This is a genomic window from Nakamurella aerolata, assembly GCF_013002705.1.
Taxonomy (GTDB): domain Bacteria; phylum Actinomycetota; class Actinomycetes; order Mycobacteriales; family Nakamurellaceae; genus Nakamurella; species Nakamurella aerolata.
Genome location: NZ_JABEND010000008.1, coordinates 1 through 57,671, shown reverse-complemented (window position 1 = coordinate 57,671; position 57,671 = coordinate 1). Strand labels below are relative to the sequence as shown.

The 57,671-nt window shown below is 69.9% G+C and carries 44 protein-coding genes (1 of these 44 running past the window's edge); 18 read left to right on the top strand and 26 right to left on the bottom strand.

Going from position 1 to position 57,671, the window contains the following annotated elements:
- Positions 1-426: the 3' portion of a hypothetical protein gene (locus HKD39_RS13725; protein ID WP_171200453.1), read on the top strand. Its footprint begins 1,086 nt before the window's first position; the window shows 426 of its 1,512 coding nt (coding positions 1,087-1,512); its start codon lies beyond the left edge, outside the window; its stop codon occupies positions 424-426.
- 30 nt (positions 427-456) lie between these two features.
- Here HKD39_RS13725 and galK read toward each other — a convergent pair whose 3' ends face one another.
- The 3 genes from galK to HKD39_RS13710 form a co-directional block, all read right to left on the bottom strand.
- The gene (gene galK / locus HKD39_RS13720; protein WP_171200452.1) at positions 457-1,824 is read right to left on the bottom strand and encodes a galactokinase; all 1,368 of its coding nucleotides are present in this window, start codon (positions 1,822-1,824) and stop codon (positions 457-459) included.
- Positions 1,817-2,809 (bottom strand): UDP-glucose 4-epimerase GalE, encoded by a 993-nt coding sequence (gene galE / locus HKD39_RS13715; protein ID WP_171200579.1) that lies wholly within the window; start codon positions 2,807-2,809, stop codon positions 1,817-1,819. The genes galK and galE overlap by 8 nt, the downstream gene beginning before the upstream one ends.
- A gap of 106 nt (positions 2,810-2,915) precedes the next feature.
- Entirely contained in the window at positions 2,916-3,725 is an 810-nt protein-coding gene (locus HKD39_RS13710) for a DeoR/GlpR family DNA-binding transcription regulator (protein WP_171200451.1), read from the bottom strand.
- Between the two features lie 422 nt (positions 3,726-4,147).
- Between HKD39_RS13710 and HKD39_RS13705 the strand changes: the two genes are divergently transcribed.
- The 5 genes from HKD39_RS13705 (at position 4,148) to HKD39_RS13685 (ending at position 11,173) form a co-directional block, all read left to right on the top strand.
- Positions 4,148-5,203: a peptidoglycan-binding protein gene (locus tag HKD39_RS13705; RefSeq protein ID WP_171200450.1), complete on the top strand. Its 1,056-nt coding sequence runs from the start codon at positions 4,148-4,150 to the stop codon at positions 5,201-5,203.
- 302 nt (positions 5,204-5,505) lie between these two features.
- Positions 5,506-6,678 (top strand): peptidoglycan-binding domain-containing protein, encoded by a 1,173-nt coding sequence (locus tag HKD39_RS13700; RefSeq protein WP_171200449.1) that lies wholly within the window; start codon positions 5,506-5,508, stop codon positions 6,676-6,678.
- Positions 6,679-6,748: 70 nt separating this feature from the next.
- Positions 6,749-7,873, top strand: a complete 1,125-nt coding sequence (locus HKD39_RS13695; RefSeq protein WP_171200448.1) for a peptidoglycan-binding protein — start codon at positions 6,749-6,751, stop codon at positions 7,871-7,873.
- 413 nt (positions 7,874-8,286) lie between these two features.
- Entirely contained in the window at positions 8,287-9,597 is a 1,311-nt protein-coding gene (locus HKD39_RS13690; protein ID WP_171200447.1) for a CaiB/BaiF CoA transferase family protein, read from the top strand.
- Positions 9,598-9,631: 34 nt separating this feature from the next.
- Complete coding sequence (locus tag HKD39_RS13685) at positions 9,632-11,173, top strand: carboxyl transferase domain-containing protein (protein WP_171200446.1); 1,542 nt, start codon at positions 9,632-9,634, stop codon at positions 11,171-11,173.
- Here HKD39_RS13685 and HKD39_RS13680 read toward each other — a convergent pair.
- The 7 genes from HKD39_RS13680 to HKD39_RS13650 form a co-directional block, all read right to left on the bottom strand.
- On the bottom strand, positions 11,161-12,558 hold the full coding sequence (locus tag HKD39_RS13680) for a glycosyltransferase 87 family protein (RefSeq protein ID WP_171200445.1): 1,398 nt from the start codon (positions 12,556-12,558) through the stop codon (positions 11,161-11,163). The two genes, HKD39_RS13685 and HKD39_RS13680, sit on opposite strands and share 13 nt — an antisense overlap.
- Positions 12,555-14,993 (bottom strand): S9 family peptidase, encoded by a 2,439-nt coding sequence (locus HKD39_RS13675; RefSeq protein WP_212754553.1) that lies wholly within the window; start codon positions 14,991-14,993, stop codon positions 12,555-12,557. Before HKD39_RS13675 ends, HKD39_RS13680 begins: the two co-directional genes overlap by 4 nt.
- A gap of 93 nt (positions 14,994-15,086) precedes the next feature.
- Positions 15,087-15,995, bottom strand: a complete 909-nt coding sequence (locus HKD39_RS13670; RefSeq protein ID WP_171200444.1) for a hypothetical protein — start codon at positions 15,993-15,995, stop codon at positions 15,087-15,089.
- Positions 15,995-16,162 carry a ribbon-helix-helix domain-containing protein gene (locus tag HKD39_RS13665; RefSeq protein WP_171200443.1) on the bottom strand — a complete coding sequence of 56 codons (168 nt, stop codon included), beginning with the start codon at positions 16,160-16,162 and terminating at the stop codon, positions 15,995-15,997. Before HKD39_RS13665 ends, HKD39_RS13670 begins: the two co-directional genes overlap by 1 nt.
- A 288-nt stretch (positions 16,163-16,450) precedes the next feature.
- Positions 16,451-17,089, bottom strand: a complete 639-nt coding sequence (gene trmB / locus HKD39_RS13660; RefSeq protein ID WP_171200577.1) for a tRNA (guanosine(46)-N7)-methyltransferase TrmB — start codon at positions 17,087-17,089, stop codon at positions 16,451-16,453.
- 709 nt (positions 17,090-17,798) lie between these two features.
- The gene (locus HKD39_RS13655) at positions 17,799-18,557 is read right to left on the bottom strand and encodes a hypothetical protein (RefSeq protein WP_212754552.1); all 759 of its coding nucleotides are present in this window, start codon (positions 18,555-18,557) and stop codon (positions 17,799-17,801) included.
- 4 nt (positions 18,558-18,561) lie between these two features.
- Positions 18,562-19,776, bottom strand: a complete 1,215-nt coding sequence (locus tag HKD39_RS13650) for an ABC transporter ATP-binding protein (RefSeq protein WP_171200442.1) — start codon at positions 19,774-19,776, stop codon at positions 18,562-18,564.
- Between the two features lie 355 nt (positions 19,777-20,131).
- Here HKD39_RS13650 and HKD39_RS18895 point away from each other — a divergent pair, with 355 nt between their 5' ends.
- From HKD39_RS18895 to HKD39_RS13630, 4 genes are all read left to right on the top strand, one after another.
- The gene (locus tag HKD39_RS18895; protein WP_212754551.1) at positions 20,132-22,183 is read left to right on the top strand and encodes an Hsp70 family protein; all 2,052 of its coding nucleotides are present in this window, start codon (positions 20,132-20,134) and stop codon (positions 22,181-22,183) included.
- The gene (locus tag HKD39_RS13640) at positions 22,180-23,910 is read left to right on the top strand and encodes a dynamin family protein (RefSeq protein WP_171200441.1); all 1,731 of its coding nucleotides are present in this window, start codon (positions 22,180-22,182) and stop codon (positions 23,908-23,910) included. Before HKD39_RS18895 ends, HKD39_RS13640 begins: the two co-directional genes overlap by 4 nt.
- Positions 23,911-24,061: 151 nt before the next feature.
- On the top strand, positions 24,062-24,922 hold the full coding sequence (locus HKD39_RS18890; protein WP_212754550.1) for a hypothetical protein: 861 nt from the start codon (positions 24,062-24,064) through the stop codon (positions 24,920-24,922).
- Between the two features lie 66 nt (positions 24,923-24,988).
- Complete coding sequence (locus tag HKD39_RS13630; RefSeq protein ID WP_171200440.1) at positions 24,989-25,405, top strand: VOC family protein; 417 nt, start codon at positions 24,989-24,991, stop codon at positions 25,403-25,405.
- Between the two features lie 56 nt (positions 25,406-25,461).
- Here the strand turns inward: HKD39_RS13630 and HKD39_RS13625 are convergent, their stop codons facing one another.
- The gene (locus tag HKD39_RS13625) at positions 25,462-26,700 is read right to left on the bottom strand and encodes an FAD-dependent oxidoreductase (protein ID WP_171200439.1); all 1,239 of its coding nucleotides are present in this window, start codon (positions 26,698-26,700) and stop codon (positions 25,462-25,464) included.
- A gap of 187 nt (positions 26,701-26,887) precedes the next feature.
- Here HKD39_RS13625 and HKD39_RS13620 point away from each other — a divergent pair, with 187 nt between their 5' ends.
- From HKD39_RS13620 to HKD39_RS13595, 6 genes are all read left to right on the top strand, one after another.
- Complete coding sequence (locus HKD39_RS13620; RefSeq protein WP_171200438.1) at positions 26,888-27,529, top strand: TetR/AcrR family transcriptional regulator; 642 nt, start codon at positions 26,888-26,890, stop codon at positions 27,527-27,529.
- A 420-nt stretch (positions 27,530-27,949) separates the two neighbouring features.
- Entirely contained in the window at positions 27,950-28,609 is a 660-nt protein-coding gene (locus tag HKD39_RS13615) for a TlpA disulfide reductase family protein (protein ID WP_246232700.1), read from the top strand.
- A 166-nt stretch (positions 28,610-28,775) separates the two neighbouring features.
- On the top strand, positions 28,776-31,094 hold the full coding sequence (locus HKD39_RS13610) for a dynamin family protein (RefSeq protein ID WP_171200437.1): 2,319 nt from the start codon (positions 28,776-28,778) through the stop codon (positions 31,092-31,094).
- A 24-nt stretch (positions 31,095-31,118) separates the two neighbouring features.
- Positions 31,119-31,574: a LysR substrate-binding domain-containing protein gene (locus HKD39_RS13605; RefSeq protein ID WP_343074724.1), complete on the top strand. Its 456-nt coding sequence runs from the start codon at positions 31,119-31,121 to the stop codon at positions 31,572-31,574.
- Positions 31,575-31,930: 356 nt separating this feature from the next.
- Complete coding sequence (locus tag HKD39_RS13600) at positions 31,931-33,304, top strand: DUF6802 family protein (RefSeq protein WP_171200435.1); 1,374 nt, start codon at positions 31,931-31,933, stop codon at positions 33,302-33,304.
- A gap of 43 nt (positions 33,305-33,347) precedes the next feature.
- Positions 33,348-35,510 carry a S9 family peptidase gene (locus HKD39_RS13595; protein WP_171200434.1) on the top strand — a complete coding sequence of 721 codons (2,163 nt, stop codon included), beginning with the start codon at positions 33,348-33,350 and terminating at the stop codon, positions 35,508-35,510.
- Positions 35,511-35,522: 12 nt separating this feature from the next.
- Here the strand turns inward: HKD39_RS13595 and HKD39_RS13590 are convergent, their stop codons facing one another.
- The 9 genes from HKD39_RS13590 to HKD39_RS13550 all read right to left on the bottom strand — a co-directional run bounded on the left by HKD39_RS13590 (position 35,523) and on the right by HKD39_RS13550 (position 48,354).
- A complete protein-coding gene (locus HKD39_RS13590; protein WP_171200433.1) occupies positions 35,523-36,638 on the bottom strand; it encodes an alpha/beta hydrolase in 1,116 nt (371 codons plus the stop codon).
- Positions 36,635-37,663, bottom strand: coding sequence for a LacI family DNA-binding transcriptional regulator (locus tag HKD39_RS13585; RefSeq protein WP_171200432.1), 1,029 nt, complete (start codon positions 37,661-37,663; stop codon positions 36,635-36,637). The genes HKD39_RS13590 and HKD39_RS13585 overlap by 4 nt, the downstream gene beginning before the upstream one ends.
- A gap of 170 nt (positions 37,664-37,833) precedes the next feature.
- Positions 37,834-38,982 (bottom strand): alpha/beta hydrolase fold domain-containing protein, encoded by a 1,149-nt coding sequence (locus HKD39_RS13580; RefSeq protein WP_171200431.1) that lies wholly within the window; start codon positions 38,980-38,982, stop codon positions 37,834-37,836.
- On the bottom strand, positions 38,979-40,049 hold the full coding sequence (locus HKD39_RS13575; protein WP_425488458.1) for an oligopeptide/dipeptide ABC transporter ATP-binding protein: 1,071 nt from the start codon (positions 40,047-40,049) through the stop codon (positions 38,979-38,981). Before HKD39_RS13575 ends, HKD39_RS13580 begins: the two co-directional genes overlap by 4 nt.
- A gap of 316 nt (positions 40,050-40,365) precedes the next feature.
- On the bottom strand, positions 40,366-42,504 hold the full coding sequence (locus HKD39_RS13570; protein ID WP_171200429.1) for a dipeptide/oligopeptide/nickel ABC transporter permease/ATP-binding protein: 2,139 nt from the start codon (positions 42,502-42,504) through the stop codon (positions 40,366-40,368).
- Complete coding sequence (locus HKD39_RS13565) at positions 42,501-43,439, bottom strand: ABC transporter permease (protein WP_171200428.1); 939 nt, start codon at positions 43,437-43,439, stop codon at positions 42,501-42,503. Before HKD39_RS13565 ends, HKD39_RS13570 begins: the two co-directional genes overlap by 4 nt.
- Before the next feature lie 7 nt (positions 43,440-43,446).
- On the bottom strand, positions 43,447-45,321 hold the full coding sequence (locus HKD39_RS13560) for an ABC transporter substrate-binding protein (protein WP_171200427.1): 1,875 nt from the start codon (positions 45,319-45,321) through the stop codon (positions 43,447-43,449).
- A 61-nt stretch (positions 45,322-45,382) separates the two neighbouring features.
- Complete coding sequence (locus HKD39_RS13555) at positions 45,383-47,386, bottom strand: CocE/NonD family hydrolase (protein ID WP_171200426.1); 2,004 nt, start codon at positions 47,384-47,386, stop codon at positions 45,383-45,385.
- A gap of 380 nt (positions 47,387-47,766) precedes the next feature.
- Entirely contained in the window at positions 47,767-48,354 is a 588-nt protein-coding gene (locus HKD39_RS13550; protein WP_171200425.1) for a TerD family protein, read from the bottom strand.
- A 241-nt stretch (positions 48,355-48,595) separates the two neighbouring features.
- On the opposite strand from HKD39_RS13550, the gene HKD39_RS13545 reads away from it, so the two are divergent.
- Entirely contained in the window at positions 48,596-49,168 is a 573-nt protein-coding gene (locus tag HKD39_RS13545) for a mismatch-specific DNA-glycosylase (protein ID WP_171200424.1), read from the top strand.
- Between the two features lie 28 nt (positions 49,169-49,196).
- Here HKD39_RS13545 and HKD39_RS13540 read toward each other — a convergent pair whose 3' ends face one another.
- The 5 genes from HKD39_RS13540 to HKD39_RS13520 form a co-directional block, all read right to left on the bottom strand.
- Positions 49,197-49,820: a response regulator gene (locus HKD39_RS13540; RefSeq protein ID WP_171200423.1), complete on the bottom strand. Its 624-nt coding sequence runs from the start codon at positions 49,818-49,820 to the stop codon at positions 49,197-49,199.
- Positions 49,817-51,400: a sensor histidine kinase gene (locus tag HKD39_RS13535; protein WP_171200422.1), complete on the bottom strand. Its 1,584-nt coding sequence runs from the start codon at positions 51,398-51,400 to the stop codon at positions 49,817-49,819. Before HKD39_RS13535 ends, HKD39_RS13540 begins: the two co-directional genes overlap by 4 nt.
- The gene (locus HKD39_RS13530; protein ID WP_171200421.1) at positions 51,400-52,137 is read right to left on the bottom strand and encodes an ABC transporter permease; all 738 of its coding nucleotides are present in this window, start codon (positions 52,135-52,137) and stop codon (positions 51,400-51,402) included. The genes HKD39_RS13535 and HKD39_RS13530 overlap by 1 nt, the downstream gene beginning before the upstream one ends.
- The gene (locus tag HKD39_RS13525; protein ID WP_171200420.1) at positions 52,134-53,108 is read right to left on the bottom strand and encodes an ABC transporter ATP-binding protein; all 975 of its coding nucleotides are present in this window, start codon (positions 53,106-53,108) and stop codon (positions 52,134-52,136) included. The genes HKD39_RS13530 and HKD39_RS13525 overlap by 4 nt, the downstream gene beginning before the upstream one ends.
- Before the next feature lie 589 nt (positions 53,109-53,697).
- Entirely contained in the window at positions 53,698-54,246 is a 549-nt protein-coding gene (locus HKD39_RS13520; RefSeq protein ID WP_171200419.1) for a TetR/AcrR family transcriptional regulator, read from the bottom strand.
- Between the two features lie 706 nt (positions 54,247-54,952).
- Here HKD39_RS13520 and HKD39_RS18885 point away from each other — a divergent pair.
- Positions 54,953-56,566, top strand: a complete 1,614-nt coding sequence (locus tag HKD39_RS18885; protein WP_212754548.1) for an ABC transporter permease — start codon at positions 54,953-54,955, stop codon at positions 56,564-56,566.
- Positions 56,567-56,776: 210 nt separating this feature from the next.
- On the opposite strand, the gene HKD39_RS13510 is transcribed toward HKD39_RS18885, so the two are convergent.
- Positions 56,777-57,280, bottom strand: a complete 504-nt coding sequence (locus HKD39_RS13510; protein WP_212754547.1) for a MarR family winged helix-turn-helix transcriptional regulator — start codon at positions 57,278-57,280, stop codon at positions 56,777-56,779.
- Between the last annotated feature and the right edge of the window lie 391 nt (positions 57,281-57,671).

Sequence of the window (57,671 nt, the reverse complement as noted above, 5' to 3'; positions counted from 1 at the left end):
GGCAAGGGCGTCAACATTCAGAACTTTGTCGAGGGTGTGGCCAGCAGCGGCAACCAGGCTGTCAAGAACGGCCTCAAGATGATGAACGACGAGAAGGTCTCGGCGGCGGAGTGGGTCGGCATGTTCACCGGCTTCGGCAAGGCCGGCATTGCCGCGCGGCGCAGCTACGTCTACCGCAACGAAGGCACACATCCGGATGGGTCGCCGCGATCTGCCGGCGAGAATCCGAAGTACACCATCAAAGACACGGCGAAGGCCGGGTTGCAGCGGCTGCCCAGTTCGGTGCAGACCCGCGTTGCCGAGATCGCAGTGGCCCGCATGCTCAATCGCGGGCCGGTGGAGGCGCCGGCCCCGCCGCCCACGACCTCGATCCACGGACCACGGACGCCAGGACCCTCGTCGCAGCCGGCGCCGCCACTGCACTGAGTGTGGAGGGGTGCGGGCCGCGCGCGGACCTCAGTGGTCGCGCCGGGCGCCGGCCGCCGGGTGCACGGACCGGATCACCGGAGCGGTGAAACCGGCTGCGGCAAAGGCCTTCTCGACGGCCGCGCTCACCGTTGCCGCCCGCTCGGCCGGTACCAGCGCGATGGCGGAGCCGCCGAAGCCGCCGCCTGTCATCCTGGCGCCGACGGCCCCGGCCGACAGCGCGGCGTCCACCGCGACGTCCAACTCGTCGGCGGACACCTGGTAGTCGTCGCGCAGCGAGGCGTGCGACGCTGTCATGTCGCGGCCGACGGTGCCCCAATCCGGCGACGCCGAGCGCAGCTGTGTAACCACATCCAGCACCCGCTGGTTCTCGGTGACGATGTGCCGCACCCGGCGCACCAGTACCTCGGCATCGTCGACGGCCGGCACCAGCACCGAGCTGCGGGTGGCAGCGACCAGCTTCGCCAGCATCAGGTCCAGCTGGTCGATGTCGATGTCGCGCAACGAGTTCAGCCCGAGCAGCTCGGCCGCCCGTTCGCATTCGGCGCGGCGCTTGGCATATTCGCCGTCGGCCAGACTGTGGTGGGCCCTGGTGTCGATCACCAGCAGCGACAGCCCGGCGGCGTCGATGTCGAACGGGATCTGCTCGATGGTGTCGGCGCCGACGTCGAAGAACAGCAGGTGGTCGGCCTCGGCGGCCGACGACGCCATCTGGTCCATCAAACCCGTTGGCACGCCGACATAGTGGTTCTCGGCGCGCTGGGCGATCCTGGCCAGCTGCTCCGGTGCAATCGCGCGATCGGTGCCCGGTCCGCCCGCCGAGTCGAGGGCCAGCGTTGCGAGTACCACCGCGCATTCCAGTGCCGCCGACGACGACAGCCCGGCGCCCACCGGCACGGTCGACGCGACGGCGAACCGCAGCCCTGGCAGTGCTGCCGCGCCGGGGGGCGCGTCGTCAGTGCCGTCAGTGCCGTCAGTGCCGGCAGCACCGGGGCCGGCAGCGTGCAGCCGCGCCGCCCACACCGAGCCGGAAACGTAATCGCTCCAATCGGTCTCGGTCCGCTCCGGATCGGGCGTCAGCTCGCCCAGCGGGATGGTGCGGTGCTCGTCCGGGCGGTGGGCGGAGAGCACCTCGAGGCTCGCCTGTCCGCCCGCTGGAACGGAAGATCCGGCCACCGCCGTCCTGGCGTCGATGGCGAACGGCAACACCAACCCGTCGTTGTAATCGGTGTGCTCGCCGATCAGGTTCACCCGGCCCGGCGCCGACCAGACGCCAGCCGGCTCGGAGCCGAAGGTGTCGACGAACAGCTGGCGCGCCGCCGCCACCGGGTCGGCAGCTACGCTCGAATCGGTTGCGGCTACTGCCTTCTCGGCTCCGGAGGTGGTGGACTCAGGCATCGGACCGCCCGGCGTTCTCGGTGCCGGCCCGGGTGAACTCCCAGGCGTCCCGCACCATCGCGGACAGGTCGAACTCGGGGCGCCAGCCCAGCGTCACCTTGGCGCGCTCCGCCGACGCCACCAGCACCGCAGGGTCACCGGGCCGGCGCGGCCCGAACTCCAACGGGAGCGACCGCCCGGTGACGGCGGAAACGGTGTCAACCACCTGCTTGACAGAGAACCCGTTGCCATTACCCAGGTTGCAGATCAGGTGTTCTCCTGGCCGGATGGCGTCCAGTGCCAGCACGTGCGCCCTGGCCAGGTCGAGCACGTGCACGTAGTCGCGGATGCAGGTTCCGTCCGGCGTCGGCCAGTCGTCCCCGTTGATGGTGAGGGTGTCGCGCCGGCCGGCGGCGGCGTCCAGCGCGATCGGGATCAGATGCGTTTCGACCGCATGCCGTTCGCCGGCGCCGAGTGCGGCACCGGCCACGTTGAAGTAGCGCAGCGAGGCCGCACCCAGTTCGGTGGCGACACATTCCGAGGTGATCATCATGTCGACGGCCAGTTTGGTGGCGCCGTAGGTGTTGGTCGGCGCGGCCGGTGCGTCCTCGGTGATCGGGATCTGTTCCGGCTCACCGTAAACGGCGGCGGTCGAGGAGAAGACCAGCCTGGGTATGCGATGCGCGGTGATGGCATCCAGTAGCGCTCTGGTCCCGACAACGTTGGTGTGCCAGTACTTTGCCGGCTCTCTGACCGACTCGGCCACCAGCGACTTGGCGGCGAAGTGCATCACCGCGTCGAAACCGGGGGCATCGGCAGTGGCCTCGGCGATCACCCGCTCGGCGTCGGCGATGTCCGCGGTGATCAGCTGAGCCCGTTGGCCGACCGCGTCGGCGTGGCCGGTGGAGAGATCGTCCAGCACCACCACCTGGTGGCCCTGGTCCAGCAGCAGCCGCGTCACCACCGAACCGATGTAGCCGGCACCGCCGGCGACCAGAATCCTCATCGCTGCCATCCATCCCTCTCGTTGTGGCGTGGCCGGGCATCGCCCGCCCGCGCCGCTGGCCGTGCTGCGGCGCGGCGGCCGCCGGGTGTGTTCGCGTTGAGCCGGATCACGACGACTCGGCCGAGACCCGGTGCGCCTTCTCCGGATCGTGCACCGCGACGATCTCGCCGACGTGTTTGGCCAGCGCCTCGGTGGCCTCGTCCGGCAGGTTCTCGTCGATCAGCAGCGTATCGACCACCGACAGCGGTGCGATGTGGGACAAGCCCACCACCCCCCACTTGGTGTGGTCGGCCACCACCGCCACTCGTTTGGCGCTGTCCACCATGGCCCTGTTGGTCTCGGCCTCGAGCAGGTTCGGGGTGGTCAGCCCCGCCCTGATGTCGATGCCGTGCACGCCCATCACCAGCAGATCGACGTGCAGCGACCGGATCGCTTGCACCGCAACGGGTCCCACCAATCCGTCGGACGGGGTGCGGAGGCCGCCGGTGAGCACAACGGTCAGGTCGGGCCGGCTGGCGTCGTAGAGCGCCTCCGCCACCTTCAGCGAGTTGGTGACGACGGTGAGGTTGCCGATCGCGGCCAGGTGTGGTGCCAACGCCCAGGTGGTGGTCCCGGCGGAGATGGCGATCGCCATACCTGGCCGGATCAGCTTCGCGGCGTGCGCGGCAATGGCCTGCTTCTCCGGGCGCTCACGTGCCCGCTTGGTCTCGAAGCTGGGTTCGATGGCGCTGGCGGTATCCAGGGCGGTGGCGCCGCCGTGCACCTTGGTCAGCAAACCCTTGCGGTCAAGGGCATCCAGGTCTCGTCGCACCGTCATGTCGGAGACCCCGAGCAGCTCGGTGAGGTCGGCGACCCGGACGCCGCCGGTGCGCCGCACCTCGTCGATGATCCGGGCCTGCCGGACGGCAGCGAGCATGCGGTCCCCCTGTCTGGCGATGCCCGTGCGATGCTGCGCGCTCGTTCGATGCGGCATCAGCTGAGCCGTCTGCCGCGGTTGTCGCGCTGCCACCGCGTGAGTTCGAGTATGCGTGCTAACCGACATTATGCGGGCGGGAATCAACATTTTCAAACACCCCTGGTGCGACCCGCGGCCCTATGGGCAGCGCTGTCGGGGCCTGGCTGCCTGAGTCCGGGTGCTGACGACTCGCTGTCTCGGCCGCCGCGCCCGGGTTGTCGTACCCGGGATGTCGAGCCCGGGTTGGCGAACTTGGGTTGTCGAACTTGGGTTGTCGAGCCTGGGTCACCCTGCCCCGGCCCGGCTGACCGTGTCCCGCTCTCCATTCCGCATACCGAAAAGCGCTCTTACGTTTGCGGCGTCCAGCTACCCAGGAGGGTCAGATGTCCATTCGCAAGCCGTTCACCGCACTTACCGCCACCGCCGCTGCTGCGGCAGTGGCGGCGGGCGTGTTCACCGCCGCCGGCGTCGCCGACAGCGCCGACCCAGCCCCGACAGCCACCGTCGTTGTCGCCGAGAACGTCTCCGCCGCAACGCAATTCGCCGCGGATCGCAGCAGGTTCGCGGTCAGCGCGCGATCGCCATACTCCAACATCAAGGCGCTGCAGTATCTGTTGAACGCCTATGGGATCGCCGTCTACAGCACCGGCAGGTACGACGCTGCGACGAAGAATGCCGTGGTCCGGTTCCAGACCGCGAAGGGCTTGGCGCGGGACGGCTCCGCCGGGCCGATCACCATGAAGACCATGCTGAACACGGCGAACATGGCAGCTCGCTACCACTGGTCGAACAAGAACACCACCAAGGCGGTGCAGCAGCTGCTGGTCAAGGTCGGCTACCGCCTTGCGGTGGACGGCAGCTTCGGCCCGGCAACCCGAAGCGCGGTGCTGACCTTCCAGAAGGGCAAGGGACTCCCGCAGACCGGCATCGTCGACTTCGCCACCTGGAGTTGGATGTTCAACCCGCCGGCCGCCGCCGGCGGTGGCTCCACGGGCGGCAACTGGAAATCGTGCGGCGATTCGATTCGCGGCGGAATCCCGATGAGCCAGACCGGATTGGCCAAGAACGGCTTCCGGATGGCGAAGTGCATGGTGCCGATCGTGAACTCGATGGTCAGCGCCGCCGCCAGGGACGGCGTCACCCTGCGGCCCACGAGCAGCTGGCGTTCGCGCAGCTACCAGGTCTCGCTGCGCCGGAAGAACTGCGGAACCTCCAACTACGCGATCTACCAGATGCCGCCGAGCAGGTGCTCACCCAACACCGCGATTCCCGGCACCTCGATCCACGAGTACGGCCTGGCCATCGACGTCGCCAACAGCTACCGCGGCGGCAAGGTCTACAACTGGATGGTTCGCAATGGCGGCAAGTACGGCTTCCACCGCACCGTGCCGAGCGAGAGCTGGCACTTCGACACCAAGCAACGTCCGATCTCCGGCTGACGCCGCAACGACTCCGCCGGCTCACGCCGCGCCACACAGCCCGGCTCACGCTGCGCCGAACCGAGGCGGCCGACGCTGCACTGATCGGACGCTGCACTGATCGGACGCTGCATTGACCAGACCCTGTACTGATCGTCCGGCCGCACCGATCGCCTAGCTGTGGCGCCGTCCGCCCGATGGACGGCGCCGCAGCCGGGGCCCGCACCGGTCGCACATGGGGACCAGTCCCTACGGCCGTCTCCCCATTCCACTGTTCGACAAGCCGTTTTAGTTTCCCCCCAACCTGTTACCCGGAGGTTCTCATGAAATCGCGTACGTCCGTCCTGGAACGTCGCCCCCGTTCCGCCCGCCGCTCGGTGCTCGCCGGCACCGTCGCCGCCGCGGTACTCGCCGGCGGCGTCACCACCGTCGCCGCGGTCTCGGCCGACCCTGCGCCCGAAACCGCTGCCCCGCAGGCGGTGTCACTGTCCATCCCGGCCGGAAAGTCACTGTCCGACCTGGGCTCCGATCCGCTCAATGCCGTCGCCGCCCGCGGCCAGTTCTGGGTGAGCGCGAGCTCGCCGTACTCGAACATCAGGGCGCTGCAGTTTCTGTTGAACGCCTATGGGTTCAACGTGTCCAGCACCGGCAAGTACGACACCGCGACGAAGAACGCGGTGATCAAGTTCCAGCGGGCCAAAGGCCTGGAGCAGGACGGCTCGGCCGGGCCGATCACCATGAGGGCGATGGTGGGCGGCGCCAACACCGCTGCCCGGTACCGCTGGCCGAACCGCAACACCACCAAGGCCGTGCAGCAGCTGCTGATCAAGTTCGGCTACAACCAGGTGGCCGACGGCGACTTCGGCCCGGTCACCAGGATGAACACCATCAACTTCCAGAAGGCAAAAGGCCTGCCGCAGACCGGCATCGTCGACTATGCCACCTGGACGTTCCTGTTCAACCCGCCGCCGTCGCAGCCGTCGGGATCCGACACCAACTTCTCGAAGGCATTCTTGGCCGCCTGTGAGGACTCGCAGTTCTACGGACTCTCGCCTCGGAACTACTCCTCGTCCAGTCTCACCGCTACCCGGGTGAAGAACGCCAGGCTGATCATTGCCATCGGTAAGCAGGCGAAGGCGCCGGCGAAGGGCATCAAGATCGCCTTGATGACGGCCATGCAGGAGTCGATGCTGAACAACCTCTGCAAGTACTGGGACCACGACTCTGTCGGGCTTTACCAGCAGCGCGTCAGGTACTACGGCAGTGGAGCCAAGAACAAGGCATACGCGGCCAAGACCTTCTACGGCTCCGGCGGCAAGACCTCCGGCGTGCTCAGCCTGCGTAGCTTCTACCCGTCATACCTGAACTGGGGCATGGGATACACCGCCCAGCGGGTGCAGCGATCCGCCGCTCCGGGCGCCTACGACAAGTGGGGCTCGATGGCCACCTACCTCTACAACAAGTACGCCGGCTCGACCCCGGCGTTCACCGGCTGACCTCGGCAGCCAAGTCGTCCCCCGACCAGCTTACCGCCGGCCGGCTACCCGCACCGCTAGGAGATTGATCATGAACGTCCGCAAGACCGTGACGGCCGCCGTTGCCGCCACCTGCCTCGCAGTCGGTGGCGGTGCCACCGCGGCGACCGTCAGCAATACCAGCGCTCCGGCGAAACTGACCGTCGGCACCCAGACGGCAACTCAGCCGGCGACGCAGAACGCCGCAGGCGACCCGCTTTTCGCAGCGGATCGCAGCAGATTCTGGGTGAGCGCCAGCTCGCCGTACTCGAACATCAGGGCGCTGCAGTTTCTGATGAATGCCTATGGGATCAGCGTGTCCAGCACCGGCAAGTACGACACCGCGACGAAGAACGCGGTGATCAAGTTCCAGCGGGCCAAAGGCCTGGAGCAGGACGGCTCGGCCGGGCCGATCACCATGAGGGCGATGGTGGGCGGCGCCAACACCGCTGCCCGGTACCGCTGGCCGAACCGCAACACCACCAAGGCCGTGCAGCAGCTGCTGATCAAGTTCGGCTACAACCAGGTGGCCGACGGCGACTTCGGCCCGGTCACCAGGATGAACACCATCAACTTCCAGAAGGCAAAAGGCCTGCCGCAGACCGGCATCGTCGACTACGTCACCTGGACCTACCTGTTCAATCCGCCGCCACCTCCGTCCGGGAGCAAGCAGTGGATTCCGCTCAGCCAATTGACCTCCGGCTACTACGCAAGGGCCAACTGTGGTCCCACCGCCACCGTGATGGGTGTGCTTGCCCTCGGCAAGACCCCGGTCAAGTTCACCAGGGCCGACGGCGGGGCCGCGGCCATCGACTACATGCGCCGCTACACCTTCGGGCACAACGCCTGGGGCGCCACCAGCTACGAGGAGATCTCCAAGGGTTTCAAGGCCTACGGCTTCAAGACGTCCATCTCGTGGGGCAAGACAGAGCCGGTGCTGGCGGCGGTGCGGGCCGGAAAGGTGGCTGTGCTCAACGGAAACGAGCGCGCCGCCAGCTGGCCGAACTACGGCGGCGGTGGGCACTACATCGTGCTGGTCGGCTACTCGAATGGCATGTACAAGATGATGGATCCGGTCGGCAAGCCGCCCCAGGTGTTCTCGGTGACCGGGACGCAGCTCACCAAGTGGGCAGCTGCGAACGGATCGCTGCGCGGCGGTGTGATCGCCTGGAAGTAATGGCACCGGGTGCCGTGCCGCATTCCAGCCGCACCGCTGTGGGAACGGCACTGCATTGAGAACGGCACTGCATCGAGACCGGCACTGCATTGAGCACGACACTGCATTGAGAACCGGTGCACCCGCATCGGAGAGACCCGTTGGCGCTCGGTCGCCAACCACAAGACCCCCGCCCCCAGGGGAGGACAAGGCCCGCGGATTCCCCCTCCGCGGGCTTTGGCCTGTCCGGCGCGGGTCCGCGGAGGTGCCGCACACGCCGGTCGCCGGGCGGCTGCCGCACCGTTCCGGTGGCCGTCCGCCGCGCCGGCCTCCGCGGCAGCACGGAGCCGTGCGGCGGATATCGACCGCGACCTCCGCCCACCGCGCCGCCGCCGACGCTCGTTAACCTGAAGGCTCTCCCCGAAGGAGCCCTGATGAGTACACCGGACCGAGATGTGCCGAGCGGTGGCGCCGGCGCCGCGAGTGCGGTATCTGACGCCGCCGCGGAAGGGCCCCTTGCGGGCGTTGTGGTTCTCGACCTGACCAGGGCGCTGGCCGGGCCGCACGCCGCAATGATGCTCGGCGACCTCGGTGCAAGGGTCATCAAGATCGAAACCCCTGGCCACGGCGACGACACCCGAGGCTGGGGACCGCCGTTCGTTCAGCCGGAGCCGGCCGCCGCCGAGGCTGCGAACACCGACCGCACCGCGAACGGCGAGGCGGCCGGCGCCTCCGCCGACACTGCCATCTCCACCTACTTCCTGTCGTGCAACCGCAACAAGGAATCGGTGACGCTCGACCTCAAGTCCGAGGCCGGCAAGGCCGCGCTGACCGAGTTGATCAAGCGCAGCGACGTGCTGATGGAGAACTTCCGTCCCGGCGTGCTGGATCGGCTCGGCTTCGGCATGGAGCGACTGGACCAGCTGAACCCGAGCCTCGTGGTGCTGAGCATCTCCGGTTTCGGGCACGACGGCCCAGAGGGTGGGCGGGCCGGTTACGACCAGATCGCCCAGGGCGAGGCCGGGTTGATGTCGATGACGGGCCCTGACCGGCAGACCCCGACCAAGGTCGGCGTCCCGATCGCCGACCTGCTCTCCGGTATGTACGGTGCCTATGGTGTGCTGGCGGCGCTGCTGGAACGCGAACGCACCGGTCGCGGCAGCGTGGTGCGCACCTCGCTGCTGGCCGGAATTGTTGGCGTGCATGCCTTTCAGGGAACCCGCTGGACGGTGGCGGGCGAGGTCCCCAAGGCCGAGGGGCCACACCACCCGTCCATCTGCCCGTACGGACTGTTCCATTCCGCAGATGGCATTGTGCAGATCGCCGTCGGCTCGGAAGCGTTGTGGCGCAAGTTCGCACCCGCCTTCGACCTGCCGGTGGACGCACCCGGGTACGCCAGCAACGCCGAGCGCGTCGGCAATGCCACCGAGGTGCGGGCCGCGGTCGAACGTGCTTTCAGCGAGTACCCGACCGCAGCACTGCTGGCCAAGCTCACCGACATCGGCATTCCGTCCGGCGAAGTGAAGAACCTGCAACAGGTATACGAGTGGGAGCAGACCAGGTCGCAGGGACTGCTGATCGATGTCGAGCATCCGACGCTTGGCACCATTGCGCTGCCGGGACCGCCGCTGCGACTGTTCCACGGCGACACCGAGTGGCGCCGCGAGCACACCGCACCGCCACTGCTCGGCCAGCACACCGAGCAGGTGCTCGACTGGCTCGGCCAGTCCGGCGGCGGCAACTGAGCAGCACCCGAACAAGGATCGCGGAGGCGAAGAGGTGGCCGGGAAGCGTTTGGGCGCAGCACAACTGATCGACGTGGTGCTCGACGACGGGTCGTTCGTCAGCTGGGACCAGCCGATCGCCCGGCCGGACGACCTGCCCGCCGGGTACGCCGCCGAGTTGGCGGCCGCCGAACAGAAATCTGGGTGTGACGAGGCCGTGCTGACCGGTTCCGGTCGCATCGCCGGACGCCCGGTTGCGGTGTTGGTCAACGAGTTCCGCTTTCTCGGCGGGTCCATCGGCGTCGCTGCGGCCGAACGGCTCGAGCGGGCGATCCGCAGGGCCACAGCGGAGGGGCTGCCGCTGCTGGCCGCCACCGCATCCGGCGGCACCAGGATGCAAGAGGGCACCGCGGCGTTCGTGCAGATGGTGCGGATCACCGACGCCATCAACGCCCACCGTGCCGCCGGCCTGCCGTACCTGGTCTATCTGCGGCACCCCACCACCGGCGGAGTGTTTGCCTCGTGGGGCTCGCTCGGTCACGTCACGGTCGGCGAACCCGGTGCGCTGGTCGGCTTTCTGGGCCCGAAGGTGTATCAGGCGCTGTACGGCGACACCTTCCCCGAGGGCGTGCAGACCGCGGAGAATCTGGCCGCCCATGGCCTGATCGATGCGGTGCTACCGCCGGAGAAACTGGGCGACATCGCCTCCCGCGCGCTCGCGGTGCTGACCGCCCCGCGGGTCGGGGTTCCGGTACCGGAAGCGGACGACGAGCAGCAGCAACGTCCGGTCGAAGCGTGGGAGTCGATCGAACGCACCCGCAGGGCCGGTCGGCCCGGAGTCCGGGAGCTGCTGCGTTTCGCGGCCACCGATGTGGTGCCGTTGAACGGCACCGCGGAGGGCGGCGAGCCCGGCGGCGCCACCGGAATGCTGTTGGTGCTGGCCAGGTTTGCCGGCATGCCGTGCGTGCTGCTCGGCCAGGACAGGGCGGCGCAGGCGCACGACGGTCCGCTCGGCCCCGCCGAGTTGCGGGTGGCCCGACGCGGTATGCGGTTGGCCGCCGAACTCGGGCTCCCGCTGGTCAGCGTGATCGACACTCCCGGTGCGGCGCTCAGCAAGGAAGCCGAGGAGGGCGGGTTGGCCGGGGAGATCGCCCGCTGCATGGCGGAACTGCTGCGACTGCCGACCTCGACGGTCTGCGTGCTGCTCGGACAGGGGTCCGGCGGCGGTGCGTTGGCACTGCTGCCGGCCGACCGGGTGATCGCCGCCAGGCATGCCTGGTTGTCGCCGCTGCCGCCGGAGGGCGCATCGGCGATCGTGCATGCTGACACCGCACACGCACCGGAAATGGCTGCGGCGCAACGGGTCAGCGCCACCGATCTGCGGCGCAGCGGCGTTGTCGACCGCATCGTCGCCGAGCGCGGCGACGCCGGGCACGCCAGCGGCGCCAGTGACGCCAGTGACGCCGGGGATGCGGCGGACGAACCGGCGGCGTTCTCGCGGCGGATGGGTGCCACGCTGGCGCAGGAGATGGCCTCGCTCAGCTCGATGCCGGCCGCGCAACGGCTGGCCAGGCGGGCCGGGCGCTATCGCTTCTGAAGCCCGGACCCGCCGCGCCTGCTGCCGGAGCCGGCCGGGCGGCTGCCGGCCGGCCGGGTGCCCGAAAGTGTTGGAGCGGAACGAACTCCGTCGCGGATCTGCCGGGTGGCGTCCGCGCCGACGGTGATCGGCAACGCGATGAGCGCCAACAGCACCCACCACATCTGAATCGAGCTGATGGCGCTGTTCCACCAGGGTTCGCGGCTGTAGTCGGTGATCGGCAGGTACAGCAGCAGCCGCAGATCGCCCCCGAAGGCCAGCGCCCCGACGGTGACCAGTACCAGCAGCCGGGCCGCTGATCTGGCCCGCCAACCCAGTTCCGGCCGCCACCACATCCATTGCGGTGCAGCGGTGTTGGACAGCCGCAGCAGCCGGGAGCCGATGATCACCGATGCCGGGATCACCCACACGATGTGGTGCACCCAGCTCACCGGGCTGACCAGAATGCCGAGCAGGCCGGTCAGCGTCACCGCGGCCAGGGTGTCGCCGGCGTCGATGGCGCGGCGAATGCGGGTGATGCCGATCCAGGCGACGATCGCCACGCAGGCGAGCCACAGCAGCCGGCTGGCGTCGCCCGGCTGCGCCCAGCGAGCCAGCAGCCCGAGAATGGACTCGTTCGACGAGTTGCCCAGAATGCCGACCTGCGCCGAACCCCACAGCTCGGAGGTGTAGTAGCGCCAGGTCGCGCTCGGCTCGATGACGGCGCCGGCCAGCGTGACGAGGCAAAAGGTCGCCACCGTTGTTGCCGCCGCCCGCCACTTGCGAGCCAGCAGGAAGTACAGCAGAAAGATGCCAGGGGTCAACTTGATCGCCATCGCCAACCCGACGCCAACGCCGGTGAAAGCGTGGAAGCGATTGGACCTTCGGTCAAGAACCAGGGTGTCGAGCAGGATCAGCGCGAGCAAGAAGGTGTTGATCTGCCCGAACACCATGGTCTCCCGCAGCGGTTCGGTGAAGAACGCGGCGCCGGTGGCTACGCCGACCACCCAGATCACGTTGCGGGGCGTGATACGAACCCGCTCGCGCAGGCACACGTACACGCACCAAGCGGTGGACAGCGCAATCGCAATCACGGTGATCCGCACCACCAGCTGCAGATCCAGCTTCGCCATCGGCCACATCAGCTCCGCGGCCAGCGGCGGGTAGGTGTATCCCAACTGGCCCTGCACGTTGTCCGGCTGGCTGTAGTCGTAGATGTTGTTGCCGCTGGCCCAGAAACGGACTGCGGAGTAGTAGACCCTCAGGTCGAACTGGGCGTGATGCGGACCGGTGTAACGATGCGTCATCAGATAGGCCGCGTATCCGACCACGGCGGTGCCCAGCAGCGACAGCAGCCAGATCGCCGCAAGCGGGAGCCTGCGGGTCGGCGGGCGTGCGGCGCTCACGACCCGGATGCGAGCGACGGCGGCGTGAGTCCGAGGGTGGGCGGCAGTTCCGCCGGAATGCCGTGCACGTGTTGGTTCATGAACCCGAGCACCACCTGGTACCAGACCTTGGCGTGCTGCGGGGAGAGCACCCAATGGTTCTCGTCCGGGAAGTACAGGAAGCGATGATCGGTGCTGCCGTCGGCGGCGGCCGGCCGACAAGACTTGGTGAGCAGCTCGTACCACAGCCGCAGACCCTCGCCGATCGGTACCCGATAGTCCTTGTCGCCGTGGATCACCAACATCGGCGCGGTGATCTGGTCGACGAACCGGTGCGGCGAGAATTCCTCGGCCCGCTCCGGGGTGATCTCCTGCTCCCAGAAGTAGGAGGCGTCGGTGGTCGGCCCGAACTGGTCGAGTGCCCACAGGCTGGCGTGGGTGATGATGCACCGGAACCGGTCGCCGGTGTGCCCGGCCACCCAGTTGGACATGTACCCGCCGAACGAACCGCCCATCGCGACGGTCTTGTCGGCGTCGATGTCGGCCCGCGCCTCCGCGGCGTCGGCCACCGCCAGCAGATCGGTGAAAGGCTCTGCGCCCCAACGGCCCCAACCACGTTGCACGAACTCCTGCCCGTAGCCGGTGGAGAGTGCCGGGTCCGGCAGCAGCACCGCGTAACCCTGCGCCACCATGGTCCACGGGGTCCAGCGCCAGGTCCAGGAGTTCCAGCTGCTGACCGGGCCGCCGTGGATGAAAACCGCCAGCGGGGCAGGGGTTTCGGTCGCCGACTCGGGCAGGCACAGCCAGCCCCGCAACGGGGTGCCGTCGGCGGCGGTGGTGGTGATCTCCTCCATCCAGCCCGGCAGCAGCGGTCGCTCCGCCGGGTTGGGCAGCCTGGTGGTCTCGCCGGTGGCGACGTCGATGCGCACCACCTCGGCCGGGTATTCGTAGCTGGATCGCACCGCGTAGATGGTGGAGCCGTCCGGGCTGATCACCGCGGCGGAGTGGTTGGCGGCGTAGTCGGTGAAGCTGGCGGTATCCGATTCGTCGGTGCCGCTCGAGTCGGTGCCGCTCGGGTCGGTGCCGTCGGGGCCGGCGGCGTCGGGTCGATCGGTGTTGGTGAGCTGGGTGACCTCGCCGGACGCGACGTCGATGCGGAACAGCGGCGCCCTGCCGGTGTCGTCGGCGATCACCAGCACCGATCCGCCGTCGGGGAACCATTCCACCGGCCGGCCCCAGCGATCCCATTGCGCGGCAAGGGGTGTGACGGAGTTGTCGGCGAGGTCGAGCACCGCAAGGCTCGGCTGATAGGCCCGCTCCGGGATACCGCGGCGCTCCACCACAATCACCGCGCGGCGACCGTCCGGCGAGATCGGGCCAGGCCCGTACTCGGTGTGCTCGTCGCCGCTGAGCAGTACCTGCCGGGATCCGGTCGCGGTGTCGATGCGCACCAGATCGCCGGTGAGGCCCGCGGTCAGCGGGCGAGCCCAGCCGCTCAGCAGGAAGCTGCCGTCCGGGGCCAGCACCTGCGTTGTATTCCGCAGTGCCGGCCCGGCGTCCGGGGTGAGGTCGACGAAACGGACCGCCGGACGGGCGTCAACGGTGGGCGACAGCGACACCGCTTCGGCGACCGTCACCGCGCTGTCGGACTCGCCAGAACCGGCTGCGGCCGTGGCGTTTCCGGCGGATCCGTCGGCCATCCCGTTGGCCGGGTTGTCGGCACCCGGGTTGGCGGCACCTGGGTTGGCGGCGCTCGGGTTGGCGGCGGTGAGCCGGAAAAGGTGCGGAACGTCGGGTCCGAGATCGTGGTCCCAGAACCGCACCGGATAACCGGTGTGCAAAATCGCGGCGACCTTGCTGTCCTTGCGGAGCTTGCGCAGCACGGCGTCCGGGTCGTCGGCGGGTGCAGCCGTTCCGCGGACGCTGTGGATCGGGTCGCCGTCCGGGTCGCCGTGCTTGGCATCGGTGCCGGCCGCCGCGTTTGCTGCCGGCTCGGTGGTGTCGGTACCAACCACAGATCCCGGCAGTATCGGGGCGTCCACCAGCACCACGTCGCTGGTGCGCACCGCGATCAGGCCGCCGACGCCGCCGGCCCGGTTGCCCACCAGCCTGCCCTCACCGCCGGCCGCCGGAATCAGCCACACCGCGGCCTTGGGTTCCTCCGCGGGCGAGTCGGCGTCCGGGTCCGGCCGGGCCGAGGTGAAGTACAGATCGCCGTTGGCGGTGAAGCTCGCCCCGGCCTCGCCCTTGGCGCTGCGGGTGATCCGGCGGGCCGGCTGGGCGCCGGTCGGGTCGATCTCCCAGATGGCCGAGCGGTAGCCGGTGCGCTTGCCGTCCAGCGTCTGCACGGTGGTGACCAGCCGCCGGCCGTCCGCGCTCATCGCCAGTCCGCTGATCCTGGGCAGCGCGACGAACTGGTCGAGGTCGTGGAACGGGGTTGGAGTCGGCGAGCTCATGCTCCCATCCTGGCATTCGGCTCTCGGACTGCCGTCGAATGCCACGGCTTGCGCCGGCCGCCGCCGCACCGGGCGGACGGCCGGCGCGGCGGCTCAACCGGATCGCCGCTGGTAGCCGTACAGGTCCTGCTGGGCCTGATTCAGCCAGATCTGCTGCCCGGCACCGTCCGGGTCGGGCACGATGACAACCCTGGTGTAGTTCTCGTCGAGCACGCTGGCGTCGAACCCGTTGCGCTGCAGGTGATCCGCCAGTACGTCAGGGTCACCGTCGAACTCGAACGACAGCGTGACGTAGGGGTTCAGGCGTTGCGGTCGGTCGGCGTCGAGCAGATGCGCGGCGGCCAGGCCGCCGGCGTCGCCGGCGCTGAAGTCGACCCAGCTGCCGTTGTTGGACGCCAGCCGCTCCCGCAGACCGACCGCCTCCAGTGCGGCGACCGCGGCCGGCATGTCGGGCGTCATCCACAACGGCAGCACGCTCACCCCGCCCGGCGCGCCAGGCACCGCATCCGCCCTGGACGCCGGGTCTGTGCTGGACGCCGGATCCGCGCCGGGCGCCGCATCCGCACTGGGAGCCGCATCCGCACTGGGAGCCGGATCCGCACCGGGCGCCGCGCCACGGGCGGCAGCGCTGCCGGTGCCGCTCCCGGTGTCGGTATTGGTGCCGGACGGCCCGTCGAGCTGGCCCACGGTGAACGTCAACCCGTCGGCGGCTTGTGCCGCCAGCAGCGGCCCGATGCCCATGTCCAGCGGCCGGACCGTGAGCCCGGCCTGGCGCAGCGGATCGGCGACCGCGGCCGGGTCGGGGGTGAGGAAGCCGAGGTCGGTGACGCCGGAGCGTAGTGCCGGGTCGTTGCTGTCGGCTCGATGCAGGGCGACGCGGCCGGCAGCCAGTTGGAACACCGACCAGTCGGGGCTCTGTTCCAGCGCGGTCGCGCCCAGGGCCAGCAGCAGCCGGCCGTGCGTTTCGGCGTTATCGGTGTAGCGAATCGGTCGGACCAACATCAGCGGTTCTCGCTTTCCGGTCGGGCGCCGCCGTCGGCGAGGTACTGCCGCAGTGCGCGTTCCACCAGGGCGGACAGGCTGCCGCCCTCGTCGATCGACAGATGCTTGACCTCGCGGACCAGCTCTTTGGGTAGGTACACGTTGAACTGCACCTTGGTATCTGGCATGCCTTAATGCTAGCAAACGAGCAACGCGCAGCGCAACCCTGACGCCGTCCCGCCGGCGGGGCCGGCCGCCGGTCGGCTTGCGTTGTGTGGCTGGTCGCGGGGCAAGGGGGCGCTGGCGCCGGGACCGGACGACAGTCGATCGTGAAACTGAGTTGGCGTCGTTCGCCGCCAAGTCCGGTGTCAAGGCGGTGGGGCTGAGCTGCTGCCGGTGCCGAGGTCGAGACGTGCGAGCACGGCTCGACCCCGGCCATCGCTGGGGGCCGGATGAGCGCGCTGCGTCGCCATCGGTCAGCGGCGGATGAACTCCAGGTCCCAGATCTGCCTGCCCTCGTTCAGGCCGCGGCGCTCGAACCTGGTGCGCGGCCGGAACTCCGGGCGGGGCGCCCAGCCGGCGTGCGGGTTACGCAACGCCTTGACCGGCGTGCACGCCGCCAGCATCTGCTCGGCGTAGGGCTCCCAGTCGGTGGCCAGCCGGAACACGCCGCCCTTGCGCAGCCGGGACGCCACCAGCTCGGCGAAGTCCTCGGTCACCAGCCGGCGTTTGTGGTGGCGGGTCTTCGGCCACGGGTCGGGGAAGAACAGCCAGACCTCGTCGACCGACTGCTCCGGCACCAGCTGGGTGAGCACCGCCGCGGCATCGGCCCGCAGAATCCTGACGTTCTCCACGCCCGTCTTCGCCAGGTGATGCATGGTCTGCGCGACCCCTGGCTTGTACACCTCGACGGCCAGCAAATTGATGTCAGGACGAGCGGCGGCCATCGCCGCGGTGGACTCGCCCATGCCGGAGCCGATCTCGATCACCAGCGGTGCCTTTCGGCCGAACAGTGCGGCCGCGTCGAGCTGCTGACCGGCCGCGGCGACGTCGTCGCCCTCCAGGTACCAGCGTTCGGCGTAGGTGTCGAAAGCCTTGCGCTGCACCTGATTCATCCGGCCACCCCGCGGGGTGAAGCTCACCACCCGCCGGAAGTGCGCCGGCAGGCCGTCAGCGGGGATGTCGTCCCTGCGGACGGTTCCGGCGGTGGGAATGCGCGGTGAGGAGGCGGGGGACACAACCGACTAGCCTACGGCCGCGCCGCGTCAGCGCCGTCCGCCGTGGAACTTTCATCACCTGCTGCAGCAGTGGCCATTTTCCGGCGGATTCGGCCTGAGATCGGCTACTGGTGCAACGTTTGCTGAATGGTCGGCGCCCAGAGCGCGCCCCGGCACCGTGTTGGGTTGGCAGGGACAGCGCTGGCCGCTGAACAGATGGCGGCCGATTTTCAGCACCAGCCGCAGAACTGGCCGGTTTTGCGGCCGATCAGCCCGCCAGGGTGCCGGTTCTGCTGCTGGTGCTGAAAACAGCGCTCCGAACCGGCTGCCGAGAAGCGGTTGTGCTGAGGCGCGGTGGTGCTGAAACCCGCTGGTGCTGATGTCCGCCGGCGCTGTCAGGCGCGGTGCCGAGGGCGCTGGGCGCTGAACAGATGGCGGCCGATTTTCAGCACCAGCCACAGAACTGGCCGGTTTCCGGTTCGATCGCCCCGCCAGGGTGCCGGTTCTGCTGCTGGTGCTGAAAACAGCGCGCCGAACCGGCTGCCGAGAAGCGCCGGCGCGGTCAGATGCGGTGTGCGAACCCCCGCCGTGACCGGTGAAGGTGCGCTCAGGCGTCGCGGCGGTACACCGTCACCAGCGCCACCAGCCAGATCACCACGGCGGTGACCAAGAAAATCACCAGGCCCTGGTTGGCGCTGGGACCGCCGGGCAGGAAGGCGGTGCGGCCGAACATGCCACCGCTACCGCCGGGGCTGACGAAGTTGAACGCGGCGTTGAACGGCAGGTAGGGGATCACCTTCTGCAGGCTGCTGATCAACATCAGCAGCGTCTCCACCAGCAGCGGCCAGAGCAGCAGCGCGGTGATCGCGCCGGCGGACTGGCGCACCAGCGCGCCGACACCGATGGCCAGTACCGCGCCGATCGCGTAGAGCGCCGAGTAGCCGAGCACCACCCGGTAGTCGGCGGCCGAGTTCAGTTCGAGTGGAGTCGGCGGCTCTTTCGCCAACGTCTTCGCCAGGAAGAACGAGGCCAGCGCGGCCAGGCCGCCGATCACCGCGCCGATGAAGGCCATCAGAACCGTCTTGCTGACCAGCACCAGCGCCCGCTGGGGCACCGCGAGGAAGCTGTTGCGGATGGTGCCGAACCGGTACTCGGTGGTGACCGTCAACGCGGCCATCACCATGAACGTCATCAGCCCCATCGCCCCACCGGCCTGCGAGGTGAACACGGTGGCGTCCCTGCCGTCGTCGACCAGCGACACGGCCAGCGACAGCCCGCAGGTGGCGACCAGGATGACGGCAAGACACCAGTAGGGGGACTTGGTGGAGAAGAGTTTGATCCGCTCGACGGACAGCAGCGACAGCATGTGATCAGCGCTCCTGGGTGGTCGGGTCGGTGGACGAGTCGCCTGGCGGTGGAGCACCGTACGGCTGGGCGGGTGGGCCGCCTGCCCAGCCGCCCTGCTGCGCGGGCTGGCCCTGCGGGAACTGCTGCGCGGGCTGGCCGTGCGGGAACTGCTGTGCGGGCTGGCCCTGCGGGACCTGCTGCGTTGGCGCCCCCTGCCCGGCTGCGGGCAACGGCCCGGGTGCGGGCAACGGCCCTGGACCGCTCGGCGGATTGCCTGGGCCCCAACGGGTGTCGCCCGGTTGCGACATCGGCATCGGCTCCCTGGCGTTGTACTCGACGGCCTGGCTGGTGAGCTGGATGAACGCCTCCTCCAGCGAACCGGTCTGTGGGCTGAGCTCGTGCAGGGTGATGCGCTTGTCCGCCGCCAGGTCGCCGATCTTGTCCGCGTTCAGGCCGACGACGGACAGCGCCTCACCCTCGGTGCCGGTGTCGGGACCCCAGCGCAGGCCAGGCACGGAAAGCTCGCCGAGGGCTTCGGTGAGCCGGCCCAGCTGCGGGCTGCGAACCCGCACCGACGATTCGGTCGACCGCGCGATGAACTCCTTGGTGGACGCGTCGGCGATCAGCCGCCCGCGCCCGATCACCACCAGATGGTCGGCGGTCAGCGCCATCTCCGACAGCAGGTGCGACGACACCAGCACCGTGCGGCCCTGCGCGGCCAGCCCCTTCATGAAGGTGCGGATCCAGTGGATGCCCTCCGGGTCCAACCCGTTGACCGGTTCGTCGAACAGCAGCACCTCGGGATCGCCCAGCAGCGCCGACGCGATGCCGAGCCGTTGCTTCATGCCGAGCGAGAACTTGCCGGCGCTCTTGCCGGCGACGGCCGTCAGCCCGACGGTCTCCAGCACCTCGCCGACCCGGCGCCGGGAGATGCCGTTGGCCCGCGCCATCCAGCGCAGGTGCGCGGCCGCGGTGCGGTTGGGGTGCACCCAGTTCGCGTCCAGCAGCGAGCCGACCTTGCGCAGCGGGTGCTTGAGGTCGATGTAGCGCTGGCCGTCGATCAGCGCGCGGCCACGGTCGGGGTTGTCCAGCCCGAGCATCATCCGCATGGTGGTCGATTTGCCGGAACCGTTGGGGCCGAGGAAACCGGTCACCATGCCCGATCGCACGGTAAAGCTCAGGTCGCTGACGGCGGTGGTGCGGCCGTAGGTCTTGGTGAGACCCGACGCTTCGATCATGACGCTCCTTCGGCTCAGTGCTGAGTCGGTGGGTGGGTCAGTGGGATGGGTCGGTGGGTTTGGCTTGCGGATCCGGTCGGCCCCCCTGCTCCGGGTCCTATGGTGCCTTACCGGGCACTTCGCCCGTGCCGCCCCCGGCGTTGCCGGCTGCCGGCAGCGGATTCGCTGCGGCGAGCGTCCGGGAACGAACCACGAGGGCGACCCGTCACATGGCACGATGCTTGTCGCGGCCAACGCCGCGGCGGCGCCGGTCCGATACCGGGCGCCGGGCACGATCGCTGGGTCGATTCGGGACGGACCGGCGACGGCAAGCACGCGTGAGCGAAGGATTCCGAGGCGGAGGGGAACAACGGCCGTGCGATTGCTGTCCATCGACTTCGGCACCTCCAACACCGTTGTCGCGCTCGCCGCCCCTGGGCAGGCGCCGCGCACCGTCACCTTTGACGCCTCACCGCTGCTTCCGTCCGCGGTCTACGTTGCTGCCGACGGCAGCGTCACCGTCGGCCGGGAGGCGCAGCGTCAGGCCCGCCTCGACCCGACCAGGTACGAGCCCAACCCCAAACGCCGCATCGACGACGGTGAGGTGCTGCTCGGCGACCGGGTGGTTCCGGTTGTCGATCTGATCGCCGCGGTGCTGCGCACCGTCGCGACCGAGGTGCGGCGGCAACTCGGCGGCGCCGCTCCCGACGAGGTGCGGCTCACGCACCCCGCGCAGTGGGGCGCCACCCGGCAGAACACGCTGATGAGCGCGGCACGGGCGGCGGGGCTCGGCAGCAACATCGCGCTGCTGCCGGAGCCGGTTGCCGCCGCCGCGCAGTACACCCAGCTCCCCGGACGAGAACTGATGCCGGGAAACAGCGTCGCGGTGTACGACCTGGGTGGTGGCACCTTCGACATCGCGGTGGTGGGCCGCACCCAGAACGCCTTCCACGTGCTGGCCGAGGCCGGCCTCGCCGACCTTGGTGGTCTCGATTTCGACCAGGCGGTGCTCGACCACGTCGGACGCACCGCCTCGGTGGCCCAGCCGGCCCGCTGGCAGCAGATTCTGCGCCCGGCCGACGCGTCCAGTCGCCGCGCCGCCAGGGCGCTCGCCGAAGATGTGCGCGCCGCCAAGGAGACGCTGTCGCGGTATCCGCAGACAGAGGTGGCGCTGCCCGACCCGTTCAGCGACGTGCACCTGACCAGGCAGGAGTTCGAGGGTCTCATCCGGCCCAACCTGATGCGGTCGATCGAAGCGCTGCAGGGCACCCTGCGCTCGGCCGGGGTGGGCGCTGACCGGTTGACCGGGATCTTCCTGGTCGGCGGTTCGAGTCGAATCCCGTTGGTGGCCAAGCTGATTTCCGATCAGCTCGGCGTCACGCCGGTGGCGTTGGACCAGCCGGAGACGGCGGTGGCGCTGGGCGCGCTGTTGGTGCCGGTGTACCGCGAGGGGTCGCGGACGGTGGCCTTCGGGGCGCCGCCGGCCGATGCCGGCGCCGCGCTGGCCAGTGGCCGTTACCCGGGTAATGTTGCGCCGCAAGGGTTTTCCTCCGCTTCGTCGGGGGCGCAGCCGCTCGGCGGCCCCGGTGGCGGTGGGCCGGGCGGCTCTGGCGGCGGCACCGGCGGCCAGCCACCGGTAGGTCCGCGTTCCGGTGCGCTCAACGGGCCGCACTCGGGGTCGGTGCCGGCAACCGGCGGCCGGACGGCACGGCAGGGGCGGCGGTCCCGGACCCCGCTGTTCGTCGGCAGCGGGGCAGCCGCGCTGCTGTTGATCACGGCGCTGGTGCTGCTGATCGCCCGGCCGTGGGCGGGCAGCGAAACCGCGGGCGGGTCCGGCCCGGCATCGCCGCCGGTGTCGGGTGCGCCGGGCTCGACGGCGCCGCCGAGCACCCCGGGCTCGGTCACCGCTCTTGGTACCGTCCCCGGGGTGGGTCCCGGCAAGAAGATGACGCCGGCCGAGCTGAACTTTCTGGGCCCCAAGGGAAATCGGCTCACCAGGTGCGAAGACGTGACAACGCCGTTCGTCAACGGGACGTCGGGATACAAGGTCAAGCGCGCGCTGCAGTGTCAGCTGTCGGAAGCCGACGCGGAGGCCGGCTCGCTGTTCGATCGGATCGTTGTCTATGTGTTCACCCTGGACAGCCCGGCCGGCGCCGGCAAGCTGCTTGATCAGATGGCGAAGGACCGCACCAGGGGTCAGTACGCGGCCGACGACAAGTCGACCACCGTCGACACCTCGCAGGGCAAGCTCCGCATCGTCGACTCTGATCAGCTGAAACCGTTGGGCACCAGCAACAACGGCGACGGCGTCCCGGCGATCTCGTGGGCGCTCGACAGCCAGCCCTACGTCGGTGCGATCGTGGCCGTCACCTCCGGCGGATCAAGCTCCCTCTACGATTTCTTCCAGATCAACTACCAGCCTCGATGACTGCTCCTCGCCGCCGGATGGGCCCACTGTCACAGTCGGTGGCCCGGCTCTGCGTCGCCCTGCAGCCGCAGGTCGGCGCCGCGACCGGTGCCGGTCTCCGAGAAGTATTGCGGCGCTTGGATACTCCGTTGCAGCTGGCGGTGGCGGGGCGGATCAAGGCCGGCAAATCGACGTTGGTGAACGCGTTGATCGGCCGCCGGGTGGCGCCGACCGACGTCGGTGAGTGCACCCGGTTGGTCACCAGGTTCCAGTACGGAACGGTCGACCGCATCGAGGTGGTGATGCGAGACGGTCGCACGGTGACGATCCCGTTCGCTCCCGACGGCGGCATTCCGCAAGATCTCGGCGGGGCCAGCACCGATCTCGACGAGGTCTCGCACCTCGAGGCATACCTGACTTCCGGTCTGCTGGAAGACATCACGGTGATCGACACCCCTGGGTTGGGCTCGATGGACTCGGCCAGCGTCGGCCGCACCGAGGCGCTGCTCGGCACCCCGAGGGGTGCCACCGACGGCTCCGACGACGCTGACGGTAGCGGCCCGGATGGAGCCGGCGAGAGCGCCGACGGCGCGGTGGGCGATGCGCTCACCGGATCGCCGGACGACGACAACGCCGCAGACGAGCTGGACCAGACCTCGCGTTTCGCGGTGGCGGGTGCGGAAGCCGTTGTCTATGTGTTCACTCAGTCAGTACGCAGCGACGACGCCAGGGTGCTGGCCGCCTTCACCGCGGCCACCGCCTCCAGGGACGCCGGCCCGGTGAACGCTCTTGGGGTGTTGAACAAGGCCGACACCGTGTCGGTGGACAGTTCAGCGGCGGCCGGCGCGGCCGAGAGCCAGGGCGCGGCAACGACTTCGACGTCCGACACGGGCACCGACGCCACCTGGAATGCCGCTCGCCGGCTGGCGGCAGGGCAGGCTGCGGTGTTGCGGCCGCGGGTGGCCGACGTGCTGCCGATGAACGGGCTGCTCGCCGAGACCGCGGAGACCGGCGCGTTCACCGCTGCCGACGCCGAGGCGTTGCGGTCGCTGGCCGAGGTGGATCCCGGCCTGAGGCAGGCGATGCTGATGGCGGCCGATCTGTTCACCTCGATGGATGCCCCGGTGGATTCACCGACCAGGGTGCGGTTGCTGCAACTGCTTGACCTGTACGGGATCCGGCTCGCCCTCGAGCTGCTGACCGCGGAGCCGACGATGAGCGCGGGGGAGCTGCGCCGCCGGCTGCTGACCCGATCGGGACTCGAAGAATTCCGGCGCCGGCTGGGTGAGGTGTTCCAGCTGCGCGCCGACGGCATCAAGGCGTCCGCGGCGTTGGCTTCGCTCGCGGCGTTGGCGGCCGCCAGCACCGACGTGGGTGAGCGGCAGCGCATCAACGACGCGATCGAGATGCTGCTGCAACGCCCCGAAGCGCACCAGCTCCGGCTCCTCGAGGCGCTGACCATGGTGTCCGGCGGCGCCGTCGGTATGGACGACGAGTTGACCGCCGAGATCCTGCGCCTGGGCGGCTCGACCCGACCGGACGAGCAACTCGGCATGGTGGGAAAGCCGTTGGAGCAGTTGCAGGCCGTCGCGCTGGACCGGGCCGGCTGGTGGCGCTCGTTCGCGTCCTTCGGAGCGACGCCGGCGCAGAGCAGGATCGCCCATGTGGTGCATCGCGCCTACTTCTTGATGTGGCAACAATTGAAGGGCAGGACGCCGTCGGGTCCTCCGGGACTGGCCCGCCCATGAGCGGGCGCTCAGCACCGGCGGGCCGCGAGAGCGCCTGCTGGATCGAATGGCCGGGCACGGTGGCGGCGGCGTGGCAAAGATGCGTAGCTGCGACCAGGATGCGTAGCTGCGACGAAGATGCGCAGGTGCGGGCGAGGATGAGGTGGATCGCGTGAGGTGGCGACGGCAGCAACCGGCCCCCGATCGAGCGAGCAGTCAGGATGCCGCGGCAGCCGCAGCTGCCGTCGATCCGAGTGCCGGGGCGGCCGTCCGTTCCGGCAGTTCGGCCTCCGCTGACAGTTCGGCCGGCGACACTTGGGCTGCCGCCGACAGTGCTGCCGCTGACACCGTCGACAGCGCCCCCGTTGATGGTGCGGCCAGCGCGGCCAGCGCCGACAGCGCGGACAGCGCCGACAGCGCAGCCAGCCCGTCCAGCGCAGACACTGTCGGGCAGTTCGCCGATCCAGCCCCGGCCGCCACGGACGACGCGTCGGACGCACCCGCGATCCCGTCCGCCCGCGACACGACGACGGCTGCCGACACCACCGGCGTCGATCTGATCACCGTCGTCGCGCCGTCGGCCGAACCCGCCACCGTCGAGTCCGGCGAGAACTCCGGCGTCGACATCTTCGGTACGCCGGCGCACACCGCCGCCCGCGATTCGGCCAGTCACCAGGTTTGGGCACCCAGCTCCGTCGGCGCCGCTGCGCCGGACGGCCAGGCCGGCGAACCCGCCGCGGCCGGCGTCGAGAGCGAACGGCGGCAGCTCATCGAGCTGCTGATCTACGCCTGGGACCGGGCCCGCAGCCCCGGTGTGTGGGAGCGGCTGACCGAGGGCCTGGCCTCGGTGGGGGTGAGCGTTGAACGCCCTGACGGACAACGCTTTGACCCCACCAGGCACGAGGTCGGCGGTGTCGAGGTGACCGACGACGACAGCAAGGTCGATCTGATCGCCGAGACCGAGCTCGCCGGGTTCACCGACCGCGGCGTTGTCCTGCGCGACCCTGTGGTGGTGGTGTACCGCCGCGAGTGAGCGGTGCCGGTACCCCAGCCGCGGCGCCCGCCCCCACTCAGCTCCGACTCCACCGAAAGGCCCGTCATGCCACGCATTTCCTACTGCAACGTCTTCGTCGACGATCAGCAGAAGGCCCTCGAGTTCTATACCGAGAAGTTGGGATTCGTTGCCAAGCACGACATTCCGCTGGGTGGCGGCGCCAGGTGGCTCACCGTGGTGTCGCCGGATGACGTGGACGGCACGGAGCTGCTGCTGGAACCGGATTCGCATCCGGCGGTCGGTCCGTACCAGCGAGCGCTGGTCGACGACGGCATCCCGGCCACCGCGTTCGGGGTGCAGGACGCGCGCGCCGAGGCGGAGCGGCTGCGCGGTCTCGGCGTCCGGATCGTCCGGGAGCCGGTGGATATGGGCACGATCGTCTCGGTGCTCATTGACGACACCTGCGGCAACCTGATCCAGCTGCAGCAGCTCACCGACAAGGCGCCGGATCCGCTGGTGTGAGTACGTCGGCCCGGCGGCCGACCGTGCTGGCGTGACTCACGCGACGCGGGTGTGACTCACGCGAACTGGGTGAAGTAGGCGAGTACACCGGCGGCACCGCGGTCGGAGAAGTTGCGCTGCAAGCCTTCCCGGGCCGCGGCCGCGGCTGCCGACGCGCGCGGGAACATCCGCTGCTCGTACCGACGCAGCCCGGCGTCGGGATCGTCCGGTGTTCCGAGCAGGGCGATGGCGAGCTCGGCACCGTCGAGCATCGCGGAGTTGGCGCCCATTCCGGTGAATGGGCTCATCAGGTGGGCGGCATCGCCCAGCAGTGTGACACCGCGCTGGTGGCGCCACCGGTGCGGCACCGGTAGGGCCAACACCGGGCGGACGGTGAACCCGTCGTCGCACGCGTCGATCAACTCGGTGAGCTGGCCCGCCCAGCCGGCGTAGCGGCCGTGCAGGTAGCGGCGTACCGCATCGTCGGAGTCGGTGTCGACGCCGTCGCGCTCGGCCCAGTCGAGCGCATCGCGGAACTGAAAAGTGACGCGGGCCCGGCCAAAAGCGCTGCGCTGCACCACGATCTTCTGCTGCACCCCGGCGGCGCTCATGCTGCCCTCGCCCACCAGCGCGGCCAACTCCGATGCTGGTTCGATGTCCGACGGCCAGCCCTCGACAAAGCTGATACCGGAATACTCCGGCTCGGCCGTCCCGTTGCCGGCGAGGGCCCGCCGCACCTTCGACCAGGCGCCGTCGGCGCCGATCAGCAGCTCGGCCCGGTGTTCGCCGGCGGCGGTGTGCACCGTCGCCCCGCCGGCGCCGAGCCGAACCTCGGTGACCCGCTCGTCCCAGCGCACCGTGCCGGCAGCCAGCGAGTCGAGCAGCAGGTCACGCAACTGCCGGCGATCGATCTCCGGGTTGGGCTGATCCGACGGATCGCCACCCGGTACCGCCGCCGCGTCCGCCGTGTCGGCCTTGTTCCCAGTGTGCTGCGCAGCTTCAGCGGCAACCGAGAGCAACACCGCGCCGGTGGAGTCAAGGATGCGCATGCTTTGCCCCTCCGGCTCGGCCAGCACCGCGAACTGCTCGGACAGGCCGGCCCGCGCCAGTGCCCACTGCCCCGATTCCGTTTGCAGATCAAGACTTCCGCCCTGACCACGCGCCTGCGGGCCGGCCTCGCCGTCGAGCACGGTGACCCGCCAGCCGCCTTGCCGCAGGATCCGGGCGCAGGTCAGCCCGCCCGGCCCGGCGCCGACGATCAGCGCACCGGGTGTTGCCCGCGCCGTCGCCGTCTCGCTCGTCGTTGTCGCAGCCATCGGATACCTCCGTCGTTGTTCGCAGGCACCGCCGCAGCAGTGCCGACTGATGCTCAGAGTAGAGCGATTCTACTAATAGAACAAGTGAAGTACCGCATCGATATCGGACCACAGTGCGGGGAGGTGGAACGGTTCTCCTGCTGGAACGGTTCGCCGCTGGGGCCGCGGACTGGCTTAGGCTGAGCCGATGCAGTCGATTGCGGGGCCGAACGACGAGCCCGCCGTCCCAGGACGCCGGGAGCGCAAGAAGGCGGCCACCCGGCAGGGCATCACCGACACCGCGCGAGAACTGTTCGTCCGCAACGGTTATGACCAGGTGAGCATGCGGGAGATCGCCGATGCCGCCGACGTCTCGGTCGCGACACTGTTCAAGCACTTCCCCGGCAAGGAGGCGCTGATCTTCGGCGGGCCGGAAGAAGACGCAGCCCGTGAGCGGTCGCTGATCGAGACGGTCACCGACCGACCGAGCGGGGTGAGCGTCACCCAGGCGTTGCGGGCTCGGATGCTGGCCGAGTTCGACCGCAGGGCCGCCTCCGGTGCCGGCTCGGCCGGTCGGCGCTCCGGCGCCGCCGGGCGTCGGCAATTGCAGGCGCTGGTGGAGCGGACGCCGGCATTGCGCGCCCACGCCGAACAGCGCTGGCTCCGGCACGAGGACGCGCTCGCCGCCGCCGTGGCCGCCGACGCCGGCCGCCCGGCCAGAGACCCGGCCTGCGCCGCGCTCGCCCGGATGGTTCTCTCTGCGCCGAGCATCGCCCGGCGCAGCCGCGACCCGCGCGCCGCCATCGACGCTGTGTTCGACCTGCTTGAGCGCGGCTGGGCCCCTCAGTAGGGGGCTTTGGGGATTGGAGGGAGTCGGATACCCGCCGGGCTCGCCGGGCTTTGGGGGCTTAGCGCTGTCCTCCGCAGCTACGGGCCGGGCGTGGAGGTCTATAGGTCGGCAGCGCCAACGGGCTCACGCCCGGGTGCTTGTTGCTACCGCCCATGTGTGGGCCTGCGGCTTGGGCTCGCCCGCACTCGTGGCCGAGTGCACGAAGGCGCATGGCGTCGCGCGCACTCCGCGGTAGGCAGACGACTCTTGCCGTAAGTCAATCGGCGTTAGCTGTTGACCAGGGTCACCAGATGTGGTCGACTGTCGATGTCGGTTCCTGTTACCCATTACTTCAATCCCAGGGGGAATCATGAGCATGTTCAAGTCCGCGGCAGATGCACTCGCTTTGCCGGCCGCGAACAACGATTCAGGTGGCACGAAATGGCGCGGCAGGAGGAAATGGCAAGATTGAAACGCGATCGTCCTTCGGCGAGAGTGTGTCGACGCACTCGCCCGAGCGCGCTCGTGGCCGTTCTGTCCCTGATTCTGATTCTCGGCGCTTGCAGCTCGACAACGGATGACGGCACTTTTCAGCTTGTTTCGCCTGGCGGCAAGAGCGAGTTTTCTTATCCGGCCGGGGATCGGCTGCCGTTGCCCGAAATTGCTGGGCCATCAGTTCTGGAACCCAACAAGACGATCTCCGTGGCCGATTTTCCCGGCAAGGTGGTTGTGTTGAACTTTTGGGCGTCGTGGTGTAGTCCCTGCCGCGGTGAGGCCAAGGCGCTCGAGGTGGCTTCGGCGCTGATGAAGGATCGCGGCGCGCAGTTCATCGGCATCAACGTCGCTGAACGAAATAGCGATTCGGGTGCAGACTTTATGCGGTCGTTCGGCGTTACCTATCCTTCCATCAGTGATCCTGGACAGAGGGTAATGTTGGCAATACGCAATTATCCTGCGACAGCCCTACCTTCGACGATAGTCCTGGATCGATCCCATCGGGTTGCACACATTTGGTTGGGAGCCCTGGACAGCCCAGGCCCGCTCGTTGAGGTGATCAGATCGCTGCAGTCCGAGTCGGTGTCGCCCGGCGGTGGCCCCTAGGCTGGAGGGCGGACGAAGGGCGCATGGCGTGGATTGATGGCTCGCCCAATCCACCGTCGAACCGGTGGCCCTCAGCGCCTTGGGACGCCTCGCGCGGGCTGGCCCCAGCAACCCGTGCTGGGCATCCGCGCGTGCGGGCGCAGACCAGCCAGTACCGTGAAGAACCATGGCCGTGACCACTGCCCTTCCGCAGGCCATTCGGCATTGGCGGGAAAGCGCCGTCGAGTGGGTGCGCACCGGCGACGACCCGGACGCCGCGCAGACCGCCGCGGTGCTGGCCGAGCGCCGCAAGGTTGCCGTCAGCCCGGAAGTGGTGGTGGTCGGCGAGACCAACCGCGGCAAGTCGTCGCTGGTCAACGCCCTGCTCGGGGTGCCGGGGCTGTCGCCGGTGGACGCCGGGGTCGCCACCTGCACCTACCTGCGGCTGTCGTACGGCGAGCAGCCCACCTGCGTCGCGCACTTCGGCGGTGGGATGGCCGACATCACCTTCCCGCCGGCCGAACTCGGCCGCTGGGCGACGATGGCCGCCGGGCTGCCCGGCGACAACGACCTGCCGGCGCCGCGCTGGATCTCGGCGAGCATGAGCAACGAGCTGCTGCGCAGCGTCACCCTGGTGGACACCCCCGGCGTCGGCGGGTTGGCGCCCGGGCACGCCGATCTCGCCAGGGAAGCGGCGGCCCGCGCCACCGCGCTGCTGTTCACCGTCGACGCCTCCGCCCCGTTCACCCGCGGCGAGCTGGACTTTCTGGCCAGCGTCGCCGACCGGGTGGACACCGTGCACTTCGTCCTCACCAAGACCGATGTGTTCCGCGGCTGGCGCGAGATCATGGCGGCCGATCAACAGCTGCTGGCACAGTACGTGCCGCGGTTCGCCGACGCAGCCTTCCACCCGGTGTCGAACATTCTTGCCGGCGCCGCCGACGCCCAGCCCGACCCGCGCATCGCCGAGACCATCAGGGCGCAGTCCGGCATCGGCGAGCTGCGGCGGGTGCTGGGCGAGGACGTTGCCGCCAGGGCCAGCCTGCTCACCGACGCGAACCTGATCCGGCGGGCGGTGACGGTGATCTCCGGTGAGATCGTTTCGCTGGAGGCGTCCCGCCGCGCGCTGACCGCAGGGGCCGCTCAGGCCCGCGAGTTGGCGCAGCGGCGGGAAGAACTGCAGAGCCAGCGACGGGCCGGGGGACGCAGCTGGCAGGTGATGTTGCGCGCCGAGATCCAGCGCGCCCGCGTCGATCTCACCCACGAGACGGCTCGCGAGGTGCGGGAGGCCGGCACCCTGTTCCGCGGCGCCATCGACGCCGCCGACGGCGAGCAGCTGAAACAGCTGCCGCTGCACATCGAGGCGTATGCGCAAGCTATGTGTTCGCGGGCGCACGACCGACTGTTGGACTCGATGGGCCGGATCGTGCACACCGTGCTCAGCCAGCTGTTCACCCAGGACGAGCTGTCGCAGCTGGCCGCCGCGCTGGCCACCAGGCCCTACCAACCGCTGGTGGCGCGCGGGCCGGAACGCACCAAATCGGCCGACGAGACCATGATGGCGCTGGCCGGCGGCGGGATCGGGCTCACCCTGGGGTCGCTGGTGCGGATGGCGGCAGCACCGTTGGCCGCCACCGCTTTCGGCGTCGTGCTGCTGCCGGTGTCGCTCGCGCTCGGCGGGGCTGCCGCGTTCTTCATGGTGCGGTCGCGGCGCCGGGTGCAGGATCGCATGCACCTGAAGAGTTGGCTGATGGAGGTGCTCGGCGAGGCCAAGGCGCAGATCGATCAGAACGTCGCCGAGCAGTTCATCGAGGCCGACGCTCAGCTCACTCTCGCGCTGGACGACGCGCTGGCCAAGCAGGTCGCGTTGGTGGAGGCCGAGCTCAAGGAGGTGGACTCGGCGCTGCGGCTGGACACCTCCGAGCGCAACGGCCGGCTGCGCACCCTGGACAAGCGGGTCGCCGAGGCCACCGGCCTGCTCGCCGACGGCGAGGCGCTGCTGACCCGCATCCGCGGCACCCGCCCGGCGTCGTCGGTGATGCTGCCCGGCGGGCTCACCGCTGCCAGCGCGACCCGACAGGCAACACCCGCCGCGCCTGCCGCGTCCTCGGCGCCCGAACCACCGCAACCGCAACCGCCGCAACCGCAACAGCCGCAACCGCCGCAATCGCAACCGCCGCAACCGCAGTCCGCCGCACCGACACAGCCGGGGCCACAGCCTGACCCGACCACGACCCAGGTCCGCCCGGTGCTGCCGCCGCTGGAACCGGTGGCCGCGCCACCTGCGCCACCCGGTCGGGTGCCGCCGGCGCCGGTGTTCCGGCCGGCCCGCACCGAGCACCGCAATGGCAGGCACGCCGCCGAATCGCCTGGCGCACCGGCGATTCCGCCGCCGGCGGCACTGGCTGAACTGGCCGAGCAGCCGCGCCGCCAGCGCCGCGACGGCGCCGAAGCCGACAACGGTCACCGGTCCGTCGACGACACCGTTCCGCCACCGGTGGAGTAGCCGGTAGCGGCACGGTGTGGTCGGATCGACGTGGCATTTCTCGGCCTGGCCGGCTCGGCGACACCGCGCACCGCGCACCGGGAGCTGGATCGGCATGCGCTGTCGCTAGTGGTGTCCGAACAACACCGGCTGGCCCGCCGCCGGCGACTGCGGTTGGCGGGGCTGGTGGACGAGCCGTTCGTCGACTTCCCGGTGGCCACGCCGGGCCGGCTGCAAACCGACGAGGCCTTCAGGGCGGCCGGGCTCACCCGCACCGTTGCGTTCGAGAGCAGCCACCTGCAGGTACTGCTCGGCCTGGTCCGGCACGGCTTGGGCGTGGCATTCCTGGCGCCCGGGGTGGTGTCGGGCCAGGATTCGTTGGTGCAGCTGCCGGTGGCCGGCGCTCCGGTGCGGGCCGAGTACGTGGCGTGGAACGGGCTCAATCCCACCCCCGCCGCCGGTGCCTTCCTGCGCCTGCTGGGCGGCGCCGGCACCGGCTGACGGCCGGGTCGTCCCCGCCTGATGCCCGCGTTCTGCCCGCCTGCTGCCTGCGACGGGTGGCAGGCGGGGGCCGGCGTGGCGGCAGTTCCGCAACTGTCCGACGGCGTTCGGTTCGCCGGGTAAATTCGCCAAGGGGTGACGCTGCCGCTGGGCTGCCCGCCGCATCCGCCCGGCAGGACGAAACCGCAGGGAACCCCGCGGGTGGTCGGTACGTCCCACTCGCGGAGCGGCAGCACGGGGCTGTCCGGTCTGGTCCCGGGGACGGGGCTGGTGCGCCGGTGTCCGGTGCGCGTTGCCGGAGCCGTCTTGGTTGCCTTGGTTGCCGCTTGTCATGTGAGAACGCTGGAAGGAAACCGATGGAGTACTCCGACGATTCCGCCCCGGTCGAGCCGGGCACCGATCTGACCCTCGACGGGTCCGATATCGGCAGGGCCAGCTACGACGCCGACTCCGACGGTGTCGCCGACTCGGTGGTGATCGGCGACGGGCAGTACACCGTGGTCGCCACCGACTCCGACGGCGACGGCGACATCGACGACGTCACCGGGTACGACGCTGACGGCAATGAGCTCGACGCCGGCAGCCTTGGCATGCCTGGTTCCGGCTCGGGGCCGGCCGGCTCGGATTCGACCCCGCCGGACGGCACCGACCCTTCCGACGGCACCGACACCTCGGCCAGCACCGCCAGCGCCGAGGGCGGGGACGGTACCGACGCGACGGGTCTCGACACCGCCGCCGCCGGGAGTCCCACCCCAGGCTCCGGGACCGACACTGACACCGGTACCGCCGGTGCCGTCGGCATCTCGACTAGCTCTGGCGCCGACGGCTCCGGTACCGACGTGACCGGCGCCGACGCCGGCACCGCCGAGCCGGGCGACACCCCGTCCCTCAGCGTGATCGACGATCAGGGCCGCTCGGTCGATCTCGGTCCCGCCGAGGTCGATATGAACGGCGACGGCACCCCCGACACCTCCGTGGTGCGCGGCGACGACGGCTCCACCGTCGGTTACACCGACCGCAACGGCGACGGTGAGGTCGACCAGATCACCAGGGTGGAGGCGGATAACTCGGTGATCATCACGGTGTCCGACGGCAACGGCGACTGGTCCGTGGTCGCGACCGGGCAGCTCGACGACGACGGCAACTTTGTGCCGAGCGAGTCCGACTCCGCCGGCACCGGTACCGGTGCGGCCGGCACCGACGCCAGCGGCTACCGCCAGGAAATTCCCACAGATTCCGGCTCCGACTCGGCCACCGACTCGGCCACCAGGGCCGCTGCCGACAGCGCCGCGGCAGCGCCGGTCCCGGCGTCCGACCCGGCCACCGACGCCGACAGCGCCGCGGCGGCCGACACCGGCACCGACAGCACCACAGCATCCGCCGGGGACGATGGCGACTCCAGCGCCGACGCCGATCTGGTGTACACCGACCAGTCCGGGCAGGCCTACCAGCTGGGCTCGCCGACGGCCGACTTCGACGGCGACGGGGTGAACGACACCGTCGTCACCACGCTGGCCAACGGCACCGTCGTCGGCTACTCGGACATCGACGGCGACGGCCACATCGACCAGGTCACCCAGATCGACCCGGACGGCAGCGTCACCGTCGGCGTCCCGGACGGCTCCGGCGGCTGGGAGCAGGCCGCCACCGGCACCATCGGACCCGAGGGCCAATTCGTCGCCGCCGGCGGCCCGACCAGCACCGGGGGAACCGCCGACGGCGAAAGCTGAGCCGCGGCACCGGCTTGGGCCGGCGTCGGGTAGAACTGTGCGCATGGCAGACCCGTACGGAAGCTGGCCGTCGCCGATCACCATCGAGTTGTTGACCGCAGGGTCGATCGGCCTTGACTCGCCGTCGGTCGACAGCGACCCGGACGCGCCGGTGGAGCCCAGCGTCTACTGGCTGGAGTCCCGGTCCAGCGAGCAGGGACGCAGCGTGCTGGTGCGGCGGCGCCCTGACGGGACCACCGAAGACGTCACCCCGGCGCCGTTCAACGTGCGGTCGTCTGTGCATGAATACGGCGGCGGCGCCTACGCGGTGGCCGATTCCACCGTGGTGTTCAGCAATTTCGCCGACGGCCGGGTGTACGTCATCGATCCGCCCGGCAGCGGTACTCCCGGCGCTGGTGAGCCGCGGCCGATCACCCCCGACCTGCCCGGTCGGCTACTGCGATATGCGGACCTGCAGCTGGATCTGCCGCGCCGCCGGGTGATCGCGGTGCGCGAGGACCACCGCGGGCTGACCGAATCCCGGGACGATGCCGCTGCCGCAGCTTCCGACGCTGCTGACGCGGCCGCCGCTGCCGACACAGCCGCCGCGGAGAACGGCGGGCCGGGCGGCGAACCCGGTGCGGCGGAAGGATTCTCCCGCCCGGCCGAGCCGGTGAACACCCTGGTCCGCATCGACCTCGATGGCGAATCCCTTTCCACCGGCGGCGATGTGCTGGTGGACGGCCACGATTTCGTTGCCTCGCCGCGGTTGTCGCCGGACGGGCACCGGCTGGCCTGGCAGAGCTGGGAGCACCCGAACATGCCGTGGGACAACTCCACGTTGTGGCTCGGCGACGCGGATGCGGCCGATGCCACCCGGGTGGACGGCGGCACCGATCGGGCGCCGGTATCGGTGGCGGACATCGGCTGGCTGGCCGACGACCGGTTGGCCTGGTGCTCGGACCGCACCGGGTTCTGGAACCTGTACGCCACCGACCCCGACAGCGCCTTCGGAGCGGACGGGGCGAGCGGCGCGGCGACGGCGTTGTATCCGGTCGATGCCGATTGTGCCGGCCCCGCATGGGTTTTCGGGCAGCACACCTGGGCCCAGACGGCCTCGGGTGCGGTGTTGATCGGTCGGCACGACCCGGCCGGGGTGACGCTGGTGCGGCTGGACGTCATCGGCGCGGAGCCGGCCGCCGAGCTGGACGTTGCGCTCGCTTCGGTGGACGGCCTTGCCGCCGATGGCGACGACCTGGTCTGCCTTGCCGGTTTCACCGACCGGCTGCCGGCGATCATTCGTGTCGAGCGGGCCGGGGATCCGGCGCAGCGCCCGGCCGGGCCGCGGGTGCAGGTGCTGCGGGCGGCCAGCGAGGTGCAGATCGACCCGGCGGCGGTGTCGGTGGCCGAGCCGGTGTCGTGGACGACGCCGGACGGTGCCACCGCCTTCGGGTTCTTCTATCCGCCGGTGAATCCTGACGTCGACACCGACCCTGCCGAGTTGCCGCCGCTGGTGGTGCTCAGCCACGGCGGTCCCACCGCGGCCACGTCGCCGGCGTTGAAGCTGCCGCTGCAGTACTGGACCAGCAGGGGAATCGCGGTGCTCGACGTCAACTACGGCGGCAGCACCGGCTACGGCAGGGCCTACCGCGACCGGCTGCAGGGCACCTGGGGTGTTGTCGATGTTGACGATTGCTGTTCGGGCGCAACGGCTCTGGCGGAGCAGGGCCGGGTGGACGGCAAGCGGCTGGCGATCAAGGGCGGCAGCGCGGGTGGCTACACAACGCTGGCGGCGTTGACCTTCAGGGACGTGTTCACCGCCGGGGTGTCCCGCTACGGCATCGGCGACCTCGAGATGCTGGCCACCGACACCCACAAGTTCGAGTCAAGGTATCTGGACGGGTTGGTCGGGCCGTATCCGCAGCAGCGGCAACGCTATCGCGACCGGTCCCCGATCCACCACGTCGATCAGCTGTCCAGCGCGCTGTTGGTGCTGCAGGGTGCCGACGACAAAGTGGTGCCACCCAATCAGGCCGAGCAGATGGCTGCAGCGGTGCGGGCCAAGGGACTGCCGGTGGCGCTGCGCATCTACCAGGGGGAGGGTCACGGCTTCCGTGGAGCGGAGGCGGTCACCGACTCCATTCAGAGCGAGTTGTCCTTCTACGGCAGGGTTTTCGGGTTCACCCCGGCCGACCCGCTGCCCGATCTGGAGATCGAGAATCTCTGAACCGGCAGCGATTCAGCGGGCGAGCAGGCGGCGCGCCTGGGCGACCAGGTCGGCATTGACCCTGGCGTAGGTCTGCGGGGTGGCCACCGTGTGCGTCATCGGGTATCGCAGCAGCGTGACCGGAACGCCTGCCCCGGCAAGCTTTTCGGCGTACGGCCGGCATTGCGCCGAGACCGGGTCGAAGTCGCCGGCGATCAGCACCGTCGGCGGCAGGCCGGACGGGGGTGCGTATCCCGGTGACACCTCGGGGTTGTCCACGTCGACGCCGCGGGGAAAGTCCGGCGCGAAGTACAGCGACAGCAGCGCCGTCAGCTCGGCCCGCTCGGCGTCGGTGGTCGCCGCTCGCTGCAGCGACACGTCGAGCGCCGGCGCCATCAGAAACTGGGCGGCCAGCGGGGGCAGCTCCCCGTCGCCGGGGGCGCCGTGCTGACGGACCAGCCGGGTGGCCAGCGAGGCGGCAAGGTGCCCGCCTGAGCTGATCCCGAGCACCGCAACCCGTTGCGGGTCAACGTTCAGCTCGGACGCGTTGCGATGCACCCAGCGCAACGCGGCGGCACCGTCGTCGGTCTGTGCCGGCCAAGCGAACTCCGGTGCGAGCCGGTAATCGACGTTCACCACGACGGCGTTCGCCCCGGCGCACAGCTCCCGGCACAGCGCATCGTTGAGGGCGAAACCCGTTGCGCCGCCGCCCATCCAGAACGCGCCGCCGTGAAACACCAGAATGGCAGGATGTGGGCCGGCGCCGTTCGGCCGGTACACCCGGCCGGTCAGCGCGGCCGGTTGGGCTGCCCCGCTGGGCGCCTGGTCGGCGGCAGCCGGCAACGGGATCTGTTGGTACCGAACCGATTGCACCTCGGGAACCGGAGCGCCGGAGGCCCGCTGGGACAGCAGCGCCGCCGCGTCGTGCTGTGCGCGATAGGCGGCCACCTCGGTCAACCACGGCAGGGACGGCCGGCCACCGCGGGGGGCCGGCCAGCCGGCCGGTGCCCGATCGGCGAACTGCTCGGCGGCGGCGGCCACCAGCGTCGCCAGATCCTCAGGTAGCGGGACGTCGCCGGCCACCCCGGCGATCGGCGACGGTGCGATCCGATCCGTGTCGACCTGGCCGGTCGATGGTGTAGTGCTCATGTGGTTTCTCCCTGAATCAACTCGGGTACCAGCATCACGTGGCGCACCGGAGCGTCACCGTCGGTGTCGATGGCCTCGCGCAGTAGCCGCGAGGCGGTATATCCGGTCTCTCCCAACGGTTGGCGCATGGTGGTGAGCCCGAGCGCGTCGGCCAGCTCGGAGCCGTCGTAGCCGGCCACCGCCACGTCCCCCGGCACCGACACCTGCGCTTCCCGCAGCCCGGCCAGCAAGCCGGCGGCCAGGTGGTCGTGGTGCGCCACCAACGCCGTCGGCCGGTCGGCGGTGGAGGCAACGGTATCGGCGGCGGCGCGTCCGCCCGCCAGATCGGCGGTCTCGGTGAAGATCAACCCGAGCGCGTCGCCGGGCAGGTCGGCCTCGGCCAACGCCTTACCGACCCCGATCACTCGGCGCTGGCCGGGGGACAGGTAGTCGGGTGAGGCCTGCTGCTCGGCCACATACGCGATCCGCTGGTGGCCGCGCTGCACCAGGTGCCGCCCCAGCAGCAGCCCACCGAGCTCGTCGTCGACGTTGACCGTCGGGAACTCCTCGTGGTAGCTGTCCACCAGCACCGTCGGCATCCGGCGCGAGCGCAACCGCTGCGCCATCGCCTCATCCAGCGGAATCCCCATGATCAGCAAGGCATCCAGCCGGCCGGTGGTGGGCAGCGCGGACAACAGCGGCGAGCTCGCCGCCGCCACCGACGGATGGTCGAACACCACAACGTCGACCGCAGACTCGGCGAAGCCGCTGAGCACCCCGGCAAGGCGCACGCTGTACGAGGAGTACGAGGTGAACGGGGCAACCACCCCGATGCGCCCGACGCCGCGCCGCGCGTGGCTGACCGCCGCCGCCTTCGGAACGAACTGCAGCTCGTCGACGACGTCCATCACCTTGGTGCGGGTCGCGTCCGACACCTTTTCCGGGCGGTTCAGCGCGTGCGACACCGTGGCGATCGAGACGCCGGCCCGCTCGGCCACGTCGTAGATGGTTGCGGGGGTGCGCTTGGATGCCGGCTGTTTTGCCATCGCTGATCGCCTCGTCGCGCCGGTCCGCGCTCCGGGCTGCTGTGGGTTGGTCCGTTCGGACCCACCGCGACCAACGCGGCCGGCCGCGGCCCCGGACGCGGCGCCGACTCGACGCGCTCGCCTGGCTCTGTCGGCCGGCGTGCGGTCCGCTCCCGGTGTCGGTTGGCGCGTCATGAATGGTATGCGGCCGGGGTGCCGCTCCTGTCGTCCCCCGTGATCCAGCCGGAGTCGCGCAGGGCGTCCGCGGTGTCGACCGGGCTGGGTCTGCTCGGCGCCGAACCGTGCAACAGCTCGGTCAGCACCCGCAGCGCATCGTCGTGCCAACGCCGCCCGGTCGGCCAACTCCGGTTGAGAATCGGCGAGCCGTGCAGGGCGCCGGGATAAACCCGGCGCCACACCGGGGTGCCGGTGCCCGCCACCCGCTCGGCGAACCGTAACCCGTCCTCCTGCAACGGATCCAAGCCACCGACCTGCACCGCCACCGGTGGCAGTCCCGACAGGTCGGGGGCCAACAATGGCGAGGCGGTCGGTTCCTCCCGGTGTGCGACCCAACGGTCCCGGCTGCCGAAGTACCGCATCATCAGCTGCCCGATGCCGACCTCGTCCAGGTCCAGCCCCGGCGGCAGGTCCAACCGGCTGGCGGCGGCCAGCATGGTCTCGCCGGTCAGGTCGAGCGCCGGCACCTCCAGCAGCAGCCCGGCCAGCTCCGGACGTCGCGGCCCGGCCAGTGCTGCCGCCGCAGCCAGGTTGGCCCCGGCCGACGACCCGCCCAGCACAACGGTGCCGGCGTCGGCGCCGAGCGCATCGGCAACGCTCGGCAGCCAGTCGAGCACCGCCACCACGTCGTGCACCGCGGTCGGATACGGATGCTCGGGCGCCAGCCGGTATTCGGGTGCCAGCACCACGCAGCGAGCGGTGTCGGCGCGGTGCCTGGCGGAAGCATCGGACACCGCATCGTCGATGCTTCCGGTCGACCAGCCGCCGCCGTGCAGCAGCACGTGCACCGGCAACCGGCCGGTACCGGGGCCGCCGAGCTGGCCGTCCGGCCCGTCGGCGCCCAGCGGTCGGTAGCACCGCACGGTAATGGCACCGGGCGGGGCGTGGGTGCCGTCGGCGGTCCGGAACCCTGGCACCGGCACCCGATGGTCGACCACCGACGCCATCTCGGGTCCAGGGAGCGCGAACGCCGCGAAGTGCCTGGCCAACTGGCGCTGCACGTGCGCGCGCTCGATGGCGATGTCGGCCTCGATGCCGACCGGGGCCGGCTCCTCCGCGGCCAGGTGGGCGGCCACCTCCGGCTCCAGCTGTGGGTAGCTCACGACGGGTGCTGCTCCTTGCCTACGGTGTTCTTCACGCTCGGTGCGCTCGGTGCGCTCGGTGCGCTCGGTGCGCTCGGTGCGCGGGACGCGCCGGCCGCGCCGCTGGCTGTGATCGCTGGCTGCGCACCGGTTTTCCCGGTGAGGGCCGGCTCGGCGGTTCTGGTCGCGATGGCCTGCCACTCGCCGGAACGCAGGCAGGCGTCGGCGCCGCCGTCGGTTCGCGGCTGCAGCGCCGGTTGCGCGGCCAGACAGGCGTCGAGCACGTAGGGGCAGCGCGCGGCAAAGACGCAACCGCCGGTGTGGCCCTCTGCTCCGCCGCGAGGCCGGCTGCGCGCGGTGTACCGCTCCCGGCGGCGGGTCTGCTCTGCCGGGTCCGGCACCGGCGCTGCCGCCAGCAGCAGATCGGAGTAGGGATGGCCCGGCGCCGCGGTGACCTGTTCGGCGGCACCGAGTTCCAGCAGCCGCCCGTTCAGCAGCACCGCGATCCGGTCGGAGAGATAGCGCACCACCGACAGATCGTGCGAGATGAACAGGTACGACAATCCCTTGCGCCGCTTCAGGTCTGCCAGCACACCCAGCACCTGCGCCTGCACCGACAGGTCAAGAGCACTGACCACCTCGTCGCAGACGATGAACTCCGGTTCCATCGCGATGGCCCTGGCGATCGCGATGCGCTGGCGTTGCCCTCCGGAGAACTGGCCGGGGTACCGCTGCGCTGCCTCCGGCGGCAGGCCGACGTCATCGAGCGCGGTCAGCGTCCGCTCGGTGACTTCGCGCTGCGACAGCTCGAGGTTGTACCGCAACGCTTCTCCCACGGTGTCGGCCACCGTGCGGGCCGGGTTCATCGAACCGTAGGGATCCTGGAAAATCAGCTGAATCCGCCTGGCCAACTCCTTGCGTTGCCGCCGTCCGGCGCCGGTGATGTCCTGCCCGTCGAACACGATCCGGCCGCCGCTCACCGGGACCAGCCCGGCAATGGCGTTGCCGATGCTCGACTTGCCGGAGCCGGACTCGCCGACCAGGCCGAGCACCTCGCCAGCACTCACCTGAAACGAAACCCCTTGCACCGCTTGCTTGACGCCCCGCCTGTGTCTAATTGTTCGGCTCCGCGCTCGCTGCGGGCCTCGCCCCTGCGCTCGTGCCTCGCTCCGGGGCTCGTTGCCTCCGCTCGCCGTCGCCTCACGGGGCCTGATTGTTCGGCTCCGCGCTCGCTGCGGGCCTCGCCCCTGCGCTCGTGCCTCGCTCCGGGGCTCGTTGCCTCCGCTCGCCGTCGCCTCACGGGACAACCCAGGGGAGCGATAGGCGATCTCCAGGTCGCTGACCTCCAGTAGCGGGGTCGGTGCAGGCTGCGGCACGGTGCGTGCCCCGGTTGCAATGGTGAGATCAGCGGGCATGGCCGGCCACCTGTTCAACGTCGGGCCGCGGCAGCAGCTGGTCGATGCGCAGGCAGCGGCTGCTCCGCTCGGCGGAAACCCGGTGCAGCGTCACGGGTTCGGCGCGGCAGACGCTGGTCGCCAGCTCACACCTGTCGGCGAAGTGGCACCCGGCCGGCCAGTGGCTCGGTGCCGGGACGGTGCCGCGAACGGTGGGCAACGGTTCGCCGCGCACCGCCTGGTGCGGGTTCGACCGCAACAGGCCACGGGTGTAGGGGTGCGCCGGGCGGTCGATCAACTCCTGCAACGGGGCCTGTTCGATCACCTCACCGGCGTACATCACCACCGCGCGCTGGCACAGGTCGGCGAGTACTCCCCAGTCGTGCGTCACCAGGATCACCGCGGTGCCGGACGCCTGCAGCGTTCGCAGCAGCTGCAGGATGTCGGCCTGCACGGTGACGTCCAGCGCGGTGGTGGGCTCGTCGGCGATCACCAGCTGCGGATCGCAGGCCAGCGCGCACGCGATGCCGACCCGCTGCGCCATCCCGCCGGAGAGTTGGTGCGGGTACGAGCGCAGCATCCGTTCCGGATCGGGGATGCGGACCAGCTCAAGCAGCTCGCGGGCGCGTTGTCTGGCAACCGCTTTGCTCCCACCGCGGTGCACCCTGATCGCCTCGACCAGATGGTGCCCCGCGGTGAACGACGGATCGAGCGAGGCGATCGGATCCTGGGAGATCCAACCGATCCGGCCACCACGGACCGACCGCATGGTGGCGGCGTCCGCGGTGGTCAGCTCGGTGTCGTCCAGCCGCACCGAACCGGCCGTGATCCGGCCGCCGCCGCGCAGCAGCCCCAGAATGGCCGACGCTGTCACGGTCTTGCCGCAGCCGGACTCGCCGACGATGCCGACGGCCTCGCCGGCGCCGACGCTGAACGACACGTCTTGCACCACGGTGAGTTCGCAGCCGTCCTGGTTCGGGAAGGCGACCGTCAGCCCGTCGACCTGAAGCAGCGGGTCCGGTGCACCGTCCACATCGGTGGCACGGCCTGCGGCGTCGGCTGTCGAGTCGGCGGCTGCTGAGGCGGCGGCTGCCGGGCGGGCCTTCCGCTGCCGGTGCGCGTCGGGCCGCACCGCGGCGCCGTCGGCCGGTGCGGATCTGCGCCTGCGCCGCTTCTTGCTTGGCTGCAACGAGTATCGCTCCGCGAGGGTGTCGCGGATGCCGTCGCCGAGCAGTCCGAGCGCCAGGATGAAGGTGATGATGACGAACCCGGTCGGCACCAGCAGCCACGGCTGATCGGCGAGCCGAGAGTTGGCCTCGGCCGCCAGCGTCCCCCAGGTGGCGGTGGTGACGCCGAGCCCGAGAAACCCGAGCCCGGTCTCGAGACCGACGGCGGCGGCGCCGAACAGCGACACCTGCACGATGATCGGGCCGGCCAACCTCGGTAGCAGGTGCCGCCGCAGGATGGTGCCGGTGCCGAGACCAGACAGCCGCGCTGCCTTGACGTACAGCTCCTCGCGCAACCCGAGCGTCACCGACCGCACGATGCGGGCCAGCCCCGGAGCCCCGAGAATGCCGAGCGCCACCATGGCGGCGGTCTCGTTGTTCGGGAAGATCGCCAACACCACCAGCAGGATGATCACCGCGGGCAGCGCGAAAGCCAGGTTGGCCAGCCACATCACCAGCCGGTCGACCCAGCCGCCGCGGAAACCAGCGATCATCCCGGCCAGCACCCCGAGCACCGCGAACACCGTGCACGAGATCAGCACCCCGAGCAGGGTGATCCTGCCGCCGTAGAGCAGCCGGCTCAGCACGTCGAGGCCGAGTTCGCCGGCGCCCAGCGGGTGCGCGGCGCTCGGTGTGCTCAGCGCCGCCATCAGGTCCTGGTCCTCCGGGCCGTAGGGGGCAAGCAGCGGCGCGAACACACACCCGAGCACCACGATCACCAGCCAGCAGAAGGCCGTCATGGCAACCGGTTTGCGGACGAACCTGCGCACGAAGCCGCGCCGGCGCTGCTGGCTGTCGCGTGCCGGAGCCGCCGGTTCGCCGGAGTCGCCGGCGCCGACGGCGCCGACGGCGACTGTCGTGTTGTCGGGGTCGAGCGAGCCCGCCGTCGGATCAGGGATCAGCCCGGTCGCCTGGGACGTCATGTTCGCACCTTCGGATTGAGCAGGCCGTACAGCACCTCGATCACCAGGTTCACCGCCACCACCAGCAGGGTGAGCAGCACCGCGATGCCCTGGATCGCCGGGATGTCGTGTGCCTGAGTGGCTTCCACCGCCCAGCCGCCGACGCCGGGGATCACGAACAGCGCCTCGACCAGCACCGTGCCGGACAGCAGACCGATGAACATCAACCCGAGAATCGACACCACGGGAGTGGCGGCGTTGCGCAGCACATGCTTGAACACGATGGTGCGTTCCGGCACCCCGCGGGACCGCAGCACCGTCACGTAGTCCTTGTTCAACTCGGTGAGCACGCCGTCCCTGGTCTGCTTGGCGATCGGCGCGCTGGCGGTGATGCCGAGCGTCAACCAGGGCAGCACCAGCCCCTGGAACCACATCACAAAGTCGTCGCCGGGCGAAACATAGCCGGTGGCAGGGAATATCGGCAGTGCAATGGCGAGCACCCAGACCAACAACAGGCCGAACCAGTAGGCCGGCACCGCCATCGCCAGCAGCGAGACAACGTCGACCACCTTGCCAAGCCAGCCGCCGCGCCACGACGACAGCAGCCCGAGCCCGACGCCGACCACCGTCGCGATCACGATGGCGCCGACGGTGAGCGCAATGGTCGGCCCGATCCGGACGGCGATCTGATGACTCACCGTGTCGCCGTTGGTGATTGACGTGCCGAGGTCGCCGCGCAGCGCCGCGGTGAACCAGTCCCAGAACCGGACCGGCAGCGGATCGTCGAGACCCATGGTGCTGCGCAGATTCTGGTAGGTCTCTTCGGTGGCGTTGAATCCCAGGATGGCGCGCGCGGCATCACCGGGAACCAGTGCCGCCAACACGAACGTCAACACCGATACCAGCAGTACTAGCGGGATCGACGTCAACAGCCAGCGCCGCAACAACTTCACCATGGTGCGACTACTTGGTGTTGTACAGGTCGAGCAGCGATGCGGTGGGAGCACTGGCGCTCACCTTGAGGCCGCCGATGTCCGGCTGGGCGAAGTAGAACACCGGCGAGAAGACCGCTGGCAGGAACCAGGCGTTCTCCACCAGGTACATCTGCATCTGCTGGTTCAGCGTTGTCCGCTCCTGGCCGGACGCGGCGGCGGCCTGGTTGTACAGCTTGACCAGATCCGGTGCGTTGGTCTTGAAGCCGTTGAACACCGTCGCCGTCGGCAGGAACAGGCCCTGACCCATCAGCCACATCGGCTGGGCGCCGTAGCCGACCACCGCACACGGCGTCTTCTTGTCGTTCATCGCGGTGACGTAGCTCTGCGCGTCCGACAGCGTCTTGAAGGTGACGTTGATGCCGATGTTCTTCAGCTGCCCGGCGATCGCCTTGCCCGCGGTGTCCTGCCCGGCGAACGGCACCACGGCGCAGGTCAGGTCGAACCCGGTGGGGTAACCGGCTTCCGAGAGCAGTTGCTTGGCCTTGTCGACGTTGTAGCTGTAGTAGTCGGCGGCCTGCTGCGACCAACCGCCACCGCCGGGGACGGTGATGGTGGAGGTCGGGGTGCCGTACTCACCGAGCAGCGCCTTGGTGATGGTGTCCCGGTCGACCGCGAAGTTCATAGCCCGGCGAACCTTGACGTTGCCGAGGGGTTTGGACACCATCCCGTCGCGGTCCAGCAGGTTGAAACCGACCCAGACGAAGGGCAGCGCGACAATCTGCATCTTCGACTTGGTGGCCTGCGGCAGCTGCGACGGGTCACCCGGCAGCACGTCGATCTGTTTGGTGGTCAACGCATTGATCGCCGCGGCCGGCTCCTTGATCACCTTGATGACGATCTTCTTGTAGTGCTGCCGGGCGTCTTTGGCGTAGTAGTCGGGGTTGGCGTTGTAGCTGTAGTGATCACCGGCGACGGTGTTCTTCGGATCGAGGATGTATGGGCCGATGCCGTACGAGGTGCTCTGCACGGTCAGCAGTTTGGGGTTCTTCACCGCTTCCGGAGCGATGATCTGACCGATGCCGTACGACTGCGACAGGATCTCCGGCAGCATCGGGTTGGGCGTGCTCAGCTTCAGCTGCACCGTCTGGGGATCGGGGGTGGTGATGCTGGTGACGGACGAGAGCAGGACGCCGTTGCCGCCGCCCGCCCCCTTCGCGTACTCCAACGAGCCCTTCACCGCGGCGGCATCCAGCTTCTCGCCGTTGCTGAACGTCAAACCCTTGCGCAGCTTGAGTTCGAAGCCGGTGTTCTTGTCGTCGGTGTACTTCCACGACTCGGCGAGCATCGGGGTGATCTTGCCGTCGGAGTCGCGGAAGGTGAGCGAGTCGTACGCGGTGTAGGTGTACTGCACGAAGGCGGTGTCGACCGTCGCCGGGTTGACGCTGGTGGCCGGTGCCTGCGCACCGACGGTCAGGGTGTCGCCCGGTACCGGCGTTCCGGTGATTCCCATGCTGGCGGCCTGGGTTCCGCCGGCGGCGCCGGAGCTGCCGGCGGCGGCCGACCCAGCCGCCGAGCCGCCCGCCGGCGCAGCGCCCGCACCGGCCCCGGCGCCGGCGGCGTTGTTTTCCGCCGTAGAGCTCCTGGCGTTGCGACTGCCGCCGCACCCGGCGACCACCAGGGCAACGGTGGCCAGGGCCGCGGTCGCCAGCCGGGCGCGTCGCCGGGACGAGACACGGTGCGGGGCAATCGCATTGTGTGAGCGGTGGGAACGGTCGGAGCGGGCACCGTGGGATTGGGCACCGTGGCATTGGGCACCGTGGGAAAGCGCATCGTCGGAGAGCGCATCGTCGGAAAACGAGGCGCCGCCCTGGCCGTGCGGTGCAGCATCGATGACGGGTTTCATGGCTGGCTTTCTGGGTGAGGGGAAGCGTGGTCGGGTGAGGCGGAACCGAGCTCGGGTGTGCTCAGGAGGTGACCGGAAGGGTCAACTCGCCGCCGGGTTTGCCGGTCTTGCTGAACACGGTGACGTTGTTGGGCAACAGGCCACCGCGGAACTTCAGATCGCCGCCGGCCAGCAGGATCTGCAGCCGGTGCCCGGCGGCGAACCGGTACACGGTGCCGGTCAGGTTGATGGTGGTTGGCCGGCCGATGTCCGCGACCCGGAACGGGGTGACCTTGTTGTCCACCACCCTGGCGACACCGTCGGGGCCGATGTCGTAGAGCTTGGCGTAGCCGGTGAGCATGCCGGTGGGCCCGGCCAGTGCGTTGACCGGGACGGTCGGCGACTGGAACTGCACCGTCAGGCTCGGGCTGCCCACCACGTCCACCGGTGCGGTCAGCGGCTGACTGGTCCAGGCGCCGTACGTCCCCGGCAGGTTGAGGTCGGGATCGGAAGAATCGTTGCCGGGCAACGGCGATCCCAGGCTGGTCGGAATGGCCGCCGGGCCGGTGAGGAAGGTCTGCAGGCCGCCGGTGGCCTGCTCCGGCGTGTCGACCAGGCGTCCACCGGACAGTGCGGTACCGCCGGAGAGATAGCGCTGCTGAGTGGGGATGGCCTCCGGCGCTTCGGCGCTGGCGTACGAGACCACGGCGTTGCCGGTGTAGGTGACCCACGGGCGCTGATAGACGAAATCCGGTCCGGTGTCGACGGTTTGCTTCTTCAGGTACTTCGCGAAGTGATCGACCAGCCTGCCGACGGCGTACTGGCCCCGAGCGTCGAGCGCGGTGAGGTCGTAATCACCGGGCTTGGCGGCGCCGGTGTGGCCGCCGCTCACCCACGCCAGCTGAACCGGGGTGCCGGCGGCGCGCAACGCGGCGAAGGTGGCGGACGACTCGTTCAGGTCGAACAGGGCGTCGGCCTGACCCTGCAGCAGCAAGGTGGGCGCCTTGATGCGATCGGCGAAGTTCGCCACCGACGCAGAGGCGAGCAGGTCGCGGGTGTCCTGGCTGGGCACACCGGTCACCGTGTCGGCGGTGAGCGCGGCGCACACCTGCGTCGGCATGTTGGGACATCCCAAGAGCCGCAAGGGATCCACCGCGGCGTGGTCGAGACCGGACTTGACCCCGAGGATCGCCAGCGCGACACCGAGAATGAGCTTGGACACCCCTGGAGTGCTGCTGGCGACGCCGGTGGTCTGGTCGGCGCCGTTGGGGAACAGCGAGTACACCAGGTTGTTCCAGGTGGCGATCGGCGCGATCGCGTCGATCCTGGCGTGGACGGAGGCCGCGGCGAACTGCGCCCCGCCGCCGTAGCTGACCCCGACCATCCCGACCCTGATGTCCCGCTGGTGCCGCTGCCCGTCGGTGCCGGTGCTGTCGGCGATCACGTAGTCGGGCGGCGTCGCCGGTTGGCTGTGGCCGGCGTCGGTGAAGCCGATTCCCGGTGCGCCGGCGAGGAAGTCGATGAGCTGGGAGGCGGCCTTGCCGTCGTATTCCGGCCGGTCCACCTGCACCTTGCAGCTGGAGCCGCCCCAGCCGAGGCCCGAGTAGTTCAGCACGGCATAGCCCTGACCGGCGAAGTACTGCGCCAGCGGCGCGTTGTTGGCCAAGTCCTGGCCCCAGCCGTTGGTGGTGAGCATGGCCGGGACCGGGTGCTCGGCGTCGGCGCTGGTCGGGGTGTAGAGCTCGGCCACCACGTCGCAGGTCAGATCGTTGTTCGGACCGACGGTGACCTTCAGATGCAGCGCGGTGGTGGTGTAACTGCCGTCCGGCACCGCGGTGCTGCCAGGGGTGGCCAGAGCGGTGCCGCTCGCCGCCGGCTCGGCGGTGCTGGTAGCCGTGGCGGCGGCCGCGGCGGGGATAGTGCCGGCCGCGGCAGGAATGGTGCCGGCCGCGGCGGGAATGGTGCCGAGCGTGGCGGGAGCAGCGGGAATGGTGCCGGCGGTGGCGGCGGCGGCGGGAACAGCGGCGGCGGGTACCGCGGCCGCGGTACCCGCGACGGCTGTGGTGGTGACTGCCGCGCTGAGCACGACGGCCAGCCCGGCGGCGAGCCGCCGGCTCCGGCCGGCCCATGCCGGGCGGCGGGTCGGGTGGCCGGGCCGGCCGGCTGGAATCGATTGGGGCGAACGATGAGTGCGGTGGTGACGGTCCACGATGACGGTCCTTAGAACTCTTCGTTGAGTTGGTTCGGACCAGCACACACCGGCAGCGCGACGCTGTCAAGAACTTTCGCTAAAGCAGTTTTATCCACGGTTGCTCTGACTCGATGTCGCGAATCCGGGTCCAGTCGCCTGCTCGGGGGCCTTTTCGGGGTCGAACCGGCGACTGGACCCGGATTGACGACACGTGACCGAACAGAGGTCGGCGAAGGGGCGGCCGCCGGCCAGGGAGCGCTACCGCTGTGCGCGGGTCAGAGCTGGACCCCGTACTCCTGGGCGATGCCGGCCAGGCCGGAGGCGTAGCCCTGCCCGACGGCGCGGAACTTCCACTCGGGGTTGTCCGGGGTGCCGTGCCGGTAAACCTCGCCGAACACCATGGCGGTTTCGGTGGCTGCGTCTTCGCTGAGGTCGTAGCGGGCCAGCTCCTCGCCGGAGGCGTTGTCGACCACCCGGACGTAGGCGTTGCGCACCTGCCCGAAGGTCTGGTTGCGGGTGTCGGCGTCGTAGATGGACGCGGCGACGATCACCTTGTCGGCCTCCGGCGGCAGCGCCGAGACCGTCACCGTCACGGCTTCGTCGTCGCCGGCGCCCTCGCCGGTGAGGTTGTCGCCGCTGTGCTCGACCGAGCCGTCCGGGCTGCGCTTGTTGTTGAAGAAGACGAAGTGGCCGTTGGAGATCACCTTGCCGTCGGCGCCGACCACCAATGCGCTGGCGTCGAGGTCGAAGTCGGCGCCGGTGGTGGTGCGGACATCCCAGCCCAGCCCGAGGGTCAGCGCGTTCAGCGCCGGGGCCGCCTTGGTCAGGGAAACATTTCCGCCTTTGGTCAGGCTGACGCCCATCGGGACTCCTTCGGTTCGGGTGCTGGGTTGTGCTCGGCCACCGGGACGCGCGCGAGCAGGTTCGCGGTGGTGGTGCGCTCATCATGCCAAGCCGGCAGGCCCGGCGCAGGTGGATCGCGGACACCGGCGGTTCCCGCCGCGACCGTCCGAGGAGGCGACGCGGCGGCGCCGAGCGCGGCGTCGTTCCAATGGATGGAACCCGCTCTGGAGCCGGGCCGGCGAACAGTTAGCCTGCCGGGTGATGGGCTTCAGCAAGCAGGATCTCGAAGCGGCTCGGGGCAAGCAGGTCGACGATCTGGCCGGCCCCGGATTGAAGCTGCTCTTCGCCGGTATCAACCCCGGCCTGTGGACGGCGGCGGCCAACGCGCACTTCGCCCGGCCGGGCAACCGGTTCTATCCGGCGCTGCTGCAGGCCGGCATCATCGACCGGCCGATCGATGCCTCCGACGGGATGAGCGAGGCCGACCGCCGCTACCTGATCTCCCGCGGCATCGGGATCACCAACCTGGTGCGCAGGGCCACCGCCCGCGCCGACGAACTCACCGACGAAGAACTGCGGGACGGCGGTGAGCGGATCGCCAGGTTCGTTGCGGCGTATCGGCCGAAGGTGGTGGCTTTCGCCGGGATCACCAGCTACCGCAAGGCTTTTCGCCGGCCGCGCGCCGTTGTCGGAGAGCAGCCGGATCCGCTGGCGGGTGCCGCGGTGTGGGTGGTGCCGAACCCGTCCGGATTGAACGCGCACGAGACGGTTCCGTCGTTGGCGCAGGCCTACGCGGCGGCGGCGCGGGCCGCCGGGCTGGTGCCGGCACGCTGAAACCTGGCCGGCGGCAACGGGACTCCGGCTATCCGAGCAGGCCGCGCTCGTACGCCACCCGGACCGCGGCGGCGCGGTCGCGCACGCCCAGCTTGGGGTACAGCCGCAGCAGGTGGGTCTTGACGGTGGCCTCGCTGACCAGCAGCTCTTTGGCCACCTCCCGGTTGGTTCCGCCCTTGGCGATGGCGGCGAGCACCTGCAGCTCCCGGTCGGTCAGCTCGGCATCGCGCCGGCGGGCCATCAGGCTGGCGGCGGCGGTGGGCCCCAGCACACTCTGCCCGGCGGCCGCCCGCAGCACCGCGTCCACCAGTTCGCTGCGCGGGGTGGCTTTGAGCAGGTAGCCGTCGGCGCCGGCGTCCACCGCGGTGCGGATGTCCCGGTCGGTGTCGTAGGTGGTGAGCACCAGAATGTGGGCAGGGCTCCCGGCGGCGCGCAGCGCCCTGATCGCCGCCACCCCATCGGTGCCGGGCATCCGCAGGTCCATCACCACCACGTCGGGCCGCACCTTGGTCACCACGGCGATGGCCTCGGCGCCGTCGGCGGCCTCACCGATCACCTCGAGCCGGTCGTCCTGGCTGAGCATGCCTTTGATGCCGTCGCGTACCACCGGGTGGTCGTCGACCACCACCACCCGCACCACACGTTCACTCATCCCGGCACCGCCGCGGAGATCACGCAGCCGGCGCCCGGCTCGCTCTCGACGGTGAGCCGGCCGCCGGCCAGGGCCATCCGCTCGGCCATGCCGGGCAGCCCGTGCCCGCCGGCGATATCGGGGTGCCGGCCGGCGGTCGGGTCGAAACCCCGACCGTCGTCGCGGATGTCGAGCAGCAGTTCGTCGTCAAGATAGGTGAGGGTGACGGTGACCCGTTGGGCGGCGGAGTGCCTGCGGACGTTGGACAGTGCCTCCTGCGCGATCCGCACCAACGCGGCATCGTGCGGGGTGGAACGGGGTTCGCCGTCCACCCGCAGGTCGGTGTGCAGGCCGGCCTCCACCCGCGCCGCCTCCACCAGCTCGGCCACGGCATCGGTCAGGTCGAGCTGGTCGAGGGCGATCGGGCGCAGCGCGTACACCGCGCGCCTGGCCTCGTCGAGCCCTTGCCTGGCAAGGGTTTTGGCGTTCTCCACCCGCGCCGACGCCGCCTCCGGCAGGCTGCCGCGCGGGATCGACTCCAATTGCGTGACGACGGCGACCAGGCCCTGCGCCACCGTGTCGTGCAGCTCGCGGGCGAGCCGGCCCCGCTCTGCGGTGATCCCGTCCAGCCTGGCTCGTGACAGCAGATCACGTTGCAGTGCCCCAGATCTGCGCTGCTCTGCCTGCAGCGCCGAGTGCATGGCAGTGCGCCGCAGCACCGCGTCTTCGCGCTTGGCTGCGACGCCGGTGGCCACCACGCCGATCCCGACGCAGAAGATGTACAGCCCGGCGAACAACCCCCAGTAGTGGGGGATGCGGTCGAATCCGCCGAGTTGGGTGGCGTTCATGATCGGCACCGTCAGCATCATCGCGGTGACCATCAGCCAACCGGTGAAGAAGGTGCCGCAGATGGTGTAGAACGACCAGGCGAAAATCCCGGCCAGCGGCGAAAGTGCCGTCATCGTCGCGGTTCCTGCCGCGGTGACGACGACGATGCCGACGCGGCGCCAGACGCTGCTGATGTCCCAGCGCATCCACCACTCGCACCAGCTCCACATCGCCAGGGCCAGCACCAGCAGTGTGACCCGGCGCCACGGCGGATCGTTGATCAGCGCCAGCTCGGCCAGCAGCGTCCCGACCAGCAGCAGGATGCGCACCGCCCATTCGCCGGTTCTGGTCGGCACCAGGCTGTCCGGCCAGCCGGCCTGCGGTCGGTCCCGCATCCAGATGCCCTTGGGTTCCCACTGCGGCACCCGCCGCCACAGCTGGTACGGGGGCAGGCTGTGCACCCGGCCCTGCGGGTCGCGGTAGACCAGCACGTCGTCGTCATCGATGCGGAGATCGGAGAACTCGGGAGCCGGTTCGCCGCGACGGAACCAGCGGCCCAGCGTGCCGCGCGGAATAGTGAACCGCGGTCGGTGCTCGGCCGGTGCGGCAGTGCGCCCAGCGGCCGACGGCGTAGCGGCCGACGGCGTAGCGGCGGCCGGCGTAGCGGCGGCCGGCTGATCGCCGGGTGCGGCGGCCGGTAGCGGAATGTCGGTGGGCGCGCTCGGGCCCGACTCCCTACTCGCGCCCACCGACGGCTCCATTCTGCTGCTCATCACTCCCATTTGAACAGGCGGATCGCCAACAGAGAGGTAACAATTCCCCAACCGGCCATGACGGCCATGTGCAGCAGCTGCGGCCATTGCCCGCTGCCGGCGTCGGTGAGGGCGGCGGTGGCGGCGCCGCCGGGCGTGTAGTCGGAGACGGTGCGCAGCCAGCCGGGCATCAGTGGGCGTTGGATCCACAGTCCGGCGAAGAACTGCATCACGAAGAACACCAGGGTGCCGAAGCCCGCTGCCACCTTGGCATTTCGGAACAGGCTGGCGATCAGCATGCCGACCCCGAGGAACGACCACCCGCCCAGCAGGTACGCCACGATGAAGGCCGGCAGGTTCTGCGGGGGTTCGGCGCCGATCAGGGTGGGGATCACCAGCATCAGGACAAGACAGACAACGGCCACCAGCAAGGTCAGCGCAAGTTGTGCGAACAGCAGCAGTCCCGGGGCGACGGGGGTGGTGCGCAATCGCTTCAGCACCCCCATTTCCCGGTACCGGGTCAGCACGTCCGGCAGCACCTGCATGGCCAGGATGGCCAGCACGAACATCACCAGTACCGGGCGGTAGACCTCGAAGAAGCTCAGCCCGCCGAGATCGTCGCTGGGTGCCCATACCCCGGGAATGGCGGCAAGGATGATGGTCGCGGCCAACGGCAGGATGGTGGACCACACCATCACCCCTGGGTTGCGGACCAGCAGCTTGCCCTCTGACTTGATCATCGCCGTCATGGCGCTCATCGGTGGCCTCCTGGCAGCGCGGCCGCTGCGGTGCTCTGGTCGGGGATGGGCTGCGCGGCGGCAGCGTCGGCTTCGGCGTTACGGGTGATGGCGACGAAGGCGTCGTCAAGGTTGGGCTGGTCGACGCGGAGTTTGCGCACCGCGACGCCGTGCTCGTGCAGCGCGATGATCACCGCGCTGGCGACGTTGTCGGTACCGGTCACCTGCACCCGCTCGCCGGTGCTGCTGACCTGATGCACGTCCGGAAGTTGTTGCAGCGCAACGGTATCGATGCGGCCGCTGGGGATGAAGCTCATCCGCTGGTCGGCCTGCACCCCGGCGGCGAGATCGGCGGGGGTGTCCAGCGCCACCACCCGGCCGCGGTCGATCACCGCGACCCGGTCGCACAGCCGCTCGGCCTCCTCCATGAAATGGCTGACCAGCAGCAGCGTGACGCCGGTGCCCTTGAGATCCTCCAGCAGCCCCCAGACCTCGCGGCGGGCGGTGGGATCGAGGCCGGTGGTGAGCTCGTCGAGGATGGCCACCTTGGGGTTCCCGATCAGCGCCAGCGCGACCGACAGCCGCTGCTTCTGGCCACCGGACAGCTTGCCGAACGCCGTCCTGGCCTGAGCGCCGAGGCCGAGCCGTTCGATCAGCTCCCGCCAGTCGCGCGGGCGCGAGTAGAAGCTGGAGTACAGCTGCAGCGCCTCGGCCACCGTCTGCTTCTCCGGGAGCCGGCTCTCCTGCAGCTGGATGCCGAGGGCCTCGCGGAACGCCTTGCCCTCGCCGGCCGGGTCCATGCCGGCGACGCTGATGCTGCCGCCGTCGCGGCGCCGCAGCCCGCCGATGCATTCAACGGTGGTGGTCTTGCCGGCACCGTTGGGGCCGAGGATGCCGAAGATCTCGCCGGGCTGGACGGAGAAGCTCACCCCGTCCACCACGGTCTTGGGTCCGTAGACCTTGCGCAGGTCGCGCACGTCGATCATTGCCATGCGTTCAGCCTTGCAGCCCGGCCGTATTGTCCCGATCCACCGTGGGGTCAGACTTGCGTCAACCGATCGGCTGACCCACGCGCGGGCGCCCAGCGCCGCGGGAGCGGGAGCCGGGACTCGCGGCCGGTGCCGGGCGGGTGGATGAGGCTTGCTGTGACCGCCGGTTTCGCCGTGTCTGCTGGCTCGTCTGCTGGCTCGCTGCGGTGCCGCGGCAAGCCGTGAGCGGAATGTCGTTGCACACTCACCCGAGCGCACCTACTCTCGGCGGTACACGAGAGAGGAGGTGGTCCGTACCTTGTTTAGCTATCGGACACGTGAGGTGATTGGCCGCTAGGCCGTCACAGCTGCAACGGCCGGCGATCGGGAGATCGTCCGCGTGCGACACACACCACGCGGGGACGGCCTGGCACTACCGGACAATCACCCAATCCCCGGGCTTCGCCGATTACCTGTCCACCTCGGCACGCGCAGGTCACCGCCTGTGCAGGGCCCGGGGATTGTCCATTTCCCCCGACCCCGCTCCGGTCGTACGCTGCCCAGCGCCGTGTGGGTCTGGTCAGCACCGTCGCTGAGTGCCGTGTGGGTCTGGTCAGCCGCTGACGAGTGCCGTCAGCGTCGCCTCGAGCCGGTCGCGCAGCACGCTGCTGGGAAGCCCGCTCAAACTGTTCACCATCACCCCGTCGTGCACAGCGATGACGGCCTGCGCCAGCGCGCGCGGATCCTGCAGCCGCGGGTCCGAGCGCACCTTGTGCATCACCGGCGTCAGCGCGTCGGCCAACAGCGTCAACAACGATTCCTGATGCGCGGCAAGGGATCTCACCGCATCCGGGTGACGTGCCGCGTGCAGCAGGTAGTCGGTCTTGATGAGCTGCCAGTTGCGGTCGAGCGGTAGCCCGTCTATCACCGCCGCCACCAGGTCGGCCGGAGCGGCAGCCTCACCGGCCCGGTTCAGCGCGGCCTGCACGCGCTCGGCGACACCGGTTGCCTGCGCCGTGTAGAGCACGTGGAACAGCTCCTGCAGGCTGTCGAAGTTGGAGTAGAACGCGCCCCGGGTAAAACCGGCGCGCTCGCACACGTCCTCGATCGTGCTCCGGCCGAATCCGTGCTCGGCGAACACGTCGAACGCGGCGGCCAGCAACCGGTCGCGGGTCTGCCGGCGCTTGGGGCTCAGTGGTGTCGGGAGCGGGGTCCGGCGGTTTGCCCTCGAATGGCTGGTTTCCGTTGCACTGCTTGCCGTGTGGGCGCTTGCCGTGTGGGCGCTTGCCGCGTAGGCGCTTGCCGTGGGGCGCTGCGGTCTGGTCGACGGTGCTGGCGCGTCCGGGGACGACGCGGTTGCCGCTGGTGCGGTCTCTGACAACGCGGTGTCCGACAACGCTGTGTCTGACGATGCGGTGCGTGACGACGCGGTGTCTGACAGTGCGGTGTGTGACGACGCTGGCTGTGATGGCGCCGCGGGGCGCGGCGATTCCGGCTTGCTTCCGCGGCGTCCGGCGGGCGTCGGCTGGCTCACAGCTGCCTCCTTGTTCGCCGATGCTGTGGTGGATCGCTCCGATATCTTGTCGATACATTGACGTATCGGATACGTGAACGTATCGTACCGTGCGAGCCGTCCCGCGGTGTTGTTTCCCGTGGTGGCGGCGGCTCTGCCGGGCGCGGATCGCCCGGCTGAGGTTTACTCAGCGCGCTGGATCAGCGGCGTTCCACCGCGCACCCACTCACGGTGACATCCACCAGGCACGACGGCTGGGCTAGGTGTCGATGGCGTTGCCGTCACAGCGGGTCGAGCGAAGTTGCACGGGATGGCAGGTCGGCGCCGACGGCGCGCGACGGAAGGGACACACACGATGGCTGCGCATCACGGGCGTCACGAGGCGCCGGACGAGCCCGAGAACGACCGGCCGGCCGACGAGCTGTCCGAAGCCGCTGGGCCGCAAGGCGATTCGGTGGCTGGCGGCACCGGCTCGGACGATGCCTCGCCGACCGGCGGCGCGCATCTGGCCCGGCCGGACCGGGTGGGCAGCGAGCACCGGGCGGACCAGGTGGGCCAGGCCGACAGTGCTGATCGAGCCCCCGGCGGTGATGGTGACAACGGCGTTGATCAAGCCGACGCTGCCGACCGGGTCGGCGCTGCAGCGGGCGCCGACAGCAGTCAGCGCGCGGCGAGCGCGGAAAGTGCACCGAGCGGGAAAAGCCCCGCGAACGCGGAGCGTCCTGAGAGCGCGGAAAGTGCCGCGAGCACGGAAAGTGCCGCGAGCGCGGAGCGTCCTGAGAGCGCGGAAAGTGCCGCGAGCACGGAAAATACCGCGAGTGGCGAAAGTGCCGAGAGCGCCGAGAACGCAGCGGCGTCGGCGTCTGCCGCGAGCCAGCCGGATGCTGCCCCGACCCCGGTCCGTTCCGGCTTTGCCGCCGATTTCCGCGACGCCATCGCGCCGCGGACGGTGTTGCTGGTGATCGGCGTCCTGCTGCTGCAGCTCGGGTTCATCCTGAGCTACGTCGGCGCGTTCCACAGCCCCAAGCCGCACGAGATCCCGATGGCAGTGGTGGCGCCGCAACAGGTTTCCGGTCAGCTGGTGCAGCAGTACAACGCTGCTCCCGGCGATCCGATCGCGGCCACCGCGATGCCGGAGCAGCAGGCCCGCGAGGCGCTGCGCAAGGGCGAGACCGATGCGGTGCTCATCATCAACCCGCAGGGCACGCAGGACACCCTGCTGGTGGCGACCGGCGGCGGCAGTTCGGTGGCGGAAGCCGTTGAAACGATTGTTCAGCAGGGCCAAGCCACCCAGCAGCGCACCGTCACCGTGCAGGACGAGATTCCGTTGCAGCCAGGCGATTCCCGCGGTCTCACGGGGTTCTACCTGGTGATCGGATGGCTGGTCGGCGGCTACCTGATGGCCTCGCTGCTCGGCGTGGCTTCCGGTTCCCGGCCGGCCAACATGCGCCGGGCCGGGTTCCGGCTCGGTGCATCGGCGCTGTATGCGATCGCCTCCGGCCTCGGCGGTGCGCTGATCGTCGACCAGGCGTTGAACGCGCTGACCGGACACTTCATGGCGTTGTGGTGGTTGGGTGCGCTGGTGGTGTTCGCCGCCGCCACCGTGACCATTGCCTTCCAAACCTTGCTGGGCGTCGTCGGTATCGGCGTGACGGTGCTGATCTTCGTCATTCTCGGCAATCCCAGCGCCGGCGGGGCCTACCAGTCTCAACTGCTGCCGCCGTTCTGGCGCGGCATCTCGGAAGCGCTGCCCAACGGTGCCGGCACCGCCGCGGTCCGCAAGATCATCTACTTCGGCTCGCACAACATCGCCGGCAACATCTGGGTGCTGGCCATCTGGGCCGCCGCCGGTCTTGCCGTCACGCTGGTCGGCGCGGGCGTGCTGCAGCGCCGCGCCCACCGGCGCGCCGAGCGCCGCGCCGCCAAGGCCGCCGAGCACACCTCGGCGGGCACCGCGGTCACCGCCTGAGTCCGACTCGCCCGGCTGCTTGTACTTTTCCTGCCTCCAGTGGCCGAAACGGGCCCAAAACCGGCCCGTTTCGGCCACTGGAGGCAGGTCAGGTCGAAGCCGGTCCGGAGAGGTAACCGAAGATTCGTACCAGTGGCCGTGAGCTGGCGGAAACCGGCGCAGAACCGGGGTTTTCGGCGCCCTCGCGGCCACTGGTACGAATCGCGCCGGCTAGGAATCGCTGTCGGAGAGCTGCGCGGCAGCGACGGTGGCGAGCAGCTCGCGCAGGGTGCGCTGCTGCTGGTCGGTGAGGGCGGCGAGGCCGGGCAGCGCCGCATGGGAATCGAGCTCGTCCGACATGCGTTGCGCAAGGCGGCGGCCCTTCGGGGTGAGCTGCACTGCGATGGCCCTGCGGTCCGAGGCTGACGGGTTGCGCTGCACCAGCCCGCGGTCCTGCAGGCCGTCGACCACCTCGGTGGCCGACCGCGGCGCGATGTGCAGCAGCTTGGCCAGTTCGGACAGCCGCAGCTCGCGATCGGCGTCGGTGTGCCGGGCGATCACGGTGAAGGCGCGGCCCTGGTGCACCGCCAGGCCGTACGGCTCCAGCGCTCGCAGCCTGGCCTGCCGTTGCAGCCTGGCCAGCAGCATCAGTAGCTCGGGCACCGACAACTCGGCGACCTCGGCGGCACTGGGCAGCCGGTGGGACCAGTGCGGTGGCGGCGAGCTGACGGGCACAGCAGCGATCGTAGCAATCTTGACTAGTACCTCATAATGAGGTAACCTCAGCAATGTTGTCGGGCGAACCGGCCGGCGCGAGTGCGCCGACAGCGAATCGTCCGCGGAGCCGGCGCAACCGGCGCAACCAGCTGAAAGACTTCGAACACCAGCATCCACACCACGAACGGGCCACCACCGCCCCGGACAAGCGCCGACCTGCTCCAAGCGTCGATCTTCACCAGTGCAGGTCTGGCAAACCCAGACCCCCCAGAAGCCCCAAACCGCCGTATGAAGCGTCACGGCTTTGGGGCCGGTCCTTTGCGAGAGGATCGGTGTCATGCCGAAGCAATATCCGAAGCAGCAGCGTGAGCGTGCGGTGCGGATGGTCTTGGATCATCTGGACGAGTAC

Bases quoted from the DNA above. Each gene is read 5' to 3' on its own strand.
- galK (WP_171200452.1), bottom strand. From the start codon at position 1,824: ATGCCTGAGTCCACCACCTCCGGAGCCGAGAAGGCAGTAGCCGCAACC.
- galE (WP_171200579.1), bottom strand. From the start codon at position 2,809: ATGAGGATTCTGGTCGCCGGCGGTGCCGGCTACATCGGTTCGGTGGTG.
- HKD39_RS13710 (WP_171200451.1), bottom strand. From the start codon at position 3,725: ATGCTCGCTGCCGTCCGGCAGGCCCGGATCATCGACGAGGTGCGGCGC.
- HKD39_RS13705 (WP_171200450.1), top strand. From the start codon at position 4,148: ATGTCCATTCGCAAGCCGTTCACCGCACTTACCGCCACCGCCGCTGCT.
- HKD39_RS13700 (WP_171200449.1), top strand. From the start codon at position 5,506: ATGAAATCGCGTACGTCCGTCCTGGAACGTCGCCCCCGTTCCGCCCGC.
- HKD39_RS13695 (WP_171200448.1), top strand. From the start codon at position 6,749: ATGAACGTCCGCAAGACCGTGACGGCCGCCGTTGCCGCCACCTGCCTC.
- HKD39_RS13690 (WP_171200447.1), top strand. From the start codon at position 8,287: ATGAGTACACCGGACCGAGATGTGCCGAGCGGTGGCGCCGGCGCCGCG.
- HKD39_RS13675 (WP_212754553.1), bottom strand. From the start codon at position 14,993: ATGAGCTCGCCGACTCCAACCCCGTTCCACGACCTCGACCAGTTCGTC.
- HKD39_RS13670 (WP_171200444.1), bottom strand. From the start codon at position 15,995: ATGTTGGTCCGACCGATTCGCTACACCGATAACGCCGAAACGCACGGC.
- HKD39_RS13665 (WP_171200443.1), bottom strand. From the start codon at position 16,162: ATGCCAGATACCAAGGTGCAGTTCAACGTGTACCTACCCAAAGAGCTG.
- trmB (WP_171200577.1), bottom strand. From the start codon at position 17,089: ATGAATCAGGTGCAGCGCAAGGCTTTCGACACCTACGCCGAACGCTGG.
- HKD39_RS13655 (WP_212754552.1), bottom strand. From the start codon at position 18,557: ATGCTGTCGCTGCTGTCCGTCGAGCGGATCAAACTCTTCTCCACCAAG.
- HKD39_RS13650 (WP_171200442.1), bottom strand. From the start codon at position 19,776: ATGATCGAAGCGTCGGGTCTCACCAAGACCTACGGCCGCACCACCGCC.
- HKD39_RS13640 (WP_171200441.1), top strand. From the start codon at position 22,180: ATGACTGCTCCTCGCCGCCGGATGGGCCCACTGTCACAGTCGGTGGCC.
- HKD39_RS13630 (WP_171200440.1), top strand. From the start codon at position 24,989: ATGCCACGCATTTCCTACTGCAACGTCTTCGTCGACGATCAGCAGAAG.
- HKD39_RS13625 (WP_171200439.1), bottom strand. From the start codon at position 26,700: ATGGCTGCGACAACGACGAGCGAGACGGCGACGGCGCGGGCAACACCC.
- HKD39_RS13620 (WP_171200438.1), top strand. From the start codon at position 26,888: ATGCAGTCGATTGCGGGGCCGAACGACGAGCCCGCCGTCCCAGGACGC.
- HKD39_RS13615 (WP_246232700.1), top strand. From the start codon at position 27,950: ATGGCGCGGCAGGAGGAAATGGCAAGATTGAAACGCGATCGTCCTTCG.
- HKD39_RS13610 (WP_171200437.1), top strand. From the start codon at position 28,776: ATGGCCGTGACCACTGCCCTTCCGCAGGCCATTCGGCATTGGCGGGAA.
- HKD39_RS13600 (WP_171200435.1), top strand. From the start codon at position 31,931: ATGGAGTACTCCGACGATTCCGCCCCGGTCGAGCCGGGCACCGATCTG.
- HKD39_RS13595 (WP_171200434.1), top strand. From the start codon at position 33,348: ATGGCAGACCCGTACGGAAGCTGGCCGTCGCCGATCACCATCGAGTTG.
- HKD39_RS13590 (WP_171200433.1), bottom strand. From the start codon at position 36,638: ATGAGCACTACACCATCGACCGGCCAGGTCGACACGGATCGGATCGCA.
- HKD39_RS13585 (WP_171200432.1), bottom strand. From the start codon at position 37,663: ATGGCAAAACAGCCGGCATCCAAGCGCACCCCCGCAACCATCTACGAC.
- HKD39_RS13570 (WP_171200429.1), bottom strand. From the start codon at position 42,504: ATGACGTCCCAGGCGACCGGGCTGATCCCTGATCCGACGGCGGGCTCG.
- HKD39_RS13565 (WP_171200428.1), bottom strand. From the start codon at position 43,439: ATGGTGAAGTTGTTGCGGCGCTGGCTGTTGACGTCGATCCCGCTAGTA.
- HKD39_RS13560 (WP_171200427.1), bottom strand. From the start codon at position 45,321: ATGAAACCCGTCATCGATGCTGCACCGCACGGCCAGGGCGGCGCCTCG.
- HKD39_RS13550 (WP_171200425.1), bottom strand. From the start codon at position 48,354: ATGGGCGTCAGCCTGACCAAAGGCGGAAATGTTTCCCTGACCAAGGCG.
- HKD39_RS13545 (WP_171200424.1), top strand. From the start codon at position 48,596: ATGGGCTTCAGCAAGCAGGATCTCGAAGCGGCTCGGGGCAAGCAGGTC.
- HKD39_RS13540 (WP_171200423.1), bottom strand. From the start codon at position 49,820: ATGAGTGAACGTGTGGTGCGGGTGGTGGTGGTCGACGACCACCCGGTG.
- HKD39_RS13535 (WP_171200422.1), bottom strand. From the start codon at position 51,400: ATGAGCAGCAGAATGGAGCCGTCGGTGGGCGCGAGTAGGGAGTCGGGC.
- HKD39_RS13530 (WP_171200421.1), bottom strand. From the start codon at position 52,137: ATGAGCGCCATGACGGCGATGATCAAGTCAGAGGGCAAGCTGCTGGTC.
- HKD39_RS13525 (WP_171200420.1), bottom strand. From the start codon at position 53,108: ATGGCAATGATCGACGTGCGCGACCTGCGCAAGGTCTACGGACCCAAG.
- HKD39_RS18885 (WP_212754548.1), top strand. From the start codon at position 54,953: ATGGCTGCGCATCACGGGCGTCACGAGGCGCCGGACGAGCCCGAGAAC.